59 protein-coding genes and 1 pseudogene (2 of these 60 only partly in view) are annotated in these 55286 nt (G+C 65.2%); 21 read left to right on the top strand and 39 right to left on the bottom strand.

Going from position 1 to position 55286, the window contains the following annotated elements; translation table 11 throughout:
- The 3 genes from kdpB to D6B98_RS01130 all read right to left on the bottom strand — a co-directional run.
- Window positions 1–612 carry the beginning of a potassium-transporting ATPase subunit KdpB gene (gene kdpB / locus D6B98_RS01140; protein ID WP_126255116.1) on the bottom strand. 1506 nt of this gene lie to the left of the window's left edge, so 612 of the gene's 2118 nt are visible here — the first part of the coding sequence; the start codon lies at window positions 610–612; its stop codon lies off the left edge, out of view.
- A gap of 24 nt (window positions 613–636) precedes the next feature.
- Window positions 637–2340, bottom strand: a complete 1704-nt coding sequence (gene kdpA, locus D6B98_RS01135) for a potassium-transporting ATPase subunit KdpA (RefSeq protein ID WP_126255115.1) — start codon at window positions 2338–2340, stop codon at window positions 637–639.
- Window positions 2341–2452: 112 nt separating this feature from the next.
- A complete protein-coding gene (locus tag D6B98_RS01130) occupies window positions 2453–2542 on the bottom strand; it encodes a K(+)-transporting ATPase subunit F (protein WP_126255114.1) in 90 nt (29 codons plus the stop codon).
- Window positions 2543–3140: 598 nt separating this feature from the next.
- Here D6B98_RS01130 and D6B98_RS01120 point away from each other — a divergent pair.
- The 7 genes from D6B98_RS01120 to D6B98_RS41360 all read left to right on the top strand — a co-directional run bounded on the left by D6B98_RS01120 (window position 3141) and on the right by D6B98_RS41360 (window position 6442).
- Window positions 3141–3608 carry a hypothetical protein gene (locus D6B98_RS01120; RefSeq protein WP_164718311.1) on the top strand — a complete coding sequence of 156 codons (468 nt, stop codon included), beginning with the start codon at window positions 3141–3143 and terminating at the stop codon, window positions 3606–3608.
- Window positions 3609–3747: 139 nt separating this feature from the next.
- Window positions 3748–4029 carry a hypothetical protein gene (locus tag D6B98_RS01115; RefSeq protein WP_164718310.1) on the top strand — a complete coding sequence of 94 codons (282 nt, stop codon included), beginning with the start codon at window positions 3748–3750 and terminating at the stop codon, window positions 4027–4029.
- Window positions 4030–4145: 116 nt separating this feature from the next.
- Window positions 4146–4400, top strand: a complete 255-nt coding sequence (locus tag D6B98_RS01110) for a hypothetical protein (RefSeq protein ID WP_164718309.1) — start codon at window positions 4146–4148, stop codon at window positions 4398–4400.
- Between the two features lie 23 nt (window positions 4401–4423).
- Window positions 4424–5341 (top strand): 4-hydroxy-tetrahydrodipicolinate synthase, encoded by a 918-nt coding sequence (dapA, locus tag D6B98_RS01105; protein ID WP_126255111.1) that lies wholly within the window; start codon window positions 4424–4426, stop codon window positions 5339–5341.
- A gap of 260 nt (window positions 5342–5601) precedes the next feature.
- The gene (locus tag D6B98_RS01100) at window positions 5602–5790 is read left to right on the top strand and encodes a hypothetical protein (RefSeq protein WP_126255110.1); all 189 of its coding nucleotides are present in this window, start codon (window positions 5602–5604) and stop codon (window positions 5788–5790) included.
- Window positions 5791–5837: 47 nt separating this feature from the next.
- The gene (locus D6B98_RS01095; protein ID WP_502699875.1) at window positions 5838–6215 is read left to right on the top strand and encodes a hypothetical protein; all 378 of its coding nucleotides are present in this window, start codon (window positions 5838–5840) and stop codon (window positions 6213–6215) included.
- Between the two features lie 98 nt (window positions 6216–6313).
- The gene (locus D6B98_RS41360) at window positions 6314–6442 is read left to right on the top strand and encodes a hypothetical protein (protein WP_283810144.1); all 129 of its coding nucleotides are present in this window, start codon (window positions 6314–6316) and stop codon (window positions 6440–6442) included.
- 48 nt (window positions 6443–6490) lie between these two features.
- On the opposite strand, the gene D6B98_RS40470 is transcribed toward D6B98_RS41360, so the two are convergent.
- On the bottom strand, window positions 6491–6742 hold the full coding sequence (locus tag D6B98_RS40470; protein WP_205680431.1) for a hypothetical protein: 252 nt from the start codon (window positions 6740–6742) through the stop codon (window positions 6491–6493).
- 64 nt (window positions 6743–6806) lie between these two features.
- On the opposite strand from D6B98_RS40470, the gene upp reads away from it, so the two are divergent.
- Window positions 6807–7442, top strand: coding sequence for a uracil phosphoribosyltransferase (gene upp / locus D6B98_RS01085; protein WP_126255108.1), 636 nt, complete (start codon window positions 6807–6809; stop codon window positions 7440–7442).
- Window positions 7443–7475: 33 nt separating this feature from the next.
- On the top strand, window positions 7476–9050 hold the full coding sequence (locus tag D6B98_RS01080) for an AMP-binding protein (RefSeq protein WP_126255107.1): 1575 nt from the start codon (window positions 7476–7478) through the stop codon (window positions 9048–9050).
- 6 nt (window positions 9051–9056) lie between these two features.
- Here D6B98_RS01080 and D6B98_RS01075 read toward each other — a convergent pair whose 3' ends face one another.
- From D6B98_RS01075 to D6B98_RS39645, 12 genes are all read right to left on the bottom strand, one after another.
- On the bottom strand, window positions 9057–9968 hold the full coding sequence (locus D6B98_RS01075) for a flagellin (RefSeq protein WP_126255106.1): 912 nt from the start codon (window positions 9966–9968) through the stop codon (window positions 9057–9059).
- 12 nt (window positions 9969–9980) lie between these two features.
- Complete coding sequence (gene flgK, locus D6B98_RS01070) at window positions 9981–11756, bottom strand: flagellar hook-associated protein FlgK (protein ID WP_126255105.1); 1776 nt, start codon at window positions 11754–11756, stop codon at window positions 9981–9983.
- 19 nt (window positions 11757–11775) lie between these two features.
- Complete coding sequence (locus D6B98_RS01065; protein WP_126255104.1) at window positions 11776–12240, bottom strand: flagellar protein FlgN; 465 nt, start codon at window positions 12238–12240, stop codon at window positions 11776–11778.
- A gap of 9 nt (window positions 12241–12249) precedes the next feature.
- Window positions 12250–12510, bottom strand: a complete 261-nt coding sequence (locus D6B98_RS01060; RefSeq protein WP_126255103.1) for a hypothetical protein — start codon at window positions 12508–12510, stop codon at window positions 12250–12252.
- Window positions 12511–12513: 3 nt separating this feature from the next.
- Window positions 12514–13779 (bottom strand): flagellar hook protein FlgE, encoded by a 1266-nt coding sequence (gene flgE, locus D6B98_RS01055; RefSeq protein ID WP_126255102.1) that lies wholly within the window; start codon window positions 13777–13779, stop codon window positions 12514–12516.
- A 31-nt stretch (window positions 13780–13810) separates the two neighbouring features.
- Complete coding sequence (locus D6B98_RS01050; protein ID WP_126255101.1) at window positions 13811–14479, bottom strand: flagellar hook assembly protein FlgD; 669 nt, start codon at window positions 14477–14479, stop codon at window positions 13811–13813.
- 598 nt (window positions 14480–15077) lie between these two features.
- On the bottom strand, window positions 15078–15350 hold the full coding sequence (locus D6B98_RS01045; RefSeq protein ID WP_126255100.1) for a hypothetical protein: 273 nt from the start codon (window positions 15348–15350) through the stop codon (window positions 15078–15080).
- Window positions 15351–15518: 168 nt separating this feature from the next.
- Window positions 15519–15947 (bottom strand): flagellar export chaperone FliS, encoded by a 429-nt coding sequence (locus D6B98_RS01040; protein WP_164718308.1) that lies wholly within the window; start codon window positions 15945–15947, stop codon window positions 15519–15521.
- Window positions 15947–17623 carry a flagellar filament capping protein FliD gene (gene fliD, locus D6B98_RS01035; RefSeq protein WP_126255098.1) on the bottom strand — a complete coding sequence of 559 codons (1677 nt, stop codon included), beginning with the start codon at window positions 17621–17623 and terminating at the stop codon, window positions 15947–15949. The genes D6B98_RS01040 and fliD overlap by 1 nt, the downstream gene beginning before the upstream one ends.
- Window positions 17624–17685: 62 nt before the next feature.
- Window positions 17686–18510 carry a flagellin gene (locus D6B98_RS01030; RefSeq protein WP_126255097.1) on the bottom strand — a complete coding sequence of 275 codons (825 nt, stop codon included), beginning with the start codon at window positions 18508–18510 and terminating at the stop codon, window positions 17686–17688.
- Between the two features lie 144 nt (window positions 18511–18654).
- Window positions 18655–19341 (bottom strand): RNA polymerase sigma factor, encoded by a 687-nt coding sequence (locus D6B98_RS01025; RefSeq protein ID WP_126255096.1) that lies wholly within the window; start codon window positions 19339–19341, stop codon window positions 18655–18657.
- Window positions 19342–19529: 188 nt separating this feature from the next.
- A complete protein-coding gene (locus D6B98_RS39645) occupies window positions 19530–19793 on the bottom strand; it encodes a hypothetical protein (protein ID WP_164718307.1) in 264 nt (87 codons plus the stop codon).
- A gap of 60 nt (window positions 19794–19853) precedes the next feature.
- On the opposite strand from D6B98_RS39645, the gene D6B98_RS01015 reads away from it, so the two are divergent.
- The 3 genes from D6B98_RS01015 to D6B98_RS01005 are packed head-to-tail and all read left to right on the top strand — an operon-like array spanning window position 19854 to window position 24196.
- A complete protein-coding gene (locus D6B98_RS01015; RefSeq protein WP_126255095.1) occupies window positions 19854–22268 on the top strand; it encodes a hypothetical protein in 2415 nt (804 codons plus the stop codon).
- A 59-nt stretch (window positions 22269–22327) separates the two neighbouring features.
- The gene (locus tag D6B98_RS01010) at window positions 22328–23647 is read left to right on the top strand and encodes a hypothetical protein (protein ID WP_126255094.1); all 1320 of its coding nucleotides are present in this window, start codon (window positions 22328–22330) and stop codon (window positions 23645–23647) included.
- Between the two features lie 12 nt (window positions 23648–23659).
- Window positions 23660–24196, top strand: coding sequence for a hypothetical protein (locus D6B98_RS01005; protein WP_126255093.1), 537 nt, complete (start codon window positions 23660–23662; stop codon window positions 24194–24196).
- A 7-nt stretch (window positions 24197–24203) separates the two neighbouring features.
- On the opposite strand, the gene D6B98_RS01000 is transcribed toward D6B98_RS01005, so the two are convergent.
- Window positions 24204–25370, bottom strand: coding sequence for an acyl-CoA dehydrogenase family protein (locus D6B98_RS01000; protein WP_126255092.1), 1167 nt, complete (start codon window positions 25368–25370; stop codon window positions 24204–24206).
- A 231-nt stretch (window positions 25371–25601) separates the two neighbouring features.
- On the opposite strand from D6B98_RS01000, the gene D6B98_RS00995 reads away from it, so the two are divergent.
- Together D6B98_RS00995 and D6B98_RS00990 are read left to right on the top strand one after the other, a co-directional pair.
- Window positions 25602–26054, top strand: a complete 453-nt coding sequence (locus tag D6B98_RS00995; RefSeq protein WP_126255091.1) for a MaoC family dehydratase — start codon at window positions 25602–25604, stop codon at window positions 26052–26054.
- A complete protein-coding gene (locus D6B98_RS00990; RefSeq protein WP_164718306.1) occupies window positions 26054–26905 on the top strand; it encodes an HpcH/HpaI aldolase/citrate lyase family protein in 852 nt (283 codons plus the stop codon). Before D6B98_RS00995 ends, D6B98_RS00990 begins: the two co-directional genes overlap by 1 nt.
- Window positions 26906–26967: 62 nt before the next feature.
- On the opposite strand, the gene D6B98_RS00985 is transcribed toward D6B98_RS00990, so the two are convergent.
- Window positions 26968–27348, bottom strand: coding sequence for a hypothetical protein (locus D6B98_RS00985; protein WP_164718305.1), 381 nt, complete (start codon window positions 27346–27348; stop codon window positions 26968–26970).
- A gap of 147 nt (window positions 27349–27495) precedes the next feature.
- Window positions 27496–27591 (bottom strand): annotated as a pseudogene (locus tag D6B98_RS40735) (fumarylacetoacetate hydrolase family protein); the annotation flags it as partial.
- A gap of 104 nt (window positions 27592–27695) precedes the next feature.
- On the opposite strand from D6B98_RS40735, the gene D6B98_RS00975 reads away from it, so the two are divergent.
- On the top strand, window positions 27696–27914 hold the full coding sequence (locus tag D6B98_RS00975; RefSeq protein WP_126255088.1) for a hypothetical protein: 219 nt from the start codon (window positions 27696–27698) through the stop codon (window positions 27912–27914).
- A 312-nt stretch (window positions 27915–28226) separates the two neighbouring features.
- Here the strand turns inward: D6B98_RS00975 and D6B98_RS00965 are convergent, their stop codons facing one another.
- From D6B98_RS00965 to D6B98_RS00950, 4 genes are all read right to left on the bottom strand, one after another.
- A complete protein-coding gene (locus D6B98_RS00965; protein ID WP_126255086.1) occupies window positions 28227–29333 on the bottom strand; it encodes a trypsin-like peptidase domain-containing protein in 1107 nt (368 codons plus the stop codon).
- A 155-nt stretch (window positions 29334–29488) separates the two neighbouring features.
- Window positions 29489–29824, bottom strand: coding sequence for a hypothetical protein (locus tag D6B98_RS00960; protein ID WP_126255085.1), 336 nt, complete (start codon window positions 29822–29824; stop codon window positions 29489–29491).
- A gap of 86 nt (window positions 29825–29910) precedes the next feature.
- Window positions 29911–30402 carry an Hsp20/alpha crystallin family protein gene (locus D6B98_RS00955; RefSeq protein ID WP_126255084.1) on the bottom strand — a complete coding sequence of 164 codons (492 nt, stop codon included), beginning with the start codon at window positions 30400–30402 and terminating at the stop codon, window positions 29911–29913.
- A gap of 78 nt (window positions 30403–30480) precedes the next feature.
- On the bottom strand, window positions 30481–30942 hold the full coding sequence (locus D6B98_RS00950; RefSeq protein ID WP_028138237.1) for an Hsp20 family protein: 462 nt from the start codon (window positions 30940–30942) through the stop codon (window positions 30481–30483).
- Window positions 30943–31387: 445 nt separating this feature from the next.
- Here D6B98_RS00950 and D6B98_RS00945 point away from each other — a divergent pair, with 445 nt between their 5' ends.
- From D6B98_RS00945 to D6B98_RS00935, 3 genes are read left to right on the top strand one after another with little or no spacing between them, the layout of a single operon-like run.
- Complete coding sequence (locus D6B98_RS00945; protein WP_126255083.1) at window positions 31388–32602, top strand: ABC transporter substrate-binding protein; 1215 nt, start codon at window positions 31388–31390, stop codon at window positions 32600–32602.
- A gap of 7 nt (window positions 32603–32609) precedes the next feature.
- Window positions 32610–34343 carry an FAD-dependent oxidoreductase gene (locus tag D6B98_RS00940; protein ID WP_126255082.1) on the top strand — a complete coding sequence of 578 codons (1734 nt, stop codon included), beginning with the start codon at window positions 32610–32612 and terminating at the stop codon, window positions 34341–34343.
- A gap of 20 nt (window positions 34344–34363) precedes the next feature.
- Entirely contained in the window at window positions 34364–35158 is a 795-nt protein-coding gene (locus tag D6B98_RS00935) for an IclR family transcriptional regulator (protein ID WP_126255081.1), read from the top strand.
- Window positions 35159–35321: 163 nt separating this feature from the next.
- On the opposite strand, the gene D6B98_RS00930 is transcribed toward D6B98_RS00935, so the two are convergent.
- From D6B98_RS00930 to D6B98_RS00915, 4 genes are read right to left on the bottom strand one after another with little or no spacing between them, the layout of a single operon-like run.
- A complete protein-coding gene (locus D6B98_RS00930) occupies window positions 35322–36101 on the bottom strand; it encodes an SDR family NAD(P)-dependent oxidoreductase (protein ID WP_126255080.1) in 780 nt (259 codons plus the stop codon).
- A gap of 38 nt (window positions 36102–36139) precedes the next feature.
- Window positions 36140–36883 carry an aspartate/glutamate racemase family protein gene (locus D6B98_RS00925; protein WP_126255079.1) on the bottom strand — a complete coding sequence of 248 codons (744 nt, stop codon included), beginning with the start codon at window positions 36881–36883 and terminating at the stop codon, window positions 36140–36142.
- A 9-nt stretch (window positions 36884–36892) separates the two neighbouring features.
- Window positions 36893–38158, bottom strand: a complete 1266-nt coding sequence (locus tag D6B98_RS00920; protein ID WP_126255078.1) for an NAD(P)/FAD-dependent oxidoreductase — start codon at window positions 38156–38158, stop codon at window positions 36893–36895.
- 4 nt (window positions 38159–38162) lie between these two features.
- The gene (locus D6B98_RS00915; protein WP_126255077.1) at window positions 38163–39824 is read right to left on the bottom strand and encodes a thiamine pyrophosphate-binding protein; all 1662 of its coding nucleotides are present in this window, start codon (window positions 39822–39824) and stop codon (window positions 38163–38165) included.
- A gap of 430 nt (window positions 39825–40254) precedes the next feature.
- Between D6B98_RS00915 and D6B98_RS00910 the strand changes: the two genes are divergently transcribed.
- Entirely contained in the window at window positions 40255–40944 is a 690-nt protein-coding gene (locus tag D6B98_RS00910; protein ID WP_126255076.1) for an aspartate/glutamate racemase family protein, read from the top strand.
- Window positions 40945–41008: 64 nt separating this feature from the next.
- Here D6B98_RS00910 and D6B98_RS00905 read toward each other — a convergent pair whose 3' ends face one another.
- The 6 genes from D6B98_RS00905 to D6B98_RS00880 form a co-directional block, all read right to left on the bottom strand.
- On the bottom strand, window positions 41009–41791 hold the full coding sequence (locus tag D6B98_RS00905; protein WP_126255075.1) for an ABC transporter permease: 783 nt from the start codon (window positions 41789–41791) through the stop codon (window positions 41009–41011).
- On the bottom strand, window positions 41788–42600 hold the full coding sequence (locus D6B98_RS00900) for an ABC transporter permease (RefSeq protein ID WP_126255851.1): 813 nt from the start codon (window positions 42598–42600) through the stop codon (window positions 41788–41790). Before D6B98_RS00900 ends, D6B98_RS00905 begins: the two co-directional genes overlap by 4 nt.
- Window positions 42601–42856: 256 nt before the next feature.
- Entirely contained in the window at window positions 42857–43906 is a 1050-nt protein-coding gene (locus tag D6B98_RS00895; RefSeq protein WP_164718304.1) for an ABC transporter substrate-binding protein, read from the bottom strand.
- Window positions 43907–43928: 22 nt separating this feature from the next.
- A complete protein-coding gene (locus D6B98_RS00890) occupies window positions 43929–45236 on the bottom strand; it encodes an NAD(P)/FAD-dependent oxidoreductase (protein WP_164718303.1) in 1308 nt (435 codons plus the stop codon).
- 16 nt (window positions 45237–45252) lie between these two features.
- Window positions 45253–45969, bottom strand: a complete 717-nt coding sequence (locus D6B98_RS00885; RefSeq protein ID WP_126255072.1) for an HAD family hydrolase — start codon at window positions 45967–45969, stop codon at window positions 45253–45255.
- 35 nt (window positions 45970–46004) lie between these two features.
- Window positions 46005–47084: an ABC transporter ATP-binding protein gene (locus D6B98_RS00880; protein ID WP_164718302.1), complete on the bottom strand. Its 1080-nt coding sequence runs from the start codon at window positions 47082–47084 to the stop codon at window positions 46005–46007.
- Window positions 47085–47294: 210 nt separating this feature from the next.
- Between D6B98_RS00880 and D6B98_RS00875 the strand changes: the two genes are divergently transcribed.
- A complete protein-coding gene (locus tag D6B98_RS00875) occupies window positions 47295–48233 on the top strand; it encodes a LysR family transcriptional regulator (protein ID WP_126255070.1) in 939 nt (312 codons plus the stop codon).
- Between the two features lie 265 nt (window positions 48234–48498).
- On the opposite strand, the gene uxuA is transcribed toward D6B98_RS00875, so the two are convergent.
- The 6 genes from uxuA to D6B98_RS00845 all read right to left on the bottom strand — a co-directional run bounded on the left by uxuA (window position 48499) and on the right by D6B98_RS00845 (window position 54889).
- Window positions 48499–49689, bottom strand: coding sequence for a mannonate dehydratase (gene uxuA / locus D6B98_RS00870; protein ID WP_126255069.1), 1191 nt, complete (start codon window positions 49687–49689; stop codon window positions 48499–48501).
- Between the two features lie 13 nt (window positions 49690–49702).
- The gene (locus tag D6B98_RS00865; RefSeq protein WP_126255068.1) at window positions 49703–50752 is read right to left on the bottom strand and encodes an L-idonate 5-dehydrogenase; all 1050 of its coding nucleotides are present in this window, start codon (window positions 50750–50752) and stop codon (window positions 49703–49705) included.
- Window positions 50749–52155, bottom strand: coding sequence for a TRAP transporter large permease (locus D6B98_RS00860; RefSeq protein ID WP_126255067.1), 1407 nt, complete (start codon window positions 52153–52155; stop codon window positions 50749–50751). The genes D6B98_RS00865 and D6B98_RS00860 overlap by 4 nt, the downstream gene beginning before the upstream one ends.
- A gap of 4 nt (window positions 52156–52159) precedes the next feature.
- Window positions 52160–52738: a TRAP transporter small permease gene (locus D6B98_RS00855; protein ID WP_126255066.1), complete on the bottom strand. Its 579-nt coding sequence runs from the start codon at window positions 52736–52738 to the stop codon at window positions 52160–52162.
- A 284-nt stretch (window positions 52739–53022) separates the two neighbouring features.
- Complete coding sequence (locus D6B98_RS00850) at window positions 53023–53988, bottom strand: sialic acid TRAP transporter substrate-binding protein SiaP (RefSeq protein ID WP_502699879.1); 966 nt, start codon at window positions 53986–53988, stop codon at window positions 53023–53025.
- Window positions 53989–54076: 88 nt separating this feature from the next.
- Entirely contained in the window at window positions 54077–54889 is an 813-nt protein-coding gene (locus D6B98_RS00845; RefSeq protein ID WP_164718300.1) for a FadR/GntR family transcriptional regulator, read from the bottom strand.
- A 140-nt stretch (window positions 54890–55029) separates the two neighbouring features.
- Between D6B98_RS00845 and D6B98_RS00840 the strand changes: the two genes are divergently transcribed.
- Window positions 55030–55286 carry the 5' portion of a mannitol dehydrogenase family protein gene (locus D6B98_RS00840; RefSeq protein WP_126255063.1) on the top strand. The gene runs 1228 nt beyond the window's last position, so 257 of the gene's 1485 nt are visible here — the first part of the coding sequence; it begins with the start codon at window positions 55030–55032; its stop codon lies off the right edge, out of view.

Raw genomic sequence — 55286 nt, 5'->3', positions numbered from 1 at the left:
AAAGGTCGAGCCCTGGGCCGCTGTGATGCGGACGCGGATCCAGTCCGACAGCACCTGGGTGCCGCCGGTCACCGCCGAACGGTCGCCGCCGGATTCGCGGATCACGGGCGCGGACTCGCCGGTGATGGCAGCCTCGTTGACGGAGGCGACGCCCTCGACCACCTCGCCGTCGGAGGGGATGGTGTCGCCCGCCTCGACCAGCACGAGATCGCCGACCTTCAGGCTCGTGCCCGATACGAGCTTGTAATCGCGGCTCGCGCCGCTCAGGAGCTTGGCCTGGCTCTCGGTGCGGGTCTTGCGCAGCGTCTCGGCCTGCGCCTTGCCCCGGCCCTCGGCCACTGCTTCAGCGAGGTTGGCGAACAGCACGGTGAACCACAGCCAGAGGATGATCTGGAAGGTGAATCCGAGATTTTCTCCCCCGGTCAGGAGATCGCGCAGGAAGATCACCGTAGTCAACGCAGCGACGATCTCGACCACGAACATGACCGGGTTCTTGATCATGGCGCGCGGATCGAGCTTGGCGAAAGCCGCGCCGATCGCCGGCATCACGATCCTGGGATCCAGCATCGCCGACACCGGCATGCGCTTGTTGGGTTTATGGACGGATTCCATGGAGGTCACTCCGAAAGAGCTGGATCAGAACAGGTTGCCGGCGTTCATCGCGAGATGCTCGACGATGGGGCCGAGGGCGAGCGCCGGGAAGAACGTCAGACCGCCCATGATCAGGATGACGCCGACGACGAGGCCTACGAACAGGCCACCGGTGGTCGGGAACGTGCCCATCGACGGAGGGATCGATTTCTTCGCCGCGAGCGAGCCCGCGATCGCCATCGCCGGCACGATCATGAAGAAGCGACCGACGAACATCGCGCTGGCGAGCGTGAGATTGTAGAAGAAGGTGTTGCCGGTGAGGCCGGCGAAGGCCGAGCCGTTGTTGGCCGTCCCCGAGGTGAAGGCGTACAGCACTTCGGTGAAGCCGTGCGGTCCGGCATTCGCCATGGAGGCGACTGCCGCCGGATAGACCACGCCGACGGCGGTCCAACCGAGAATCATCAGCGGCAGGACGAGAATGGCGAGCATCGCCATCTTGACCTCGCGCGCCTCGATCTTCTTGCCGACATATTCGGGGGTGCGGCCGACCATCAGGCCGGCAACGAAGATCGCGAGGACGACGAACAGCAGCATGCCGTACATGCCGGCGCCGACGCCGCCGACGATGATCTCGCCGAGCTGCATGTTGATCAGCGGGATCATGCCGCCGAGCGCGGTGAAGCTGTCGTGCATGGCGTTGACCGCACCGCAGGAGGCGGCCGTGGTGATCACGGCGAACAGCGAGGACGCGACGATGCCGAAGCGGACCTCCTTGCCTTCCATGTTGCCGCCGGTCAGGCCCAGCGCGTGCATGGTCGAGGTGCCGTTGGCTTCGGCCCAATAGCAGACGCCGACGCCGGCAATGAACAGCAGGCCCATCACGGCGAGGATCGCCCAGCCTTGGCGCTGGTTGCCGACCATGCGGCCGAACACGTTGGTGAGCGCGGCACCGAGCGCGAAGATCGACAGCATCTGCACGAAGTTCGACAGCGCGGTGGGATTTTCGAAGGGATGCGCGGCGTTGGCATTGAAGAAGCCGCCGCCATTGGTGCCCAGCATCTTGATCGCGACCTGCGAGGCGACCGGGCCGACCGCAATGGTCTGCTTGGCGCCTTCGAGCGTGGTGGCCTCGACATAGGCCCCGAGCGTCTGCGGCATGCCCTGCCACACCAGGAACAGTGTGTAGACGATGCAGATCGGCAGCAGGATGTAGAGCGTGCAGCGAGTCACATCGACCCAGAAATTGCCGACCGTACGAGCCGAGGCGCGGGCAAAGCCGCGGATCAGCGCCACCGCGAGCACGATGCCCGTCGCCGCCGACAGGAAGTTCTGGTGCGTCAGGCCGACCATCTGGGTCAGATAGGACAGCGTGCTCTCGCCGCCGTAGTTCTGCCAGTTGGTGTTGGTGATGAAGGAGACCGCAGTGTTGAAGGACAGATCTTCGGCGACGGCGCCCTGTCCGGCCGGATTGAACGGCAGCACGGCCTGGAGCCGCATCACGCCGTAGATGATGAGGAAGCCGCCGACATGGAATAGCAGCATGGCGACCGTGTAGGTCAGCCAGTGCTGCTCGCGCTTCTCGTCGACACCGGAAATCCAATAGATGCCGGCCTCGATCGGACGCAGGACGGGCGACAGGAAGGTGGGGTCGCCGTCAAACACGCGCGTCATGTACCAGCCGAGCGGCTTGGTCAGCGCGACGATAATGACGCAAAAGAGAATGATCTGGAGCCAACCGATCACAGTCATGGAATCAACCCTTCAGGCCTGGTTCCCGACGCAGAAGCGGCAGGAGCACCGAAAGCAGGCAAGCGACGAGCACAGCGTCCGCCAGCAACAATTCGACGAGCAGCAGCACGGGTCAGAACCGTTCGGGCCGCAGCAGCGCGTAGGTGAGATAGAGCAGGAGGCCGAACGAGACGGCGCCGGCGAGCGTATAGTCGAAGATCATGGCCCGCTCCGTCACAGCCGTTCGCAGGCGTAGGTGTAGCCGATCGCGAGCGCGAAGAAGCCGAAGCCCAGCGCCAGCATCAGAAGGTCCATCATGACGATACTCCTCAGTTGAGACGTTTCCGGCATAGCCCGTCTCCGGATTCCGGCGGGCCGCTTGCTGCGATCGAAGGCGGCGCGGCCGGGAACTTCACTGCGCTGACTTGCCACCGCGCACATAGGTTTTCGAGATGGAGCCTATGGCGACGTTATAGGAATCTCATAAAGGGCGGCTCGCCATGACCGGCGGCGACGTGACGCCGGCAATGCATTCCAGGCGGTCGTTCCAGGCCGGCCGCGCAGCGGCGCGGCCCACCATCGCTCTCGCAATCGTGGTTACAGCAAGCCGTGGCCAAGGTCTTTTCAAAATGCCCTTCTTCTATAAGCCCCCACCTTCGGCGGAGATGACAGTCGAAGATCCGGCGCGCCTGGACGGAAGACTCCGTGCACTTATGAAATCCCTATATCTCTCGCCCGATCCCTATCTCGTTTTCAAATGCCCTCCGGGCCATCTTGGAGAAGCCGGCCGACTGACCGACGCCAACTCCAGGAGGCCTGACATGACCGCTGCTCTCCGACGCTACGATCCGCCATCACTCGGCGACCGCTTGCGCAATGCGCAGGCGATGACGCGACCGTTGATGATCGAGATCATCGAAACGGCCTGCCGGCGCATCCCCTCGCTCGGCCAGAACGAGCGTACGGCGCGTCTCACGCGCTTGATCGACGCCGAGGCATGGGCCGATGCGGCGCTGGCGCTGATGGAGCTGGAGCTGCCGGTGTGGCAGGTTCGCCGCATCGCCTATGACGAGGGCGAGTGGCATTGCGCGCTCTCGCGCGAGCGAGAGCTGCCGGACTGGCTGGACGCCGCGGTCGAGGCGCGCCATGCCGACCTCGCGCTTGCGCTGCTGTCGGCGTTCCTCGACGTCCGGGCGCTGGCGGTTGACCTATCGCGGCCGAGTGTTCCTTCCGTTCGTCCCGTCCCGGATCCGCTCTATGAGCCGGTCGCCTGCGACAATTTCAGCTAAAGCATGATGCGATGAGGCCTGATTGCCCCGATGATGGAGGTGCACTCCCTCTCCCCCTTGCGGGAGAGGTGAACGCCCCTGCGGCGATCGGTTCAACCTAAAGCCACTCCGCTCTAGACCCGCCCGTCGGAGAGACACCATGCCGCAAGCTCCGGACATGCCGCGCATGCTGAGCCCGGCGCGCGTGATCGCGCGTTTCGCCGTCCGCCTCGCGCTGCTCATGGGCTTTGCGGCATTCGGCAGCGTCGGCTTCGGCCGGAGCCTCGCCGTCCTGCTCTGGATGTCGATCATCCTGTGCGCGCTCGCCAGCCTCGTCAGGCGGGAGCCGCTGTTCGGGGCTGCGCTCAATCATTGGGACGAGGCTGTCGCCTTCGGCGCGCTGTTCGCGCTGGTCCACGTCGTCAATAATCCGGCTTTATGATCTTCCTATGAGATCGCTGCGCACCCGCCCTCGAAATCATATTCGCGACTGAGGATATTGAGCACGCCGGAGAGGACCTGCGTCCGAAGCCGGCGTCGTTCAGAAGGATCAAACCCGTGAAACTCGTCGAACCTCCCTCGTGCCGCTCGCTTTCGACCATCGTCTTCATCGGCCGCAATCGCCGGGGACAATGGGTCGCTCAGGAGCAGAACGGCCTCTATGGCGGCCTGTTCGTCAGCCGCGCCCAGGCGATCAAATATGCGCTGTTCGAGAACGGACAGCATCCGGAAACAATCGTCGAGCTGCCGCGCGAGATCGAGCTCGACATGGGCAAGAGCCCCAATACCATCGTCGCGCAGCGCGCCGCCTGAGCAAGCGCCAACAGGGGAAAATCATGCTGGTCCCTCCCGCTGCCTGGTTCACCGGATTCATTCCGGATCTGCCGACCCCGTTCGACGCGGCAGATGCGATCGATCTCAAGGCATTCGCCGCACTGTGCGAGCGACAGGTCGCGGCCGGCGTGCCCGCCATCGTGGTCTGCGAGACGGCCGGGGAAGCACCGACGCTTTCGCCGGCCGAGCAGGAGCTCGTCATTCGCACCGCGGTCGACGTCGCTCGCGGCCGCGTTCGGGTCATCGCGGGCGCGGTATCCAACGCAACCAGCCGCGCCGTCAAGCTTGCGCGGCGCGCGGAAGCGGCCGGCGCCGATGCCGTCATGTCGGTCGTGCCTGCCTACAACAAGCCGATGCAGGAAGGCATGCTCGCGCATTTCCGCACCATCGCCGGTGCGACCGGACTGCCCGTGATCCTGCACGACAATCCTTCCCGCACGCTGCGCCCGCTCGCCGACGAGACGCTTCTGCGTCTGGTCGAGTCGCGCCAGTTCGTCGGCCTGCGCGATGGGAGCGGTGACATCACCCGTCCGATGCGGCTGTCCCGCAACTTGCCGGCAAATTTTCGGCTTCTCTCCGGCGACGACACCACCACGTTCGGATTCATAGCGGACGGCGGCGACGGCGCGATCTCGGAAGTCGCCAACATCGCGCCGGATCTCTGCCGCACGATCTTCTCGCATCTCAGGCAGGGCCGGCTGCAATCCGCCCGTTATCTGCACAAGCGCCTGATCCCGCTCGTCGCCTGCCTGTCCAGGGAAAGTCCGGCCGCGCTCAAATATGCACTCAGCATCCTTGGCCTCATGTCGACCGCGACGCGGCTTCCGATCGTGCCGCTGGACGCAGCCGCGCAGCGAGGCGTGGTCCACGCATTCGCTGCGGTCGCCGACGAAGAATTGATCGACGGCGTCGGAGCCTGAGGCGCCGAGGCCGTCGTACTTGCATGCTCAATCCGGTCGATGGATCTGACAGGCTATTCCATGCCTGGAAGCTGGCGCTGCTGCGCTTTGCCGTGACGCGGGACGGATGTCTTCAGAGGGCTGCCGGCGGGGGATCGGTATCTTTATGAAATTCCTATGCGGGCGCGCCGGCGCTCATCTCGCAATCCTACGTGACGATGGACATCATCAGCGGCGGATTGGCGCGGCGTCTCGCTGCGCCCAGGACAAGGACTTCCGCGATGTCGATCCTGACACATGGTTTTGACCGGCCGTTCGCGGCCGAACGCACGATACGCATCTCGGAGGCGCGCAAGGCTCAGCTCAAGCGCATCGCGCTCCAAGCGCTCGGCCTGCTCTCGATGGGCAGCGTGCTCACCGCGCTGATCGCGCTGAGAACCGCAATTTATGTCTGGCATCTCCCCGCCTGACCCGCACGGCAGGCGTCATGACCTTGCAGATGCATGAGGAGGCCGCCATGGCCGCGATCGCCTTTCAAGCCGTTCACCGCCTGCCGGAATCGCGACCGATGGCGCCTGAGATCGGCGCGGCGACGGCACTCAGGCCGCTCGATCCCGATGTCGTCAGCGCCGCCATTCCCGCTTTCTTCATCGGACGCAACCGTGCCGGGCTCTGGGTGGCCCGCGAGGCGCGGGGCCGCTCCGGCGGTCTCTTCCTGTTCAGGAGCTCCGCGATCGATTTCGCCAATCGGCGGAGCGCTCCGGCACGATGCGCGCTGGTGTTTCCGGCCGAGACTTTCGAGCTTGATGTCGAGAACAAGGGCAATCCGCTGGTCGCGCTGGCGGCGCGACCGCTGAGCTGGGTGAAGTGGCGCCTGGCGCGCCTTGCGAGGTAACGACATGGTCGAGCTCAAGATCATCATCATGGTCGCATTGATGGGCGCATTACTGCTCGGAATGCGCGTCAGTGCGAATCCGGCCTCGGACGGCTAGCATGCAGCCCTTCAGGGGAACTCTGGAGCAGGCGGTCACAGTGACCATTCTGACGATGACGCTGAGCTTGGTCTGGGGCGGCATCCTGACGCTCGTGATCACGCTGGTGGCGCGCGGGCTTGGAGTCTAGCTCATCCGCTCCGCTTCGATCAGCCGTGCCAGCTCGCCCGCCGTGACCTCAATCGGCCGGCGGGTACGCTCTACGCGGGCAAATGGATAGTCGCGCCGCATAGGCCTTGCGACCGACCTCCGACATGGCCCGTTCGCGCGGCGCGAGCTCGAGCAGCACGGTCGTGATCGGGCAGCCGTTGCGAAAGCCGGAGCCCTGCATCCAGCCTGAAAGCAGCCTCGCATGGGCGCGCAAGAGGTCGGCGGTCGAGCCGCACTCCGCCGCGAGCTTGGCGACCGTCGCCGCGACGCGGCGACCCACCTGCCCCCGCGGAAAAGACCCGGCCGATCTGGCGCAACTCCTGGGAAACGTGTAGAGCGTTTTCATGAGCACCAGCAACGTCAATGTCGTCGCCCACCCCCTGGTCCAGCACAAGCTCTCCCTGATGCGGGAGAAGGACCGCTCGACCAAGAGCTTTCGCGAGATCCTGAACGAGATCGGGATGCTGCTCTGCTACGAGGTGACGCGCGATTTGCCGCTTGAGCTGGTCGAGATCGAGACGCCGATCGCGCCGATGCGGGCGCCCAAGATCGCCGGCAAGAAGCTCACGCTGGCGCCGATCCTGCGCGCCGGTGTCGGTTTCCTCGACGGCATGCTGGCGCTGATGCCCTCGGCGCGCATCGCCCATATCGGGCTCTACCGCGACCCCGACACATTGCAGGCCGTGGAATATTACTTCAAGGCACCGCAGGACCTGTCCGACCGTACCGTGATCCTGATGGACCCGATGTTGGCGACCGGCAACTCGGCCTGTGCCGGCGCCTCCCTGCTCAAGGCCCGCGGCGCCCGCGACATCCGCTTCGTGTGCCTTCTGGCCGCGCCCGAGGGCATCGCGCAATTCCAGAGCGAGCATCCCGACGTGCCGATCTGGACCGCCGCGATCGACGAGCGGCTCAACGATCACGGCTACATCGTGCCGGGCCTGGGCGATGCCGGCGACCGGATGTTCGGCACCAAGTAGACAGGTCTGCACGATCGGGTTACTCCGGTTGCCATGAGTGCCAATGCGTTATCGCTGCAATCGCTGGTCCGGGCCGAGGCCGCCGCCGATCCCGCCTTCGTATTCGATGGCACGCCGGTCTCGCGTGCGGAGTTCGCAGAAAAAATAGAGCAGACCGCCGCCTGGCTGACAGCGCAAGGCATCGGCAAGGGGGACGTCGTCGCGGTCTGGCTGGTCAACCGGATCGAATGGATCGCCCTGCTGTTCGCCGCCGCCCGATGCGGTGCGATCGTCGCCGCCGTCAATACGCGCTACCGGAGTGCGGAAGTCGCGCATCTGCTTCGCTTGTCCGGCGCCCGGCTGATGGTGATGGAGGCCGCATTCCGCACGATCGACTTTGCCGCGATCCTTGCCGGGATCGCCGAACACGACATCCCCGCGCTGCAACGGCTCGCGGTGGTCGGCGCGGATGCGATCCCGGCGCATTGGCCCTGCGTGCGCTTCGATGCCTTCGACAGGTCCTATCCGCCCGCTCCGCCGGCCGAGGACGACATCGACCTGCCGGTGCTGCTCTACACCACGTCGGGCACCACCAAGGGACCGAAGCTGGTGGCGCATTCGCAGCGGACGCTGGCGGGCCATGCCATCGCCGTCGCCAAGGCGCTTCGGCTTGATGCGCAGCGCCATTCGCTGCTGGCCATGCTGCCGTTCTGCGGCACGTTCGGCATGACGAGCCTGCTCGGCTTCGTCGCGGCCGGTGCAACCATTCATGTGCTTGATGCCTTCGAGGCGGCACCGGCACTCGAGATCCTCCGCGGGCACGGCATCACGCACGCCTTCGGCTCCGACGAGATGTTCCGGCGCATTCTCGCCCTCACCGATGCGCCGCGCCCGTTCCCGCATCTGGAAGTCTGCGGCTTCGCCGCGTTCCAGCCCGGCTGGCGCGAGCTTGCCGCGGAGGCCGAAACGCGCGGCCTGCCGCTGTTCGGGCTCTACGGGTCGAGCGAGGTCCAGGCCCTGTTCGCGATCGCCCGACCCGGCGATGCCTTCGCCGATCGCATCGAGGGCGGCGGCTGGCCGATGTCACCCGACGCAAGAGTGCGCGTGCGCGACACCGAGACCGGCGAGCTTGCGGCCAGCGGCGTATCCGGCGAGATCGAGATCAGCGCGCCGTCACGCTTCCTTGGCTATTTCCACAACCCGGATGCGACGCGCGAGGCGATCACCGCGGACGGCTTCTTCCGCACCGGCGACATCGGCCGGCTGCGCGGCGACGGCTCCTTCGTCTACGAGACGCGCGCCGGCGATGCCATGCGGCTCGGCGGCTTCCTGGTCGCGCCCGGCGAGATCGAGGATGAGCTCAAATCCTGTGCCGGCGTGAGCGATGCCCAGGTGGTTGCGGTCGATCTGAAGGGCCAGGCGCGTTGCGTCGCGTTCGTGATCCCCGCCAGGGAGCCGCCGATGCAGGAGAGGTTGATCGCGCATCTGCGCGAGCGGCTCGCAGCCTACAAGGTACCGACGCGAATCTACTTCGTGGACGCCTTTCCCGTCACCGACAGCGCCAACGGCATCAAGATCCAGCGCGCCAGGCTGCGCGCCATGGCGATGGAGCGGATCGCCGCCGAATAGGCTGAGCTATTTCAGGTAGCTCGCGAGATTGATGCTCAGGATCTTCCCGAGAGCAGAATAGGACGCCGTGAGTTGCGTCTCGTAAGTCGAAAGCTGCGCCGTAATGGCGGCGACGTCGACGCTGGTCAGGTCATTCGACAAGGTCTCCGCATAACCCTTGTAGTCGGCCTGGCGAGCGCTCGCGGTCTCGATCGATGACGCGGCGCCGGAGAGCTTTGCCTGCACGGCGGCGGTGTCGTCGAGCGCCGTGCTGGCGAGATCCAGCGCGCTGGTGATGTCCGCAGACGACAGCGTCGTGCTGTTGGCCACAAACTTCAGGACGCGCATCACCTCCTCGAACGCCGAATTATCCGCGGTGACGCCGTAAGACACGGTTTCATTGGCGGCAACCCGTACCGAGGCGATCTCGCTGTCGCCATTGTAGTAGCTGGTGTCCGCAGTCGTGGTCGAACCAGTACCAGACGAAAAGCTCGTGAGATCGACCGGAGCCGTGTCGGTCTTGCCGCCGGCAAACACGTATTGGCCGTCATACTGTGTGTTCATCAGCGAACCCATCTGCTCCAGCATCTGCTGGGCTGAGCTGATCGCCGAGTTCACCTCGGTCGAGCTCCCGGTCGAGGCGGCGCTGAGCTGGGAGCGCAGCTGCGTGAGGATGTCGGTCACCGAGCCGACCGCCGAATACATCACCTGGACCTTGCTGCCGGCGAGCGTAGCCGCGTCGATATAGGATTGCGCGCGCGTCACCGAGACTTGAAGGTTGATGACGTGCTGCGCGTCCGCGCCATAGCCGCCGAAATCCGTCGAGACGACGCCCGTCGATTCCTGGATCTGCTTGGTGGCCATGACCGACTCCACGCGCATGGCGTCGGCGATCATTCTGTTCGACTGGGCGAAGGTGGCCACACGCATCGCGACCATAATCGTACTCCCTTACGTCGACTGCACGGCGGTGAGCAGCGCCGAATACATGGAGTTGATGGCCTGGATCAGCGCCGACGCTGCCGAATATTTGTTCTGGAGCGTGCTCAGATTGGCCGATTCCTCGTCCAGATTGACGCCGGACTGCGACGACAGGGAATTCGCATAGGTCGACTGCGCGGTCTCCTTGGCGGTGTAATCCGCGGAAGCCTGCGAAGCCTTGCTCGATACGTCGGAGACGATGACCGAGGCGTAGTCGGCGAGCGACCCGGTGCTGGCGGCAAGCCCGCCCGTCGATGCAAACGTCTGCGAGGCCGTCAACGCATCGTAGAAGGCATTGATCACGGTGGCGGAGCCGGACGACAGCACCGAACTTCCGACAGTCAGGCTCGACGACGAGTCCAGCGTCGCAAGTTGGAGCTCGTTCGTGCCGGACAGAATCTTGCTGTTGACTGCGATGTCCGAAGCGCTCGTTCCCGTCACCAGATCGTTGAGGCCGAAATATTCGGAGAATCCCTCGCTGGAGCTTCCGACCGAGCTCGTCATCTCGTTGATGGCGACGCCGTTGCCAGATCCGGTCGCCGTGATCGAGAGATGGCCATCCGAATCGATCGAGGCGGACAAGCCGGAGATGCCGTTGATGGCGGTGACGAGATCGCCGACCGTCGCGTAGGACGACAGGTCGAGATCGGCGTAGGAGACCAGGTTGCCGCTCTGGTCGGTGGCCGCGATACGCACCGAGCCAGAGGCGGACAGGGCAGAACTGCTGGTGACGGCCGTCGTCCCCGTCAGGCTGGTCGGCGCCGGCACCGAAGAGGCGCTGTTCGAGACGTTGTTCATCACGGACGCAAGCTGCTGCGCCAGCTGGTCGAGCTGGGACTGCGCGTCCGGCAGAGTGCCGTCACGGAGCGTGATGAGTGCGCCGATATCCCCACCGGTGATCTGGGAGGTGATGTCCACCCCGTTCACGGTGATCGCGCTGAAGCCGCTCGACGAGGAGCCGCCGGTGTACGTCGTTGACGCCGTCACATTGGACGCAGCCGTATAGTTGATCGTATGCGCGGAACTGTCGACCAGTGCCTGGCCTGATTTGGTGTAGATCTGTATGTCGCCGTTCGAAGCGGTGAAGTAATTGATGTTCATCTTCGAGGCGAGGTCCTGAAGCGCGGTGTTGCGCTGGTCCTCGAGGTCGGCGGTGGACTGGCCGGAGGCGGCCGTCTGCTTGATCTGGGTATTCAGATCCGCGATCTGCTGCAGGTCCGCGTTGACGTCGTCGATCGAGGACGCGATGTCCTGATCGGCGTCCGACCGGAGCTTCTGGATCCCGCTGGAGGTCTCCCGCAACTGGCTCGCGACGTCGTCGAGCGCGCTGACGACGTTGGATTGCAGCGAGGCGCTGCTGGGCGTGCTCGCCAGCGACGACAGCGCCGATTCCAGCGAGGCGATGCTGTTGGCGAGCGAGGTCCCGGACGAGGAATCATCGCTGCTGCTGATCGAGCCGTAGAGCTGCTGGAGCGACGTCAGGTAGGTGTTGGTGGTGTCGGCCGCGCCGAGCTCGGAATCCGCGCTGACCAGCGACTTCAACAGCAGCTTGTCGACGGTCGAGGTGATGCCGGTCACCGTGACGCCGGTGCCGACGCCGTTGGTGACGCTGCTCGACTGGGTCGCGGACTTCCTGGTATAGCCGGTCGTGTCGGCGTTCGAGATGTTTGACGACGTCACGCTGATCTGCACGGACGTCGCAGACAGCCCGCTGAAAGCGACCGATCGAGCGATATCGAGCGACACGGCGGCCTCCCCCGTTCCTTCAGGCGCTGCGGCTGGTGCCGCTGGACACTGCACGGGCGGCAGCGACGCGGCCGGATGCACCGTAGGGCGAAACGGCGACGATCTGCTCGCGGATCGCCTGCATGACGGCCTCGATCCGGCGGTTGCTCGCCTCGATCGCAGCGCGCAGACGCACCAGATTCTCGTCCATCTCCGCCCGCAGCCTCAGGATCCGCTCCAGCAGCTGCTCGCGCAGGATCCGGTCCCGCACCGTCAGGCTGGTCGTGCCTGCCGCGCACTCGGCAACGGTTCGCTCGAAGATCTCCGCTAGCTTGTTCTTCTCGTCGACCTGCTTCAGGCGCGAGGCCGGCAGGCCCTTTGCAAGCTCCGCGTTCTCCTCCGCGATCAATGCAGTCAGGGTGTCGATCAGCGTGATCAGCAACTTGATCCGGGCATCGCCGTTCACGGCGCTCGTCCTTGTGGCTTGGGCTACAGTCATGGTCATCGCCTTCTTCTAGTTATTCCGTTTGCCGCGGCCGCCTTGCGAGTTGCGCAGGTAAGCGCCGATCGCGGCCGTCCTGGCAGTCGTCTGCCTCATCTCACCGTCGATTTCCGCGGCTTCCCGCACGAGGCCACGCCGCGTCGTTTCCACGTCGTCGAGCAGCACGAGCAACTGCTTGCGGTCGCTGCCCTTGACGGTTGCGGCCCGTGCCATCAGCCGCTTGAGCCGGCGCAGCAGCGCCTCCCCAACGGCGTTCGCTTGCTCACCGCGCATCGCTCACCTCATCGCCGAGATCAGGGTGTCGTACATCTCGTTGACGGTGGAGATGATTTGGGACGCAGCGGAATAGGCCTGCTGCGCCGAGATCATGTCCGAGAACTGGCTGGAGGTGTCGGTGGTCGATGATTCCAGCTCGCTGCCGTAGATCGTGCCCGCGCCGTTCTCCCCGGAGCCCTGCAGCGCGGCATTGCCCGACGTCACCGTCGCTGAATAGATGCCATTGCTGGAGGCGGCGAGTCCGCTCGGATCGGCGAAGGTCGCCACCGCGATCTTGTAGATCGCGATGGTCTGGCCGTTGGAATAGGTTGCGTTGACGAGGCCGTCATCACCGATCGAGACGCTCGACAGCTTGCCGTAGGACAGACCGTCCGAGTCGATGCTAGTGACATTGACCGACGGCGTGGTTTCGCCCGACGCATATTGCGTGAGGCCGTCGGTCTTGCCGGCGGTTCCGAGATTCATGGTGATGGTGCTGTTCGCCGCACCATCGGTCCAGCCCGTGATCGAGACGGTGGCCGGATTCGGGCTGGTACTGGCGAGCGAACCGTCGCTGTTGAAGGTGATGTTGATCGTGCCTGAGGCCGTTCCGGTCGCAGTCGTGGTATCCGACGCCGAGGTCGGATTGGCGAAGTTCGCGCTCCAGGTATTGGTACCGGTCTTGCTCCAGGTGATCTGCATCGAATTCGCCGCGCCGAGCGAGTCGTAGACCGTCATCGAGCTGGTGTAGGTGGCGCCCGTCGCGGCGTCCGACGGCAGGTTCGCAGCGATCGTGGTCGTGGTGGTGGCGCTGCCGCTGGTCGATGCGACCTGGGTGTTGATGGCTTCGAGATTGCTCGCCGACTCGCTGCCGACGACATTGCCATCGGCATCGGTGCGCCATCCCTCGAGATAGTAGCCGTTGTTCTGGAGATAGCCGGCATTGTCGGTGGTGAAGGCGCCGTTACGGGTGTAGGCGACCGTGCCGCCCGACTTGGCGTCGGTCACCACGAAGAAGCCCGAGCCCTGGATCGCGACGTCGGTGGCGTTGGAGGTCGCGGCGAGCAGGCCCTGCTGGGTAATGTTGACCCGGCCCGAGACGGTGACGCCACCAGAAGCGTAGGAGGTCGTATTGCTGGAGGCGGTCACGAGCGCGTCGAACATTCCCGACGTCGTCTTGTAGGCGGTCGTGTCGGAATTGGCGATGTTGTCGCTGATCATCGACAGGGACTGACTCTGGGCGCTGAGCGCCGAGATCGCCGATGACAATGCGCCGGTGAGACTCATGATGAAGCTCCGAGAAGATCAGGATTTGAGATCAGGATGTGACGCCGAGGATGTTGGCGGCGCTGACCGCGACGCCGTTCACCGTGAGCGAGGGCGTGGACGTCGAGGTGTCGATGCCGGTCACCGTGCCGGTGACGGTCGTGTAATTGAGGACCGAGTTGCCGGCGGTATCCGTCGCCGTCACCGAGATGCTGTACTTGCCACCGTCGGAGAGCTGGTTGCCGCTGGAGTCCTTGCCGTCCCAGGTGAAGCTGTTGGAACCGGAGTTGCCGGTGCCGGTGCCGGTATAGACGACGTTGCCGGAGGAATCCGAGATACTGATCGAGACGTCCGAAGCGGTCGACGACAGCGAGTAGCCATAGGTCGCCGAACCGTTGCTCAAGGTCGCCGTATCGGACTTCGCCTCGACAGTGTGGCCGATGTAGTTCACCGAGTTGAGCGTCACGAGGCTCGAGAACGAACTCGCCAGCGACGACAAGTTGGAGTTGATCGACTGCTGCGAGGTGAAATTGGCGTAGGACGTGAGCTGATTGACGAGGTCGGTGGTCGAGGTCGCATCCAGCGGATTCTGGTTCTGCAGCTCGCTGACCAGAATGCTCAGGAAATCGCTGGATGTCAGCGTCGAGTTGGACGACGTGCTTGACGACGACGATGTCGTGGTGGTCGCAGTCGTTGCAGAACTCACGGCGGAAACGGTCATCGGAGACTCCGGCCTTCTCTTGCTGCCGGCGAGCGGTGTCGGCTCGCGGCGCTTGAAATCTGTGTGCTGATGAAACGGCCGGCCGCGCGGATTCAGGCGGCGATTCACGCCTGCGGAAATGGCTTTCGACACGGCAAAATCTGCCGTGTGCAAGTCTCAAAAGAGCAGTGAGTTCAAGTTGATTTGGCGCGGCGGTCGCAGTGCACTCCCTCGCCCCGCTCGCGCGGAGAGGGTTGGGGTGAGCGAGACTCGCCACGGGGGAGGTGACAGTTGGACTCGTGGAGAGTCCCTTTCACCCGGAGTGCATCTTCGATGCAATCCGACCTCTCCCCGCAAGGGGCAGGGCAATCGCATATGGGAGTGATCTCGCCTGTGGCCATCCTTCGAGACGCCCGCCGTTGGCGGGCCCTCAGGATGAGGACCGCATGCGCTTCGCTGGTTTCAACGGGCACCGGTGCCGCTTAGCCTCACCCTGATGGACCGCGAAGCGGTCGTCTCGAAGGGCGAGGCGCGCGCTCAGGTCTTTCAAAAACCCATATGCGATTGCCCTGCCGCAAGGGGGCGAGGTGAAGGAAGCGACGATTCAGAGCAGAGCCGCTCAGCTCCCCGCCGTCTCGCCTTCGGTGCGCGGCTCGGCGGCGTCATCTTTCATTCTCGCGGCCGCAGCGACGATGCGGTCGGCGAGGCCCGCCGGCGCGCGCACCGGCGGTGCCGCGAGCGCGAGGCGCAGGGCGCGCGCCTGTTCCAGCAGGGCTTGCGCGGCGGACGATCGCGACAGCAGCTCTTCGGCGGGCAAGCGCCGATCGTCGGGCCAGAGGGAGATATCCTCGCCCAGCCGATCGATCAGTTCCTCAAACTCGGTGACGTCCATCGCCCGCCGATCCCGCCTCGGTCAGGCCGTCATAAAGCATTGCAAGCGCGGCGGAAACCGGATTTCAGCGGCTTCGCGCGCCAAATGTGCCCGCAGCACTACGGAAAGCGGTGGAAACGGCGACCGTTCCGGTGCCCGCCCTTCCCCGTCGCGGAGGAGCAGGCAGCTTCAGCCCTTGCGGGCCGAATCGGCCGGTCCAGGCTTGCCGCCCCGCACGGTCGCGTCGACGAACTCCCAGGCCTCCCGCAGTTCGGTCAGCCCGGCGATGATGCGGCCGAAACTTTGGCGAGCGTGCGGACGGCCATAGGCCTTGTGGCTCGCCAGAATCATCGCGTGGTAGGTCTGGAACAGCCGCTCCGCCACGTCGCCGCCTTTGGCGAAATCGAGATTGTGGCTGAGCCCACGCAGGATCGCGGTCGCCTTCATCAGGTGCTCGTGCCCTTCCTCGAAACGCCTTGCCTCCTGGGCGGCGAGCGATCTCTGGAGAGAGATGATCGTGCCGCCGAGCAGCATCGAGACCGCCTTGAGCGGCGGCACGGTCGTTGCCGTCCCCCGATAGGCCTGGTTGGCCATGTACGCCATCGGATTATGCATCATCAATCACTCGAGCTGTTGAGCAGGGCCTTGAGATAATCGAGCGTGCTGTTCGCACTCTCGATCGCGGCTTGGTATTTCGCGTACTGCGTCTGTAGCTGCGACTGCAGCGTCGCTGCGGCGCTGTTGATGTCATCGACCTTCTGCTGGAGCTCATCGTCGCGCGTCGTCAAGCTGGTGATCTGCGTTTGCAGCGCGCCGGTCGATGACGAATAGTCCTTCGCAAGCTGGTAGATCTGCGATGCAATCCCGGTGCTCGAGGTGACCGTGATCGACTGCGAAGTCGAGCCGGTATAGGTGAAGGCCATGCCGGCATAGATCGAGCCGGACGCGCCGATGATCGTGGTGCCGCTGACCGTAAACAGCGAGGAGTCGCCGCCGACAGAGGCCGAGGACAGGTTGCCGTCGGAATCGACGGTCAATTCCAGGGTGAAGGATTGCGGCGACGTCCCGGTGTTGACGACGCTGAGCTGGCTCGACGACGTCGTGGTTTGCGCCGATAGCAGCTTGGTCACGCCGCTCAAGTTGGTGCTCAGGATCTCCGACAGCGTGCTGGTATCGAGCTCCAGTTCGTTCTTCTCGTTGAAGGACAGGCCGAGATCGGCCATCGTCATGCCGCCCACGGTGCTGTTCAATGCGTTCTGGAGCGCATCCATGATGTTGCGCATGGTTCCGTCGCCGAACAGGACCGCGCTCGAATCTGCGGTGCCATCGGTCGTGGTCGCCTGCTGGGCGATGACCTCGTCGCGAAACGCATTGTAGTTCGTGACGAAGGTCTCCAGGGCCGATTGGATCTGGCTGGTGTCGGTCTCGATACTGATGTTCAGCGAGGTTCCGTCCGGGGTCGCCTGAAGCAAGCTGAAAGTGACCCCGCTGAGAACGTCGGTGATATCGTTGGTGTCGCGGGTCATCGAGATGCCGTCCAACGTGAATTCGGCCGACTGCGCCTCCTGGATGACGTTGGTGAAGCTGCCCGAGCTGTCGGTCACGCCGAGCTTGTTCAGGATATCGTCGCCGGACGTGCTCGAATAAGTGATGTCGGCGGCATCCTCCGTGCCTGTCAGCACCATCTGGAAGGACGTGCTGGAGACCTGCACGATTGAGGCCTGGACGTTGGTCGTCGAGATCTGGGCATTGATGGCATCGACGACGTCCTGAAGCGACATCGTGCTGGTGATGGTGATATCGGACGTAGCCCCGCCGTCCAAACCGATGGAAAACGTGCCGGAATAGCCGAGCTCGTCGGTCTGGCTCGATTGCGAGGTGCCGACCACCTTTTGTGCGGCCGCGAGCTGACTGATCGTCAATGTATGGTCGCCGATCGCGGCCCCGTTCTTGATCGTCATGGAAAGCGCCGAGGAGGCACTCACGTCTCCGGTCGAGCTGATGCTCGCCGCGCGCGTCGCGAATGCGCTGGTGGAGAGCGAATTGACCACTGCGGTGGACAGTGACGACAAGCCGGAATACAGCGTCTGCAGATCGCTCTGAAGCATCTGATAGGCCGAGATCTTGGCTTCGTTGTTCGTGATCGTGGTCGAGATCGTATCCGCCTGCGCGGTCTTCGCGTCCACGGCCGACTGTATCAGCGTTGACCAGTCGATACTGCTCGAATTGGTCGACCCGCTCGTGGTGACGGTGACACCCGAGCTTGCGCTGCTGGTTGAGCTGACGCTGGCCACTTTGGTTGACTATCCCCTGTTAGTGAGCGGGCCGGCCTCATGCCCGCCCGCCCGGATCATCATCAGCTCAGCAGCTGGAGTAAGTACTGGGGCATCTGGTTAGCCGCGGCGAGCGCCGACACGGCAGCCTGTGTCTTCACCTCGGCCGAAGACAGCTTGGATTGCTCGGCCGCGATGTCGACGTCCTCGATCGCGGAGTTTGCCGCCTGGAGGTTCTGCGTCTGGGTCGAGATCGAATCCGACGAGAAGTTGAACCGCGATTCCTGAGCGCCGATCGAGGCGCGCGCGGCGGAAACGGTGTCGATCGCAGTGTCGATGGCATCGAGCGCCGATGTCGCGCCGGACTGAGTGCTGACGTCGAGCGTGGAGACAGCAAGAGAGGACGCTGTCAGGCTGGTCAACTGGATGTCGATCGTGTCAGAGCCGTCCGAGCCGACCAGCACGGACACGCCGGACGAGAACACGCTGGATCCATCGAGCAAGCTCTGGCCGGAATACCGGGTGCCGGTCGCGATCGAGTCGATTTCGGAGTTGAGTTGCGAGAATTCCGATTGGATATAGGCGCGACTGGAGTCGGTCACGGTGCCCGACGCGGATTCGGACGCCAGCGACTTCATACGGGCGAGAATGTCCGAGATGTTCGACGCGCCGCCGTCGGCGGTCTGGAGAATCGCGGTCGCCTGCGAGGCGTTGGTCGCGGCCTGCTGAAGCGTGGTGACGTCCGAGGAGATGCGCGTGGAGATCGCAAGGCCCGCGGCGTCGTCGGATGCCGAGGTGATGCGCGATCCGCTCGACAGCTTCGAGAGCGAGCTGCTCTCCTGCGCGGCGTTGATATTGAGGTAGCGAACCGCGGCATTGGCCGCTGTATTGGTGTTGATTGCGGGCATTGAAAGCTCCTGTGCTGATGGGCATGGCGTGCCGCATCGTTGAAATCGACTTACGACGACGCGGACCGCAGCCCCGTCCGTTCGCTCAAACGACGGAGCGCAAGAAGATCAGGCGTGAAAACTTTCGCTGGCGCGATTTTATGGTTAGCAATCGGTAAACGCGGTGCGGATGTCGCGCTCGTGCTTGCGCAGCAACTGGCGAAGCTGCTGGCGTCCGCGCTTGAGCAGCGACTCGACGGCAGCCACCGTCGTGTCCATCACCTGGGCGATCTCGCCGTTGCTCATGTTCTCATGGTACGAGAAGATCACTGCGATGCGCTGCTGCTCGGGCAGGCGCTGCATCGCCAGTTCCAGCATGTCGTTCAGCTCGTTGCGCTCGATGATCTCGACCGCGCCGGGCTGGCCGTCGGCGACCTCCGGCACGGTGTCGACGTTCTCGTTGCGCGGCTTGCGGCGCAGATCGATGCAGCGATTGGAGATGACGCGGTAGAGCCAGGTCGAGAACTTGGCGCGGCCGTGCTGCCAGCGCCCACGATGGCTCCAGATCTTGAGCATGGTGTCCTGCACCACGTCCTCGGCGTCCGCCGCGTTGCCGACGATGCGCAGCGCGATTGCATAGGCGCGGTCGATGTGACGCTCGACAAGCATACGGAAGGCGGCCTCATCGCCGGTCGCGAGCTTGTCGAGCAGCTCGCTGTCTTCATCGTAGACGACATCGTCGGCGACAGGCGCGCCGTCCGGCGCGAGCGGCGCGGACGGCATCATCGGCACCGTCGCTTCGGCCGGCACCGTCGCCTCGGCGGGCGCCATGACATCAGCAGCGTAACTCATCCCGCAACCTCCAACCCACAATGCCGGGGGCGCACCTGCCACACGGCTTCCAGGCGTTGAACGGGCCGGCGAAACGATCCAGGCGGAGAATTTTTGTTGTTTTTCAATGTGTTAGCCGGTCACTTTTGCCGAGTGCCGGGCAACAATTGCCGACTGCGCGGAAAGCCCGCGCATCGATCCTGCAATCGTCACATCGTCTCGCGCCATGGCGGATCATTCATCCCGAGCAGATGGATGTGGAAGAAAACGCAGACATTACGCGGCACTAGGCGATCGAACGCGACGCGCGCGTAGCGCATCAAGACGCGATTGTTTCCGAGTGTGAACGAACGCGAGACGACTTCCGCACTCGGCAATTTTTTCCGAATCACCTTTTTCGAACCTAGCGATTTTTTTGAATCTGTCAGTTGCGACGAACGCGATTTTGAATCGCGCATGAAGTTTTTTTGCATTCGTGGCGCCTGACTCGACGCATGCGCCCGTTAATCACGTGATGGGCGGGGAATTCCAGCATGAAGATCGCATTGGCCGGCGCGGAGCGCCGCGCGCAAATTGTTTCTGCTTGGTCGTTCGATGTTTTCGATACATTTCTGCTGCGCGCGTGCACGACGCCGGATGGCGTGTTTGAAAGGACTTACGAGCTATCCGGCATTTCACGATCAAGTCCTAATGTTTCAGCGAGTTTCATTCAACATCGCATCCAGGCCGAATCGCGCGCGCGCCGAACCGCGAAGGAGAAGCGCGGTGCGGGCGAAGTACGCATCGAGGAGATCTATTCCTATTTTCCATTCAAGCTGTTCGGCCTGTCGCGAGCCGACCTGAACGATCTGGTCGAAGCCGAGTTCGGCGCCGAGGTCGAGCTTTGCCGCGCCAACCCGGACATGGTCGGGCAATATCTGGACATGAAGCGCGCGGGCCATCGCGTCGGATTCATCTCGGACACCTATTGGGACTCCGGCCGGCTGGCCCGGCTGCTGCGTGCCTGCCGTCCCGGCCTCACCTGGGACTTCCTCTATGCGTCCTGCGACCATGGCAGCGGCAAGAGCGAAGCCTTGTTCGCCACCTACCTCTCCGAGCAGGGCATCGAGGCCGGCGCCTCCTTTCACGTCGGCGACAACGAGAAGGCCGACATCAAGGGGGCGAGGCGCCACGGCATTCATCCCCGCTATTATCCGCAGGCAACCGCGCAGCTCGCCTCGAAGTTTCAGCGCGAGACGGCACTGTTCGAGCTGCTGTGCACCGGCGCGCCATCGCGTCTCGATCATGGTGCGCGAACGCTGCGGCGCATGGCCGCCGCGCGCAGCCCGGAGGGGTCGCAAGCCTTCCACCTCGGCCTGACCGTGCTCGGCCCGTTGATGGCCGCGTTCGACGCCTTCGTGACGCGGCGCTGCGAGGAGGTTGCAGGTCCCGGCCGCAAGGTCGCGCTGGGCTTTCTCGGCCGCGACGGTTTTCTGTCGCACCGGATCCGGCAGCAGCTGCATGACACCACATCGGCCTATCTCGAGATCAACCGTCGCGTCAGCCTGATCGCCTCGGCCGATACGATGCAGCCGCTCGTCGATCTGCTCGGCAAGGTGCTCAAGATCGACGCGCCGACCTTCCACGACATGGTGAAGATCATGCCGGCGAGAGTCGCCGCATTCTTTGCCGGCTTTCCCGACGGGATTGCCTCCGGCCAGGAGCTGGCCGAGGCGCTTCCCGGACTAATCGATCCGGCCGAGATCGTCGCACTTGCCGCGGGCTTGCGCGCCCGGCTGCTGGCCTATCTCCGCCAGACCATCCCAGGCTTCGACGACTGCACCGACCTCGTCCTCGCCGATCTCGGCTATTCGGGCAGCGTGCAGAAGGCGCTGCGCCGAATCTTCGACCTCGAAGGCATCGCGATCCGACTCCACGGCGCCTATCTGATCTCGCTCGACGACGCCTTCGACGACCTTGCCGGGCAGGACAGCGCGGCGGGCTTGATCTCCGACCTCGTCGTCACGCCTCATGTCAAGCGCATGCTGATCCGCAATGTCGCGTTGCTGGAGCAGATCTGCTGCTCAGCGGACGGTTCGGTGCGCGATTACGACGGCGGCGCGGTGCTGCGCGAAATCAATCCGCGTGCTCCGGAGCAGGTGGCGCTAGCCGCGGAGATCCAGGCCGGCGCGCTGGCTTTCGCAGGCCGTGCGGACGGCGTCGCGCGCGACTACGACCTCGATCCCTATGCCGCCCCCGACGTCGCGGCGCGCTGGTGCGCGGCGACGCTGGCTCGGCTTCTGCTGCTGCCTGACGATGACGAGCTTGCGCTGCTCGGCACGTTGAAGCACGACGTCAATCTCGGCACCCACGCGCTCGCGCCGCTGCTCGACGGGCCGTTCGTGCGCAACCAGATCACCGCCCGCGGCCTCTCGGCAGCCTGCACGGCGGCGGCGCCGCCAATGTGGCTCGCCGGCAGTTTCGCCGGCCTGTCGCCATCCTACAATTATCTCTACGTGCTGTTCGGCGCCAACCGCTTGCCTGCTGACGTCTTTGAGGAACGGGCCTCGGGCCCGGTTCAGGTCGGACTGTTCCGCGCCGACGGCGGTGCAGCGCTGGAGGCAGTGACCGTTCACCGCACCGGTCTCGGCGAGCTGCGTCTGCGCATCCCGCTGTCGCGCGGCATGGCCATCACCATGATCGCAGTGCCGCTGGCGAAATTTGCGCCCGAGGGCTTGCTTCACGGCGTGACCATGCAGCGGGGCGACGACGTTCGTGGCGCCGCCGAGAGCCAGGAGGTTGTCGCCATCGCGACCGACGGGCTGGTCTACGCCGGCGTTCAGTGGAGTGGCAGCCACTATCGCGCCGAGACTGAAGACGGCTGCCTGCTGATCCCGGTCGGCCCGATGACGCAGGAGATCGCGGTTTACTCCGTCGCGATCACCGCGCTCGGGGCCGGCCCCAAATAGTGCGCCTGATCTCCCCGCTCCGTCCGTTGAAGTCCCAGGGCTTACGATGGGGCAGGGAATTGCGGGACGCGACGCAGGCGAATCTTGATCAGGTGCTGCAATCGGGTGGCATCAAGCTCGGCCGGGCCCAGCGCGACCGCCTGGGCTGGCTGGTCGGCCAGTATGGTGCGCCGACGCTCGATGGCGTCCCGCACGGGCGGCACAACGGCGTCATTATTCTCGAGGAGCCACTGAGCGGCGCTGCGGCCGAGCTGTTCTACCGTTCGCTCAATCCTGCCTGTGCCGTCGTCATTCCCAGAAGCGAGAACCCCGGCTTCGATTTCCTCAAATCCAAGCTGACCGAGTTCGGCACCGTCGGCCCCTGCGGCGCCGACGGCCCGCACGAGATGTGGTGGGGCGGCATCGGCTGGTCGCGATTCCTCGCCGCCGCCGACGCCTCCACGCTCCGGCCGCGGATCGTCTCCTGCCATCCGCGCGGCGGCGACGAGACGGCGTCCCTCCGCCTCCGACATTCGCTCGAACGCCTCCAGCTCGATTGTCATATCGAACCGATCGACACCCAGTTGGATGACCGCCTGCTCTGCTTCGAGAAGGCGGAGTTCATGACGCGGATGTGGAACACATATCGCGAACCGCTGCTGTTCGTCGATGCCGGTGCGACCATGCGCGAGGCGCCGCTGCTGCCCTCCTTCCTCGGCTGCGACGTCGCCTTGCACAAGTGGAATCGCTGGGAGATGTCGGCGCGCACGCTCTATCTCGGCCGCTCCGCGCGCGCGGAACGGCTGCTTCGCGCCTGGCAACAGCTTGCGGCCGCCTATCCCGCGATCTGGGAAGGCTATTTGCTGGATCAGGCCTGGAGCCTGACATCGTCGCAGGTGCCGCTCGATACCGTGTGGTTGCCGCGATCCTATCACGCATTGCAAGGCGATCTCGGGGCCTCGCGCGCCACGATCCTGCATGACCGTCAGACGACGACGCTGGAGCTCGGTCCCGATCCCGGCTTTGCTGGCATCGCGCGCGCGGCTCGCCGCGCCGGCCGCACCGGTGCCCGCGACGCCTTCATGGTGATGACCTCGAAGGCCGAGACCGGGGGCGGCATCGCCGTGATCCTGCGCGATATCTCGGCCAGCGACGCGGCCGCGGTGGCCGCAACCGTCGAGGCCGTAACCGGCGCCTATGCCGCCGATTGCGGCGGATACGGCCGGCTGGAGCTGTCACTCTGCGCCTGGCAGGACGACGTCGGTGCCGCGCGAGAAGCCGCTGGCTTGGCGCGATACCGCATCCTGGAGATCGCACCGGGGCAGCGTATCGCCAACGACTTCTTCGCCGCACACGCGTCCGACGATGCGGTCATGACCGCCCGCCGGCGTTTCTCCTAAGGGACCCTCAAGATGCTCAAGACCATCATCCTGCTCACCGACACCGTGCAACAGCAGCAGCCGCTGGCCAATCTGCTCCGCGAGCACAACCGCGACCTCGCCTTCTGCTCGGCGCTCAGCGCATCGGACCTCAGCGCGCTCGACCCGAACGTGCTGAGCGGGGCGCGGCTGGTGTCCTTTGCCGCCGATGTCGCCGTGCCCGAGAAGTTCCTGCTCGAGCTCGGCTATGGTGCCTACAAATTCTACGCCACGCCGACGCAATATCCGGGCCTGCCGCCGGCGCCCGACGAGAGCGATGACGATCCGCGCTGCTACTCCGTGATCGCGCAGTCGATGACGATCTGGCCGGATTTCAAGAAGGTGGTCGGGCTGGAAACCGTCACGATCCCTGACGGCACCGTTCCTGCCGAGCGCGAGCGGATGGTGTTCTCCCGCCTCGCCTACCTGTTCTGGGGCATGTCGCACATGATCGCGGGCGGGGCGACGGATCTTCCGGGGGTCATCGGATCCAGCGAGTGCCAGCGTCCAACGGCGGCGATGATGAACTGAGTTAAAGCTAGTACGATTTGGCGAGCCCCAGCACCTTTTCGGCGATGAAGCTGAGCGCGAGCTGCGGGCTGACCGGCGCGATGCGCGGGATCAGGACTTCTCGCAAGTACCGCTCGACGTGGAATTCCTTGGCATAGCCGAAGCCGCCATGGGTCATCACGGCCTGCTCGCAGGCCGAGAAGCCGGCCTCGCCCGCGAGATACTTTGCGGCGTTGGCCGCGGCACCGCACGGCATGCCCTTGTCGTACTGCCAGGCCGCCGACATCACCATCAGCCAGGCCGCCTCGAGCTCGACCCAGTTCACCGCGAGCGGATGCTGGATCCCCTGGTTCTTGCCGATCGGACGGTTGAACACGACGCGCGTCTTGGCGTATTCGGTCGCGCGCGACAGCGCCAGCTTGCCGAGGCCAACCGCCTCCGCCGCGATCAGGATACGCTCCGGGTTCATGCCCTCGAGGATGTACTCGAAGCCTTTGCCTTCCTCGCCGATACGGTCTTCCATCGGGATCTCGAAATCCTCGAAGAACAGCTCGTTGGAATCGACGACCTTGCGGCCCATCTTCTCGATCTCGTGGACTTTGATCCTGTTGCGGTCGAAATCGGTGTAGAACAGGCTGAGACCGTGGGTCGGCGAGCGCACTTCCTCCAGCGGCGTGGTACGTGCGAGCAGCAGGATCTTGTGCGCGACCTGCGCGGTCGAGATCCACACCTTCTGGCCGTTGACGATGTAGCGGTCGTTCTTGGCGACCGCGCGGGTCTTGAGCTGCGTGGTGTTGAGGCCGGTGTTGGGCTCGGTGACGGCGAAGCACGCCTTCTCGCGGCCCTCGACCATCGGCGGCAGCATGCGCTTGCGCTGCTCCTCGGTGCCGAACACCACCACGGGGTTGAGCCCGAACACGTTGATGTGCACGGCGGATGCCCCGGACATGCCGGCGCCCGATTCCGCAATGGTGCGCATCATGATCGCAGCTTCGGTGATGCCGAGCCCCGAGCCGCCGTAGGCTTCCGGCACGCAGATGCCGAGCCAGCCGGCGTCCGCTAAGGCCTTGTGGAAGTCGTGCGGGAAGCCGCCGTCGTGGTCCTTCTTCAGCCAATAGGCATCCGGAAAGCCTTCGCAGATCTTGGCGATGGCATCGCGAATGGCTTCCTGCTGATCGGTGAGCGCGAAATCCATGGTCTTGGTCTCCTTCTTGGGAGCCGCGACCGCGCCATCTCCCGTCTCGTCGCGTTCCCCACGCAAAGGCCGTGGCGGCTTGCTGCGCCCGACGTGCCCTCGCCTGCGTTCTTTAGCTCGAAATCCCGGGTGCAGATACGTGAATTTGTCTATCGACTGTGTCTACCATGCATAGGCTCATGCGGCGTGACGCCAAGAGCGCCGCCGTTATTTCGCATGGAGGAAACCGCGATGGCCGGGCTTTATTTCGAGGACTTTTCCGTGGGCCAGGAGTTCAGGCATCCGCTGACGCGAACCGTCACGGAGATGGACAACACCATGTTCAGCCTGCTGACGCTCAACCCGCAGCCGCTGCATATCGACGCGCATTTCGCCGAAAAGACCGAGTTCGGCCAGCGCATTTTCAACAGCCTTTACACCCTCGGCATCATGATCGGCATGACGGTCTATGATACGACCTTGGGTACAACCGTCGCCAATCTCGGCATGACCGACGTCACGTTTCCCAAACCGGTCTTCCATGGCGACACCTTGCGGGCGACGACAAAGGTGCTTTCGTTGAGGGAATCCAAATCGCGCCCAAGGGCGGGCATCGTCGAGTTCGAGCACCATGCCTTGAACCAGAACGACGAGATCGTCGGCAAATGCCGCCGCATGGCGATGATGCACAAGAGGCCGGTCTGATGCGTTCGATGCTGTTCGTGCCGGGCGATTCCCCGCGCAAGTTCGAGAAGGCAAGCGAGGGCAAGGCCGACGCGCTGATCATCGACCTCGAGGATTCCGTCGTCACCGAGAAGAAGCAGCAGGCGCGCACCCTGACGCTTCAGATGCTCAAGAGCCGTTCCGGCCCGCACCAGATCTATGTCCGCGTCAACGCGCTCGACACCGGCATGACGCTGGCCGACCTCGCGGCAGTGCTGCCGGGCAGGCCCGACGGCATCGTGCTGCCGAAATCGCAGGGGGGCGACGACGTGCGGCAGGTCGCGACCTGGCTCGAAGCACTGGAAGCAGCGGCCGGCATCGCGATCGGCGCGACGCGCATCGTCTGCGTCGCGACGGAGACCGCCGGCTCGATCTTCGGCCTCGGCAGTTACAAGGGCTGCTCCCCCCGCCTCGCCGGCCTGATGTGGGGCGCGGAAGACCTCTCGGCGTCGCTCGGCGCCACCGAGAAAGCGTCGGGCGGCGTGTTCCACAGCCCCTATCGCCTCGCGCGGGATCTATGCCTGATGGCGGCGGCCGCGGCCGAGGTCGCGCCGATCGACACCGTCTATACCGACATCGACAACCTCGCCGGCCTCGAGCAGGAGACGCGCGCGGCGCGGCGCGACGGTTTTTCGGCGAAGGCGCTGATCCATCCCAAGCATGTCGATATCGTCAATGCGGCGTTTGCGCCGACGGACGCCGAACGGACCTGGGCCGAGAGGGTGATCGCGGCGTTTGCCAGCAATCCCAATTCCGGCACGCTCCGGCTCGACGGCCAGATGATCGACAAGCCGCATCTTCGCGCCGCGAGGAAGATCCTGGGCCGGTCCTAGGTCGGGCGCAAGCCCGCCGGGTCGAGCGGCTCAACCGAAGGCATGGGCTTGAGGAAGCGGTCTCAGTCGAAGCCCTGAACGGGCGGCGTCGAGGTCTGCGCCGGCGCGGCGGGCGCGGCTTGAACCGGCGGCGGAGCCGGATTGGCGGCAGCTCTCATCTGGCCATTGGCCTCCATGGCCTGGCGCGTGCGCGTTGGGCTCGCGGCCGCGCGGCGCGGCGGCGGCCGATGTCCTGCCGAGTGCGACCCTCTCATGCCCCAGGAGCGGGCGATCGACGGTCCGGCCGTGTAACCGATCAAGGCTCCGGCGACCGCCCCGACCGGGCCCAGCACGACCGCGCCGGATACCGCGCCGAGCGCCGCATCGCCGGCGCGCTCCTGCGCAACCGCGCTCACGGGCACACAGGCCAGCATTGCGACAGCAGTGATCAGAGCTTTGGTCATCGGAGCGCCTCCCTCACGGGAAACCACTCCTGCTCAAATATGGCCGCACGAGGTTCGCTTGCCGGCCAACAAAAGGCAATCGACCGGCGGAACCCGCCGTCGCGGGGCTGCCGCCGCCAACCGACGGTTGCGGCGGCGGCGTGACAGCTACACGATCTTGATCGACATGTCCGGCAAGCCTTCGAGCTTGCACCGCAGCACGTCGCTCTTGACGACGAGACCGACATTCTCCGGCGTGCCGGAACATCTTGACACCGGTATCGCGCCGAATATTTTTTCGGCGAGAAAGCACTTTCTCACCCTCGAAAAATTCAAAGGATCCAAGGCGACCGTCTGGAGAGACGACGATGCTCGATGAGAATCTGGCCCGCATACGTGCGCACCGCAACAACATCCATCGCTATCGGCGGCTGCTGAAGACGAGGCTGTCGCAGCTGGAGCGCAATTTCGTCGAGAGACGCCTGGCAGAAGAGAAGTCGGCGCTCGATGCGCTGACCGCCGCGACTTTCCCCGTCGGCTTCCGAGCCCCCGCAGTGTCGGCCGAGGCGATGGGGGTGGCGCGATGAACCGGCAGCGGGAGCTGCTCATTCGCGGCAGCGAGAAGGTGATCGGCCATTACGAGCTTCTGCTTGCAAGCGCCAAGACCGAGCATGAGCGCGAGCTCTATCGGCAGCGGCCGCAGGGTCGTTCACCTCTCCCGCTTGCGGGAGAGGTCGGCGCGTCCGGGCGATGCGAAGCATCGTCCCGCGCGCCGGGAGAGGGCTTTCTCCGCTTGGGGATTGTCCCATTGAGGAGAGACCCTCTCCCCAGCCCTCTCCCGCAAGCGGGAGAGGGAGTGCACCTCCGTCATCGCGGCACAAGCCTCATCGCATCACGCTTTAGCGAACGAGACGATTGGGGCCTGCAAGCGCACTGCTCGATTGGTTCGACGGCGCCACGCGCACCGTAGCGGTCAGCGGCGCCCCGTTGCGCAACAGAGTGAGCCTCACCTCCTCCCCGACGCGTGCGAGGCCGATCGTGTTGCGGAGCTGGGCGGCGGTGCGGATCGGACGCTCGTCGGCTGCGGTCACGATATCGCCCTTGCGCAGGCCGGCCCTCTCTGCCGGCGAGTCCGCAGCGATCTCGGCGACGACGGCGCCTTGATTCAGTCCCTTGTTGATTGACGGATGCAGATCCTTCAACGAGACGCCGATGCGACCGCGCTCGACGCGGCCGCTCACGATGATCTGCTCCATCACCTTGCGTGCCATGTTGACCGGAATGGCGAAGCCGATGCCGACATTGCCGCCGGCGGGCGAGATAATCGCCGAGTTGATACCGACCAGCTCGCCGCGCAGGCTCACCAGCGCGCCGCCGGAATTGCCTGGGTTGATCGCAGCATCGGTCTGGATGAAATCCTCATAGCCCTGCTTGCCGAGACCGGTGCGGCCCAGCGCGCTGACGAGGCCGGATGTCACGGTCTGGCCGAGGCCGAAAGGATTGCCGATCGCAAGCACAAAATCGCCGACGTCGAGCGCATCGCTGTCGCCGAAGGGAAGTGCCTTGAGGCCCGCCGGGTTCTGGATCTGGAGCACGGCAACGTCGGTCGGCGGATCGCGCCCGACGACCTTGGCGGAAAACTGCCGGCCGTCCTTGGTCGTGATCTGGACGGCGGTTGTGCCTTCAACCACGTGGTTGTTGGTCAGCACATAACCGCGCTCGGCATCGACGATCACGCCGGAGCCGGTCGCGTTGACCTCCTTTTCGATCTGCCGGGGAACGTCGAAGAATTCGCGGAACAGCGGATCGCGATAAAGCGGGTTGTCCTCGCGGACGCGGCCGTGCACGGAAATGTTGACCACGGCGGGTGTCACCCGGCGCACCAGCGGCGCCAGGGTCGGCACCGGGCCGCCGGTTTTCATGTCGGGGATCTGGCCGGCAGCAGGCTGTGACGCCGCGAGCGTCAGCACCAGCATCGCCAGCAAGAGCGGACGCACAGCATTCATCTTTTTTCCTGCCGCCTTGTATGGAGATCGGAGAGTGGAGTGGCTTCACGCGTCGCGTGACGCGACGATCCAGCCTTGCATGGCCAGGAACGGAGCGGCGAAGGCCGCCGAGGCCTGACCGAGCAGCACGAGTCCCAGAACGGTCTGCGTGAGCATCATGGGCTTGCCCCCTCTGCGGCGGCCCAGGGCCGCCGCAGCCGCATCGGCACGCCGCCGCCGCGCGGCGGATCGTCATTGTCGTTGTCGCCGTCGAGCTTGCGCAGGCAAGCCAGGATGTCGGCGAGCCGGACCGTATGGCTCATCCCGGGGATCTCGCGCAAGGCGGGACAGGATTCGACTGCGTACATGTCGGACGCCCAGGACGACAGGATGATGCGCTTCTCCGGCGGGGAGAGCTCGGTCGCGTTCAGAACGTCGGCAGGCGAGTCGTAATGGGCCGCGGGATGAAACAGCGGATTGAGAGTGCCGGTGTTGGTATTGACGTTGGTCATTTCTGGACCTCCCCTCATGCTCCTTTCCAAGGGACGGGCTTGTTGACGATGAGACGGCGGCGGCAACCGCCGCCGTCCGCTTTCACTTACTGCGTGTTGATCGCAATGCGCTTGACGCCTTCACGCGCCTTCTCAGATTTCGGCAGCGACACGGTCAGGACGCCGTTCTTGAACGACGCCTCAGCCTTGTCCTCCTCGACACCGTCGAGCGGGATCTGACGTTCGAAGGCGCCGTAATAGCGCTCGGTGAAGTATTTGCCTTCGCCGTTGCGCTCCGCCTTCTTCTCGCCGCGGAGCGTCAGCACGCCATTGGCAATCTCGACCTGGACGTCCTTCTCGGTGAGGCCGGGAAGCTCGGCCGAGACGGTCAGCGTCTTGTCGGTCTCGTTGAGCTCGACCTTCGGCCAGCCGAAGCGGCCTTCCATCAGCGGCGACAGGCTGCCCCCGCCGAAGCCACGGAAGACGTCGTCGAACAGACGGTTCATCTCGCGATGAAGCGTCAGGAAGGGATCGAAATTGTCGCGCCCAGGCGCAAGCTCCTGTTTGCCTGACCAGGGAATGAGATCACGAAAACCCATGGTTCTCGCCTCCATGCATCGGGGAAGCGCGGCCCACAAATCGCGCGCCGCGCTCCGCCGTCTCGCTTGCTCGAGACTTTAAGCCGCTTTCTTCTGCTCGATCTGCGACGCCGCAGGCGCGGCACCCGAGATCGGAATCCGGCGCGGCTTCATCGCTTCCGGAACCTCGCGGACGAGATCGATGATCAACAGCCCGTCCTGGAACGAGGCCTGCTTCACCTGGACATAGTCGGCAAGGTTGAACACACGCCGGAACGGCCGCGCGGCGATGCCCTGGTACAGATATTCCCGCGCGGCGGTCTCGGGCTTCCTGCCCTCAATCGTGAGCGCGTTCTGTTCGGCCGTCACCGTGATGTCGCTGGCGCCGAAGCCCGCCACCGCAAGGCTGATCCGGTAATGGTCCTCGCCGGAGCGTTCGATGTTGTAGGGGGGATAATTGTCCTCGGTCGCCTGACGCAGCGTGCTGTCGACGAGGTCGGCCAGGTGATCGAAGCCGATGGTGGAACGCCACAGGGGCGCGAAGTCGAAACTGGTCCTCATAACCAAGTCCTCCTGAGAGCAAGATGGATACGAAGGAGCGCAGGACAGGGTCTCGGACGGGATCCGAAGACCGGCCCGGCGCCCGTACCGGACCCGATCTGGCATCCGGCACACCGCTCTCGCGGCGAAAAACGACTTAGAAAACCGGAAATGCGTTTCAAGGGGCCGATCGTCGGCCACCGAGCTCGGGCTCCTCATGAAGCCACCCACTGTCAGCCCCGTCATTGCGAGGAGCCCTTGCGACGAGGCAATCCAGACCGGTTCCGCACAGGGATTCTGGATTGCTTCGCTTCGCTCGCAATGACCGGTGTTGAGGCGGTTCTTCCCATCCTCGGCCACCGAGTTCGTGGCGCTATTCGTTATTGACAAACTTGTTCGTCTATATCTAATTTACCGCCAGAGCGATCGACCGCGCCATGCGGCCAATAAAAGAGAGGAAACAACGATGAGAGGGCTTCTGGCCTGCGCCATGCTCGCGGCCATGACTTCGGCTGCCGTGACCACAGCGGCGACCGCGCAAGTCTCCGACGATGCGGTGCGGATCGGCGTGCTGACGGATCTGTCGAGCTGGGGTCGCGACAATTCAGGGCCGGGCTCGGTCGAGGCCGCCAGGATGGCGGTGGAGGAGTTCGGGCCGACCGTGCTCGGCAAGCCGATCGAGATTATCGGCGCCGACCATCAGATGAAGACCGATGTCGGCGTGCAGATCGTGCGCGGCTGGTTCGACAACGGCAAGGTCGACGCCGTCGTCGACATCCCCAATTCCGGCATCGCGATCGCCGTGCACAACATGGTGCGCGAGCGGGGCAAGATCGCCCTGCTCTCCGGCGCCGGCGCCAGCTCGCTGACGGACGAGCTGTGCAGCCCGAACACCGTGCACTTCACCTACGACACCTATGCGCTGTCCAAGGTGACGGCGTCCGCCGTGATCAAGGAAGGCGGCAAGTCCTGGTACTTCATCACGGCCGATTACGCCTTCGGCCAGCAGCTCGAGAAGGACGCCACGCGCTTCGTCAACGAGATGGGCGGCAAGGTGCTCGGTGGCGTCAAGCATCCGACCAACACCGCGGACTTCTCCTCCTTCGCGCTCCAGGCGCAGAGCTCCAGGTCCGACGTCGTCGCCTTCGCCAATGCCGGCCAGGACACCGACAACGCGATCAAGCAGTCCGGCGAGTTCGGCCTGGTTCAGGGCGGCCAGAAGCTGGTCGGCCTCCTGATGTTCGACACCGACGTGCACGCGATCGGCTTGAAGGCCGCCCAGGGCACCTACATGACCACGGCCTCCTACTGGGCCATGGACGAGGCCACGCGTGCCTGGTCCAAGAAGTTCTACGAGCGCACCAAGGTGATGCCGACCATGATCCAGACCGGCGTCTACGGCGCGGTTCTGCACTATTTGAAGGCCATCAAGGCCGCCGGCACCGACGAGTCCGCCAAGGTGATGACGAAGATGCGCGAGCTGCCGATCGAGGATATCTTCGTCCATGGCGGCAAGTTGCGCGAGGACGGCCGGGTCATCCGGGACATGTATCTCGCCAAGGTGAAGACGCCCGAGCAATCGAAGGAGCCGTGGGACTATCTGGACATCGTCAAGACCGTGAAGGGTGAAGACGCCTTCCGCCCGGTCTCCGAATCCAAATGTCCGCTGCTGAAGAAGTGAGGACCAGATGACCGGCCACGAGCATGGCGCAAGCGAAACCTACGAGTGCGATGTGCTCGTGGCCGGATCGGGCTGCTCCGGCATGTCGGCCGCGATCACCGCCCGGTCCCGCGGCCTCGACGTCCTGATCGTCGAGAAGGAGCTGCGCTTCGGCGGCACCACCGCCCGCTCCGGCGGCTGGCTCTGGATTCCCGGCACCTCGCTGGCGAAGGCCTATGGTATCGAGGAGACGCCGGAGCAGGCCCGCACCTATCTCCGGCACGAGGCCGGCAACAACTTTGATGCGGCGCGCGTCGATGCATTTCTCTCGGCCGGCCCCGAGGCGGTGGATTTCTTCACCACCAAGACGGCGTTGCGCTTCGACATGCCGCTGGTGTTTCCGGACTATCACGCGGAGGCACCGGGCGGCGCGCAGGGTGGCCGTTCCATGGTGACGCGTCCGTTCGACGGCCGCGAGCTCGGCGACCTCATCAAGTCGCTGGGCGTGCCGCTGCCCGAGCTCACCGTGTTCGGGATGATGCTGGGAAGCGGCAAGGAGATCATCCACTTCATGCGCGTGACGAAGTCGCTGACGTCGGCGGTCTATGTCGCGAAACGCCTGTCGCGGCACCTGATGGACGTGCTGCGCTACGGCCGCGGCATGACGCTCACGAACGGCAATGCGCTGGCGGGGCGCCTCGCCAAATCCGCGCTCGACCTGAAGATTCCGATGTGGCTGTCCTCGCCGGTGCGCGAGCTGACGGTTGAGAACGGCACCGTCACCGGCGCCATCGTATCGCGCGAGGGACGCGAGGTCCGCGTCCGCGCGCGCCAGGGCGTCGTGCTCGCCTGCGGTGGCTTTCCCCATGACGTGGAGCGGCGCAGAAAAATGTTTCCGCACGCACCGACCGGCAATGAGCATTTTTCGCCGGGGCCCACCGGCAACACCGGCGACGGCTTACGTCTTGCAGAATCCGCAGGCGGACGTGTCGAGGACCGCCTGCCCAATGCGGCAGCCTGGGTGCCGGTGTCGCTGACCACGCGCAAGGACGGCTCGAAGGGCGTGATGCCGCATTTCATCGACCGCGCCAAGCCCGGCGTGATCGCAGTGATGCGCGACGGCAAGCGTTTTGCCAACGAGGGCAATTCCTATCACGACTTCGTCCAGGCCATGGTCAAGGCGGCCAAGCCCGGTGAGGAGATCGCAGCCTTCCTCGTTTGCGATCACAGGACGCTGCGCAAATACGGCCTCGGCTGCGTGCCGCCCTTCCCGATGCCGCTGGGCCATCACCTGAAGTCCGGCTATCTCATGCGCGGCGACACGCTGGAGTCACTGGCGGCCAGTGCCGGGATCGATGCCAAGGCCTTCGTCGAAACGGTCGGGCAGTTCAATGCGACCGCCCCACTCGGCCATGACGCCGCCTTCGGCAAGGGCTCGAAGGCCTATAACCGCTACCAGGGCGATGCGCTGCATGGCCCGAACCCCTGCGTCGCACCGATCGAGAACGGGCCGTTCTATGCCATCAAGATGGTGATCGGCGATCTCGGCACCTATGCCGGCATCGTAACCGACGCGAATGCGCGGGCGCTCGACGCCGAGGGTCGCGTCATTCCCGGGCTCTATGCCGCCGGCAACGACATGGCGAGCATCATGGGCGGTAATTATCCCGGGGCCGGGATCACGCTTGGGCCGGCGCTGACCTTCGGTTACATTGCCGGCCGTCATCTCGCCGAGAGCGCCGCCAAGCGCGAGGCGGCGTAAGCCCAGCGCATCGGAGGCGCATGAAGAGAGAGAGCCGCGGCATCCAGTCCATCGAGGTCGGCGGAGAATTGCTCCGCGCGCTCGCAAGGTGCGGCGAGCCGATGATGCTGCGCGATCTCGCGCGCGAGGCCGGCATGGCGCCGGCCAAGGCGCACCCCTATCTCGCCAGCTTCTCCCGCATCGGGCTGATCGAGCAGGACGAGACCACCGGCCGCTACGAGATCGGCGCGCTGGCGCTGGAGCTCGGGCTGATCAGCCTGCGCCGGCTCTCCGGCGTGCGCATCGCAAGGCCGAGGATCGCCGCGCTCGCCAGCCAGATCGGACATGCGGTGTCGCTCGCGGTTTGGGGCACGCACGGCCCGACCGTGGTCCAGCTCGAAGAGCCGGCCCAGCCGGTCCACATCGTCATGCGCGTCGGCTCGGTGATGGCGCTGCTGGAGACCGCGACCGGCCGGGCCTTCGCAGCGTTCCTGCCGGAAAAGACGATCACCGCCGCGCTCGAGAGCGGGCTCGACCGCCACGGCGTCGGCTACAATCCGAAGCGCGTGGTCAAAGGCGTCAAGGTCGCGGAGATGCTGACCGAGGTGCGCAAGCAGGGCCTTGCCCGCGCACTCGGCGATCCCCTGCCCGGCGTCAACGCCTTCTCGGCCCCGGTGTTCGACCATTCCGGTCACGTCGCGCTGGTCATCACCGCGATGGGCCCCGAAGGCACGTTCGATGCGCGCTGGGACAGCCCGATCGCGCATGCGCTGCGGGATTGCGCCGGCGGCATCTCGAAGCGGCTCGGCCACGGCATCACGGTCGCGGCGGAGTGAAGGGCAAACGTCCCGCAACCGCCGCTGTCATGCCACGCGAAAGCGGGGCATCCAGTACGCCGCGGCAGATGTGGCGAGAGCGAGCTCTTCAACGCCTGCCTCTGGGATACTGGATCGCCCGCCTTCGCGGGCGATGACAGCGAATGTGGAGCGACGCCTCCCCCTACTTATCCCTCACCGGCACCGTGTAGTTCAGGACCAACCGGCCGCCGTCCGGATAGATCGTCTGTCCAGTGATGTAGGAGGCATCGTCGCTCGCCAGGAACGCGACGACGGAGGCCACCTCGCTCGGCTCGCCGCCGCGACCAGCCGGCGTGCGTGACATCACGGTCTTGCGGGCGTCCTCGGAGGTGTAGATCGACGATGCGACCATGTCAGTCAAAATCGTGCCCGGCCCGACCGCGACGACGCGGATGTTGTGCGGGGCGAGCGCAACGGCGGCCACCGACGTCAGCTGCTTCATGCCGCCTTTGGACATCGCATAGGTCGCCAGCGCCGGGATGGCCAGCAGCGCGTTCACCGAGGACATGTTGATGATGACGCCGCCACCGCCTTGCGCGATCATTTGCCTCGCCGCCGCCTGCACGCCGAAGAACGCGCCCTTCAGATTGATGCCGATGATCTCGTCGAACTCCTCTTCGGTTATGTCGAGGATGTCCCGGTTGCGGGCAACGCCGGCATTGTTGACCATGATGTCGAGCCGGCCGAACTCCTTCACGGCGGTCGCGACGAGCTGATCCACATCGGCACGCTTGGCGACATTGCCGACCATGGTGCGCAAGGCGTCCGGCCGCCCCAGCTCGGCAGCCGTCGCGGCAAGGCCTTCCGCATCGACGTCGGAGATGACGACCTTGACGCCGTCGTCCAGAAATCTCTTTGCGCAGGCCTTGCCGATGCCGCGCGCCGCACCGGTGATGGCGGCGACCTTGCCGGATAGTTTCATGGGCTGCTCCAGGACTTGTGACGATCTCGCGGACGCGTTCACGCAAAGGCGCGCGGGCGCAGTCCGGCGTGAAACCAGGTGATCATGGAATAGATGTCGTAGACCGGCAATCCCACCTCGGCCTGAAGCGCCGCGGCGTAAGGCGGCATGTTGGTGCATTCGAGCACGATGGCGCCGACATCGGGATTCTCGGCGACGAGCTGCTTGCCGGCCTCAACCACGTCACGCTCGGCCTGCGCGATGTCCATGTCGTCCTTCTCGGCCTTGATCAGGACGCGAAAGAACTCCTTGCCGTTCTCGGTGCCGACCACCGGCGTATCGAGCGGCACGCCGGCGCCTTCGAGATGGGCCGGCGTCAAGGTCGAGCCCGACACCGTGACGAGACCGACGCGCTTGCCCGGCGGCAGGGTCGCCTGCACCCACGGCACCTGCATCAGCGACGAAGTCGCGACGGGAACGCCGATTGCGGCCGCGATCTCCTTCTGGAACAGCGAGAGGAAGCCGCAATTGGTGGTGATGGCCTCGGCCCCCATCCGCACCAGGTCCTTGGCCGCATCGATGAAGTCGGGCAACAGGCCGGCCGCGCCCTTCAGCACCACCTTCTCGGGCGAAGCCCCGCTCACCACGCGATAGAGCACCGGAAACGGCCAGGTCGTGCCGTTGCCCATGTCGCCGGGAATGCGGGGAAAGCGCGCTTCCAGCATCAGGATGCCGAGCGGCGCGCCGTAGATGGCCTTGCCGCCACGGGCGATGCGGGAGGATGAATGAGCCGAGTTGGTCATGCTGCGACCTCAGAGGAAACGTTCGGGCGCGAAGGGGAGAAGCGGAATTTCAGGCTGCCTGCCGCTGAGAAGCTGCGCGACAAGGCGGCCGGTACGGGCCGAGCCGACCAGGCCGACATGGCCGTGACCGAAGGCATAGACGATATCGCGCGAGGCGCGCGCATAGCCGATGCAGGGTCGTCCATCCGGCATGCTCGGCCGATGGCCGAACCAGGTCTTGATGCGCGAGGCAGGAATATCCCTCGGCAATTTCGGGAACATGCCGAGAAGATGTTCGCGCAGAATCTCGGCGCGCTTCCAGTTCGGCGCGGCGTCAAGGCCGGCGATCTCGACCGTGCCGGCGGCGCGCAAGCCCCTGTTGGTCCAGTTCACCACCATCTTGGCGTCGGATGCCATCATCGAGCTGCGCGGGCCCGATTCCGGATTCTCGATCACGACGTGGTAGCCGCGTTCGGTCTCCAGCGGCAGCGGATCGCCGACCGATGCCGTCAGTTGCTTCGACCGCGCGCCCGCGGCAATCACGACGGCATCGCAAGCAATCTCGCCGGTCTCGGTGACGACAGCCACCAGCCTGTCGCCGTTCAGCCTCAAGCCGGTCGCCTTGGCCCGCACGTGCTTGGCGCCGCTTGCGATCGCATGATTGGCGAGCGCCGCGACATAAGCGCCGGGATCGCGGCAGCGGCCGGCTTCCTCCACCACCACGCCAAAGGTATAGCGCGGATGCAGATCCGGCTCGCGCTGGCGCATCTCGTCGGCGTTGAGCTCCAGCCATTCGACGCCGACCTTCTTGCGCAGGCGCCAGCCGAGATCGTTGTCGAAATTGCCGCGCGACGGGAACACATGCATCACGCCGTTACGCTCGATCAGCTCCGGGACGCCCGCCTCTTCCGCCAGCTTTCGGTGCAGCAGCGGTGCATCCTTCAAGAGATCGCGCAGCGCGAACGCCGTCGTCTCGACGCGCGCCGCCGTCCAGCCCGAGAGCAGATATTTGACCAGCCAGGGCAGCGCCTTTGGCAAATAGGACCAGCGGATCGCGAGCGGCCCGAGCGGGTCCATCAGATAGCCCGGCACCTTCCTCCAGATGCCAGGCTCCGCCGGCGGGATCACCGAGTGCGACGACAGCCAGCCGGCATTGCCATAGCTCGCGGCCTGTTCGCCGCCCGGCTCCCCCGGATCGATCAGCGTGACGCGATGGCCCTCGCGCAGCGCCTCGATGGCGCTGATCACCCCGACCGCGCCGGCCCCGATGATCGCGACGTGACGGCCGGCCGCCACCGCCTTAAGCCTTCACCGCGGGCGTGAAATCCTTGCCGACCGAGATCGCGCGGGGATCGATGATGCAGTGGAGGATCGACGGCTTGCCCGAGGCGAGCGCACGCTCGAACGCCGGCGCGAACTCCTCGGTGCGCTCGACCCGCTCGCCATGACCCCCGAACGCCTTCGCATACATCGCAAAGTCCGGGTTCTTGAGCTGGGTGCCGACGACACGGCCGGGATAGTCGCGCTCCTGATGCATGCGGATGGTGCCGTACTGCGAATTGTCGACGACGATGACGATCAGCGGTGCGTCATATTGCACGGCGGTGGCGAATTCCTGGCCGTTCATCAGGAAGCAGCCGTCGCCCGCAAACGCGACCACGACGCGATCCGGGTATTGCCGCTTGGCCAGCACGCCCGCCGGCACGCCATAGCCCATCGAGCCCGAGGTCGGCGCCAGCTGCGCCGCAAAGCTGTGGAAGCGATGATGACGGTGGATCCAGCCGGCGTAGTTGCCGGCGCCGTTGCAGACGATGGCGTCCTTCGGCAGGCGGTCGCGCAGCCAGGTCATCACCTCGCCGTACTGGAACCTGCCCGGCAGCTCGCGCGCCTTCCCGGTCCAGGCGAGATAATCGGCATGCGCCTTGGCGGCCTCGCCCTTCCAGGCCACCGCGCCCGATGGCTTCAGCTCCTCGACGGCGGCCGCGAACGCGGCAGGCGTCGCCTGAATCGCCAGCGCCGGCTGGTAGACGCGGCCGAGCTCTTCCGAGCCCGGATGCACGTGGATCAACTTCTGCTTCGGCGCGGGAATGTCGAACAGCGTGTAGGACGAGGACGGCATTTCCGACATGCGGCCGCCGATCAGTAGAACGACGTCGGCGTGATCGACGCGCGCCTTCAGGCCCGGGCTCGGCCCGATGCCGAGATCGCCGGCATAATGCGAATGATCGGCATCGATCAGCGAGGCCCGGCGGAACGAGGTCGCGACCGGCAGGTCGAACCGCTCGGCAAAGCGCGCGATGCTCCTGGTCGCCGCGTCGGTCCAGCGCGAGCCGCCGAGGATGACCAGCGGCGCCTTGGCGCTGGCCAGCATCGCACCGACCTGCTCGATGTCGGCCGGCGCGGGCCAGCTCACCGCCGGCTCGATGCGCATGGCATCGGCGACGGCCGCGGTCTCGGTCAGCATATTCTCCGGCAGCGCGATCACCACGGGACCGGGACGGCCCTGCATGGCGACGCGGAAGGCGCGCGCGACCAGCTCCGGGATGCGGTCGGGACGATCGATCTCGACCGCCCATTTCGCCATGGTGCCGAACACCGCCTTGTAGTCGAGCTCCTGGAACGCCTCGCGCTCGCGCATGCCGGTGTCGACCTGGCCGACGAACAGGATCATCGGCGTCGAATCCTGCATCGCGATGTGGACGCCGTGGCTGGCATTGGTGGCGCCGGGGCCGCGGGTGACGAAGCAGACGCCCGGCCGACCGGTGAGCTTGCCATAGGCTTCCGCCATCATGGCCGCGCCGCCCTCGGCGCGGCAGATCATGACGTCGATCGGACTGTCATGCAGCGCATCGAGCGCGGCGAGATAGCTCTCGCCCGGCACGCAGGTGACGCGCTCGACGCCTTGCGCGACGAGCTGATCGATCAGGATCTGGCCGCCGGTGCGGGTGTTGCGGATGGTCATGACGGCTCCCTCAAGGCTCTGGCGATGCGCGATTATTCGGCAACTGCGTAAGACAGGCCGAGAGCGCGCGCAAGGTCGAAAGGCTTCCCGCAGCCTGCGCAGGCGGCATGCCCGTCGGTGCCGTTTGCACGACCGCCCATTCGTCGGCCCGATGGAGGGATGCGGTTGATATACCGCCTTCTGCTTGTCCCGGACGCGCGGCAACGCCTCTTAGCGTTGCGGCGCAGAGCCGGGACCCAGAGCCGGCACGGCAGGCAGCGAGATGGGCCCCGGCCCTGCAGCGCACCGGTGCGGCAGGCACGAAGCTCCCGGATATAGCTCCCCTCATCCGAGCTACGCAGCGCCCGATAGGCATGCCTTTGCGACGGCTACCGAGCCTCGACGTTTTCGTCTACGGTCCGGCCGGACCACATCGTCGAGGACACCGGGAATGCAAACCATCGGCCTGATCGGCGGCATGAGCTGGGAGAGCACGGCGCTCTATTACAAGCTGATCAACGAGCGCGTCCGCGAACGCATGGGCAAGCTGCATTCCGCCCCGCTGCTGCTGTATTCCTACGATTTCGAAGAGATCAAGCAGATGCAATATGCGGGCCGCTGGAGCGAGGCCGCGGCCAGCCTGGCCGAGGTGGCGCGGCGTCTCGAAAGCGCCGGCGCCCGGGCGATCGTCCTATGCACCAACACGATGCACAAGCTCGCGCCCGAGATCGTCTCCAGCGTGGCCATCCCGTTCATCCACTTGGCCGATGCGACAGCGCAGCGGATCCGGGCGAAAGGCTACCGGCGGGTCGGGCTGCTCGGCACCAGGTTCACGATGGAGGAGGACTTCTACGTCGATCGGCTGCGCGCGCACGATCTCGACGTGCTGGTTCCTCCCACTGAGACGCGCGCCGACGTGAACCGCATCATTTACGACGAGCTGTGCCTCGGAATCGTCGCCGATGCTTCGCGCCGTCGCTATCAGGACGCGATGGCAGCGCTGGTCGCCGCCGGCGCGGAATGCATCATCCTCGGCTGCACCGAGATCACGATGCTGGTCGGCCCCGAAGACACGTCGGTCGAGACGTTCGACACCACGGCCATTCACGCCGAGACGGCCGCGGATTTCGCGATCGGGTGATCCTGAACAAGGCCTCGCGCAACGGCGTCTGGCGCGCCCGATTGCGCCAGGGCAACGCCGCCCCTCACCCGTCCTTCTTCCGCGCGCTTGCCAGCAGCACCAACATGAACGAGGCCGCCGTCATCAGCGTCGAGATGGCAGCGATGGTCGGGTCGATCTCGTCGCGCAGCGCGGTGAACATGCGCTTGGTCAGCGGCTGATACTGTCCGCCCGAGATGAACAGCGCGACGATGGTCTCGTCCATCGCCGAGATGAAGGCGAAGATGCCGCCGGCAACCACGCTGGACTTGATCTGCGGCAACGTCACCGCAAAGAAGCTGCGGAGGCGGTTCATGCCGAGGCTGCGCGCCACCATTTCCTGCGCCGGATCGAAGCTCTGCAGGCCTGCAAGCACCGAGATGACGACGTAAGGCAATCCCAGCATCACATTCGCCAGCACGAGGCCGGGCATGGTGGCGACCAGGCCGACCTTGGCATAGACGAAGAAGATGCCGACCGCGGTGATGATGATCGGCACCACCAGCGGCAGCAGCAGTGCCATGTGGATCACGCGCATGATGCGCAACTTCGATTGGCTGATGGCGTAGGCGGCGGCCACCCCACACGGCGTCGCGATCAGGACGGTCAGGACCGCGACCGTCAGCGTCACCTGCGTCGCCTGCATCCAGGCGGGGTTGGCGAAATATTGCTGGTACCAGCGCAGCGAGAACGACGGCGGCGGGAAGGTCAGGAAGCGCGCGCTGGAGAACGAGATCGGCACGATGATCAGAACGGGGAGGATCAGATAGACCAGCACCAGCGCGCTGATCGCGTAGAGGACGATCCGTGCGGGCGAGGAGCGCGTCATTTCTGCCCCAACACGCGATCGAGCGAGATGAAGCGACTGACGACGAAGAAGATCGCGAGCACGCTGAGGAGCAGCACCACCGCGACGGCGCTGGCGGCGCCGAACTGGTTGTAGAGCTCGACATTGCGGCTCACCAGCATCGATACCATCACGGTGCGGCCGCCGCCCAGCAATTCCGGCGTGATGTAGAAGCCGAGGCAGAGCACGAACACCATGGTGCAGCCCGCGAGCACGCCCGGCAGCGACAGCGGCAGGAACACGCGGACGAACGTCAGCGACGGGCTCGCGCCCAGGCTGGCGCCGGCCTGCATCAGCTCGTTCGGGATCTTCTGCATGGTCGCATAGAGCGGCAGCACCATGAAGGGAAGCAGGATGTGCACCGTCGCGACGACCGTGCCGAAGGTGTTGTGGACCAGCGCGAGCGGCTCGGAGATCCATTCGAGTTGGCGCAGGAACTGGTTGATCACGCCGCTGCGCTGCAGCAGCACCAGCCAGGCATAGGCGCGCACCAGCACGCTGGTCCAGAACGGCAGCACGACCAGCGACAGGATGAGGATGCTCCAGCCTTTCGGCAACGCGTTGGCGAGATAGGCGACGGGATAGCCGAGCAGCAGCGCAATCAACGTGACCGCGAGGCTGATCTCGAAGGTCAGCGCAAAGCTGCGCCAATAGATGTCCTCGGTGAAGACGCGCCGATAATTCTCCAGCGTGAAGCCGTCATGGTAGATCGACTGCCAGGCGAGCCAGCCGACCGGCAGCACGATCAGAGCCAGGATCACGAGCAGCGCCGGCGACACCAGCGCCAGCATCAGCCCGTGCTCACGGCGCTGATGCTTCTGCGATGGATCTGGCACGGATGTCGTCAATGCTGGCATCGCTGGTCTCGGTTGCTACGCCTCTCCCGCTTGCGGGAGAGGTCGGATCGCGAAGGCGATCCGGGTGAGGGCTTTCTCCTCTTGGAGAGTCTTTGCTGTCGAGACACCCTCTCCCCAACCCTCCCCCGCGCGCGGGGGAGGGAGTGCAGCGTCGTTGCCGGCGCACCCACGGGTCATCTCCTGTTTCGTCTCACTTCTGCATGAACGACGCCCAGCGCTTCTCGGCGGCTTCGCCGGCGGACGAGGACCACCAGGCGTAGGACATCAACGCCTGCTTGGCTGCATTGGCCGGCTCGCTCGGCAATTGCGCCGCACGCTCGGGCTTGATCACGCCGGTCTCGAACGCCTTGGGATTGCCCGGGCCGTAGTCGATATGGAGCGGCAGATTGGCCTGGTGCACGGGATCGACGGCCTCGTTGAGGAATTTCACGGCGGTGGCGAGATTGGGCGCGCCCTTGAGGATGCAGAGCGAGGTGCTCTGCAGGATGCCCTGGTTGTAGGTAAAGGCGACCTTGGCGCCTTCCTTGGCGACCGCGCTGACGCGGCCGTTCCAGGCCATCTCCATGTCGACCTCGCCGTCGTTGAGCAGCTGCGCCGACTGCGCGCCCGAGGTCCACCACACCGTGATGTGCGGCTTGATCTCTTCGAGCTTCCTGAAGGCGCGGTCGACGTCGAGCGGATAGAGCTTGTCGGGCGCGACGCCGTCGGCCATCAGCGCCGCCTCGAGCGTGGCGATCGGATGGTTGCGCAGCGCGCGGCGGCCCGGGAACTTCTTCACGTCCCAGAAATCCGCCCAGCTGTTCGGCGCATCCTTCGGGAACGTCTTCTGGCTGAAGGCGAGCACGCTGGAATAGAATTCGTAGGAGACGGAGTATGGACTGCGATACGCCTCCGGCATCGCCGCGGCGTTGGGGATCTTCGAGAAATCGAGCTTCTCGATCAGGCCCTGCTCGCCGCCGCGCAGGCAATAGCCGGTCGGGGTGTCGACGACGTCCCAGATCGGCTTGCCGCTGCCGACCTGCGTCTTGATCGCCGGCCAGGCGTCGGGAATCGAATCCTGATTGATGGTGATGCCGAGCTTCTTGGCGGAGGGATCGAGGATCGCCACCGTCTGCGCCTGCTGATAGGCCCCGCCTTGCGAGACGAAGGTGATCTGCTCGGCGGCATTCGCCGCGGTGCCGCTGAGCGCGATTGCTCCCAGCAAAGCGCAACCAAATCCGCAATTACGTATCGCCGTCATTTTCGCCTCCTCCAAAGAGATCTCACCGACCGATCGCATCGAGAAACTGGTACCAGCCGGCGACCATGCGCACGGCGGGCTCGCGCAGCGGGTAGAGCGGAATCGTCTTCATCCGGCTGACGTCGAGCAGGCCGACATCGGGGCTTTCGCCGCGCACGAAAGCGGCGAGATAGCGGCCCATCAGGCTCGACATCGCAACGCCGGCGCCGTTGTAGCCCAGCGAGACCAGCGTGCGGTCGTCGAGGCGGCCGATATGGGGGACCGAGTCCAGCGTCATCGCGACCAGGCCCGACCATTTGTATTCGAGCGGGACGTCGGCGAGATCGGGGAAGATGCCGACCATTGCCTTGCGAAGTGCGTCGAACGCGGCCTGCGAGTCCTGCTTGCCGAAGGCGCCGCGGCCGCCGAAAATCACGCGGTTGTCGACCATGCGGAACCAGCGCATCATGCGCTTGGTCTCGGTATAGGTGCGCCCCGTCGGCATCAGCCTTCCTGCAAGATTGCGCGACAGCTGCGCGGTCGCAACCATGGCGCTGCGGAACGGGACCAGCGTGCGCTGCAGATGCGCGGTGGCGCCAGTGAGGTCGGAATAGCTGTTGGTGGCGATGATCGCCTGGCTTGCGCGCACGGCACCTTGCGGCGTCTCGGCGACGATGCCGTCCTTCTCGCGCCGCAGCCTCATGACGGGCGACTCCTGGAAGACGGAGACGCCGCGACGCGCGACGCCGTCGGCGAGGCCGCGCAGATAGTTCAACGGATGGATACCACCGGAGCCGGGATTGAGCACACCGCCGACGAAGATGTCCGAGCCGGTCTCGTCACGCACCCCGTTCCTGTCGAGGATGCGGACCTCGGCGGAGCCCATCTCGCGCGTCATCCAGTTGGCTTCGTCGATCGCGGCCCGGAGCGTCGTCTCATTATGCGCGGCCTTGACCTGGCCGGTGCGAGTGAGATTCGCACTCGTGATGCCGAATTCGGAGACGAGCTCCTCGACCATGTCGGTCGATTCATGCGCGATCTCGTACATGCGCCGTGCCATGGCGCGGCCATGCACGGCGTCGATCTCACGAAACGACAGGCGGAACTTTGCGGTGATCACGCCGCCGTTGCGGCCGCTCGCACCCCAGCCGGGGCGGTTGGCCTCGAGCACGATTGGCGCGAGGCCGCTCTTGGCGATGTGGTGCGCCGCGGAGAGCCCCGTATAGCCCGCGCCGATGATCACGACATCCGCCTGCTGATCGCCCGACAGCACGGGAAAATCGCGCGCCGGCGCCGCCGTGGCTCCCCACAGCGAGTTGGCCGACGGCAGCGCGCTCCAGTCCCGTGTCATGCCCGCGCTCACGCTGTTACGCCGCAGGCCCAACGGCGGCGTCGGCGAGCGCCTTCAACGTTGGGAAATGGAAGTCCGGCTTGGTCAGCGTCTCCACCGCCGGCGTGCCGCCGAAGCCGGCAATGCCCTGGCGACGCTCGATCCAGCACACCTTGTAGCCGAGCTTCCGCGCAATCCCGATGTCGTGGTACTGGCTCTGCGCGACATGCAGAATGTCGGACTGCTTGTAGCCGAACGCGGACTGGCGCCCCCTGTTGTAGGCGAAGAATTCAGGGTTGGGTTTGGCAACGCCGGTGTCGTCGGCGCACACCGTGTCGTCGAAGGGATCGCCGAGCGCGTGGGCATAGCAGGACAGCGCGACGCGGTCCGCGTTGGTCATCGCCACCAGCCGGAATTTCGTGCGCAGGCGCCCAAGCGCCTCGACCGAATCCGCGAACGGCCCCCAGCGCAGCACCGCAAGCTGGAACATGTCGCAGGCCGCATCGTCGGCGGGCAGTCCGAGCTCGGTGGCGAGGTGACGATAGACATGGAACATCGCCTCGCTGGAGCGCCCGTAGTGCTTGTCGCGGCCGCGCTTGTAGGGCTCGAAGATCTGGTCGTCGCTGAGCTCGGCCGGCGTCTTGCCCGAGATCCTGCGCACCGCGGAGAGCACGCCGGCCTCGAAATCGATCAAGGTGCCGACGACGTCGAAGGTGAGAACCTTGAAATTGCTGAACGCGGCTTGGGTCGACATATCAGTTTCTTCTCTCGGTTGGACAAGGCTTGAGTTCAGTCCACCCTGGGCACGACGATGGTGTCCTCGGGGTGAAGGGTGACGGTGAGGCTGCCGCCGAGCGGCGGAATGCGGCTGTAGGCCTGGTGATAGCTCGGCTGGCGCAGGCTGAGCGCAATGCCGTTTTCGAGCGCCAGGAAAATGCGCAGGCTCTCGCCCTGATAGACGATGTCGGTGACCATGCCGGTCAGCCGGTTGCAGGCGACGTCCTGCGCGCCGTCGTCGATCAGGAGTTTTTCGGTGTGCACGGCGAGCATCAGCGCATCGCCATCGGGAATGGCGCGGGCGCTGCGCAGCAGCGCATTGCCGAGCGCGACGCTGGAGGCATCGACGCGGCGAACGGGCAGCATGGTCGCCTCCCCGATGAAGCTCGCGACGAAGGAATCGGCGGGATGATCGTGCAGCCGCTCGGGCTCGTCGATCTGGACCAGGCGGCCGTCCCTCATGACCGCGACGCGGTCGCTCATGGTCAAAGCTTCGCGCTGGTCATGGGTGACATAGATGATGGTGGCCTGGATGCGCCGGTGCAGCGCGCGCAGCTCGATCTGCATGGATTCGCGCAGCTGCTTGTCGAGCGCCGACAGCGGCTCGTCCATCAGGATCAGCCGCGGCTCGAAGATCATGGCGCGCGCGAGCGCCACGCGCTGGCGCTGGCCGCCGGAGAGCTGCGCGATGCCGCGCTCCTCATAGCCGGCGAGCCCGACCATGCCGAGCGCCGCGCGCACCTTGTCGGGCCAGATCGCTTTCGGCAGGTGGCGGGCACGCAAGGGGAAGGCGACGTTCTCGCCGACGCTCATGTGCGGGAACAGCGCGTAGTTCTGGAACACGACGCCGATGTCGCGCTTGTGCGGCGGCATGTAGGTGACATCGCGGCCGCCGAACAGGATCGTGCCCGCTGTCGGCAGGATGAAGCCGCCCAAAATTCCAAGCAGCGTGGTCTTGCCCGAGCCGGAGGGACCGAGCAGCGAGACGAACTCCCCGGCGCCGACATCGAGGGAGACGTCGTCGAGGGCGCGCACGGAGCCATAGGCCTTGCTCGCGGATCTGATCTCGACGCTTTCCGCTCGTTTGTCCAACGATCGACCTCGCCCGTCCCTGCAACGGCGTGCCTCACTGCGCGCCATAAGCCTGCTTTATAGACAGGGAATCCGAGCACTCGGGATCGAAGCGTGCACCGCACCAAATCCTTGCTCGCGAGCCCTGTCTTTAGGCTGTAATGGCGATGACAACAGACTTGGCAAAACTCGGCAATTGCCAAATTCTCACGCGGCTCATAACATGGTGTTATGCCCGAGCTTCGCCGCATGCTGCCGTCGAGCAACGCCCTGTTCGTCTTCGACGCCGCGGCGCGCAATGGCAGTTTCACAGCCGCAGCCGCCGAATTGAACGTCACGCAGCCGGCGGTGAGCCGGATGCTCGGACAATTCGAGGAGCATCTCGGCGTCCGCCTGTTCGACCGCAAGGCGGGGCGCGCGGTGCTCACCGAGGAAGGCGAACTGCTCTATCGTCGCGTGCTCGACGGCTTTCGCAGCATCGAGAGCGGGCTCGTCGAGATCGAGCGGCGCCGCAAGGGCACCGAGACGGTGACGCTGTCGGTCTCATCCGCCTTCACCACGCATTGGCTGATGCCGCGCATCGACAAGCTGCAGAAGCAGTTTCCGCAGGTCGATTTGCGCTTCCAGCTCATCTCCGGCGCGTTGCGCGGGCCGGTGGAGAATGTCGACCTCGGCATGCGCTTCCGCGATCGCGACGAGCCGCCATCGGGCGGCACGCTGGTGATGAAGGAAGTCATGCTGCCGATGTGCAGCCCCTCCTATCTCGGCGAAACCGATCCCGCCGAGGGCAACACCATCATCCGCCTTGCCGAGACGCCGGGCGACTGGGCCGCGGATTATTCCTCGCTCCTCACCGGGCGCCGCGGCGCGGCCAAGGCGCTGAGCTTCACCGACTATGCCGTCGTGGTGCAGGCCGCCCTGCTCGGCCAGGGCATCGCGCTCGGCTGGCTGACGGTTGCCTCGCACTGGCTGCTGACCGGCGCGCTGGTGCCGGCCTCCGACCGGCTGACCACCACGCGCCGCATCTGCGAATTCCTGCCGCCGCGCAACCGGCCGATGCGCCCGATCGCCGCCGAGATCCGCGACTGGATCATCGCGCAGATGAGAAGCGAGATCGCCGCGATCGACCGGCTCTATCCGAAGCTCGGCGCGATGGCGGCGTGCTATTGATTTAATCTCCCTCTGCCCGCTTGCGACAGGACAATCGCATATGCGAGCGATCTCGCCTGTGGCCATCCTTCGAGACGCCCGCCGCTGGCGGGCCCTCAGGATGAGGAGCGGGTGCGCGGCGCGAGTTTCAAGAAGCACCAAAGCTGCTTAGCCTCATCTTGAGGAGACCGCGAAGCGGTCGTCTCGAAGGACGAGGCGCGCGCTCAGGTCCCGCAAAGCGTCATGTGCGATTGCCCTGCCGCAAGCGGGGAGAGGCGAAAAGCCTCTACCGATGCTCGATCGCGCGAATCGCGCCGCGGAGCTCGGCGAGGCCGCGGAGGCGGCCGATGGCGGTGTAGCCGGGGTTGGTGCGCTTGGTCGCGGCGAGGTCGTCGAGCATGCGGTGGCCGTGATCGGGACGGAAGACGATCCTCTTGTCCGGCGACCGCCGGGCGTTCTCCTTCAAAAGCGCCTTCAGCACCGCGACCATGTCGACGTCGCCATCGAGATGATCGGACTCGTAGAACGACAGCCCGTCGGCCTCGCGCCTGGTGGCGCGCAAATGGGCGAACGCGATGCGGGGGCCGAAGCGCTCGGCCATTTCAGGCAGATTGTTTTCCGCACGCACGCCGAGCGAGCCGGTGCACAGGCAGATGCCGTTGGCCTTGGATGGCACCGCGTCGAACAGCGCCTGATAGTCGTCGGCTGAGGAGGCAATGCGCGGCAAGCCGAACAGCGGCCGCGGCGGATCGTCCGGATGCAGGGTCAGCGACACCCCAAGCTGCTCGGCCACCGGCGTCACGCGCGCGAGGAACTCGGCGAGATGCTGCCGCAGGATCTTTGGCGTGATATCGCGATACGTCTCCAGCCGGTCGCGGAATTGCGGGATAGTCATCGGCTCGGTGGTCGAACCCGGCAGCGCGCTGGCGATCACCGTGACCAGATAATCGATATCGGCCTGGCTCATCTGCTCGAACAGCGCCTTCGCGCGCGCCTGCTGCTCGGGCGAGTATTCCCGCACAGCCCCAGGACGCTTGAGGATATGCAGCTCGAAGGCGGCAAAGCGGTCCTGGTCGAAGCGCATGGCGCGGGCACCGTTCGGCAGCTCCCATTCCAGGTCGGTGCGGCACCAGTCCACGACAGGCATGAAATTGTAACAGATGATCTTGATGCCGGCCGCCGCGACGGCTTCAAGGCTCGCGATCCAGGCCTCGATCGACCTGGTCGCCTTGTCCCCCAGGCGCTTGACGTCGTCGGGGATCGGAATCGATTCCACCACCGACCACGTCAGAGGCGATCGCCCCGGTTGACCGTTCTCGATAAAATTCTTGCGCTCTTCGACCGCCTTGCGCGTCCAGGCCTCTCCGATCGGGACCTGATGCAGCGCCGAGACGATGTCGGTCGCCCCGGCCTGCCTGACGTCGTCCAGCGACACGGGATCATCGGGCCCGTACCAGCGCCATCCCTCCAGCATCATGGGTCTCTCCCAATCAGTTCGCGGTCAGCACCACCTTGACGCTCTGCGAGCGGTCGAGCGCCAGCCGCAGCGCATCGGGCGCGGTCGACAGCGGCCGCTCGGCGGTGACCAGCGACAGCACGTCGACACTGCCGGCCGAAATCAGCTCCACCGCGGTCATGAACTCGAAGCCGAAGCGGAACGAGCCGCGCAGGTCGATCTCCTTGGCCATTACCGCATTCGACGGCGTCGGGATCTGGCCGCCCGGCAGATTGCCGATCTGCACCACGATGCCGCCGCGCCTGACGATGCCGATGGCGCTGGCAAGGCCTGCGGCCGTGCCCGACACCTCGAACGCGACGTCGTATGGGCGCGAGGCCGCCTGCGCCTTGAGCCCTTCCTCGCCACCGGAGACGTTCTCGACATGCGAAGCGCCAAGCCGGGTTGCAAACGCCAGCGGCGCCGGTGCGATGTCGGCCACCGTGATGTCGGCCATGCCGGCGCGGCGCGCGGCAAGCATGGTCAGAAGCCCGATCGGGCCGGCACCGAAGATGATGCCGCGCTTGCCCTCGATATTGCCGGCGCGCGCGACCGCGTGCAGGCAGACCGCCAGCGGTTCGGCGAGCGCTGCGGCTTGGTATGACACGTGATCCGGGATCTTCACGCACTGCGCGGGGATCGCGTCGAAATAATTGGCAAAACCGCCCTGCATGTGCGGCGTCTTCGAGGCCGAGCCCATGAAGTAGATGTTCTCGCACAGGTTCGGCCGGCCCTCGCGGCAGGCGACGCAATGGCCGCACCAGCGCGACGGGTTGACGGCGACGCGATCGCCGACCCTCAGATTGGCTGCCGCGCCCGCGATCTCCACGACCTCGCCCGAGATCTCGTGGCCGAGCACCAGCGGCGACTTCACCACGAAATCGCCGGTCCGGGCATGGCGGAAATAGTGCATGTCCGAGCCGCAGATGCCGCCGGCGCCAAAGCGGATGCGCACCATGCCGTCAGCGAGCCTGTCGAGCGGATGCTCGATCATGCGCAGATCTTCGGGGCCGAACAGGGTTGCGGCGAGAGCGGTCGAGGTCATTTGGAGAGTCCCATGTATTTTGGCAGCCAGAGGGTCAGTTCAGGAATGTAGGTGATCGCGATCAGCGCCAGCATCAGCGGCACCAGCCAGGGCAGGATCGCCACCGTCGTGCGCTCGACCGAGAGCTTGGCCACGCGCGCGAGCACGAACAGCACCATGCCGAGCGGCGGGTGCAACAGGCCGATCATCAGGTTCAGCGTCATGATCAGGCCGAAATGAATGGGATCGATGCCGAGCTTGAGCACGATCGGCAGCAGGATCGGCACCAGAATGGTGATCGCCGCCGTGGTGTCGATGAAGCAGCCGACGAACAGGATCAGCACGTTGGCGAGCGCCAGGAACACCCATTTGTTGTGGGTGACGCTGAGCATCCAGTCCGAGAGCGTCTGCGCGGCCTGCGACACGGTCAGCAGCCAGGCGAAGATCGAGGCGGCGGTGACGATGAACAGCACCGAGGCCGTGGTCTCGATCGTGTCGAATGTCGCCTTCGCCACCGTTTGCAGCGTCATGGTGCGGTAGCGGACCAGGCCGAGGAACAGCGACCAGATCACGGCGGCAACGGCAGCTTCCGTCGGGGTGAACCAGCCGAGCGTCATGCCGCCGATCAGGATCACCGGCGCCATCAGCGCCATCACCGCTGAGAAGTCGAAGTACCAGTCGATCGCCAGCAGCGTGCCGAGGCCGATGACGACCGCCACGTTGATCGAGAGGCCGGCCATCACCATCAGCCAGATCGCGAGCGGGAACGAGAGCACGATGACGATCTCGAGGCCCGCCGAGCCGATCTGCGGCCAGGAGAACGGCGTGTCGCTGCCCCATTTGTTCTTGTGCGCGAAATAGGTGACCGTGATCATCATGAACAGGGTCAGCACGACCCCCGGAATGACGCCGCCGAGAAACAGCGCGCCGATCGAGACGTTCGCCATCATGCCGTAGATCACGAACGGCAGCGACGGCGGGATGATGGGCCCGAGCGTCGCCGAGGCCGCGGTGACGCCGACCGAGAACTCGGTTGAGTAGCCATGGTCCTTCATCGCCTTGATCTCGATGGTGCCGAGACCGGCGGCGTCCGCGATCGCGGTGCCGGACATGCCGGAGAAGATCACCGAGCCGATGATGTTGACGTGGCCGAGGCCGCCGCGCATCCACCCCACCAGCGCGACGGCGAATTTGTAGATGCGCCCGGTGACGCCGGCGATGTTCATCAGGTTGCCGGCGAGGATGAAGAAGGGCACGGCGAGCAGCGGAAAGCTCTCGACGCCGGCGATCATGCGCTGCGCCAGCGTGACGTCGGGCGTCACGCCGCTGACCAGGATGTAGAGCAGCGACGAGGCGGCCATGGCGATCGCCACGGGAACGCCGAGCAGCATCAGAACGAGAAAGCCTCCGAGCAACAGCAGCATGATGTTATATCTCCGACCCGTCGTAGGCACCGGGGCGTTCGAGGACCGAGTAACCCTGCCGCCAATGTTGCAGCGCCGCCTGCACGGAACGCAGGAACATCAGCACGAAACCGAGCAGCACGAAGTAATAGACGTAGTTCTTGGGGAAATTGATCGTGGTCATCTGCTCGTCGCCGATGATCTGGATGTAGACCCAGACCAGCTTGATGGCGTAGCCGAAGAAGGCGATCCGGATCAGGTCGATCATTGTCGACAGCGCGCGCCCCACGGGCTGCGGCAGGTAGCGGTAGAGGAGGTCGACCTGGATGTGCCGGGACAGCCGCACGCACATCGAAGCGCCGATGAAGACCACGCCGATCAGGCAGTAGGTTGCGATCTCCTCGGTCCAGGCGTAGCTGTCGTTGAGCACGTAGCGGGTGAAGAACTGGAGAAAGACGGCGAGCGCCATCACCCAGAAGATCGCAAGCGCCACCCAATCCTCGAACGCGTAGATGCCGAGATCGACCTTCGGCGTCGCCTCCTCCTCGAAGGTATGGGCGATCTCCTCCGCGGTGATCTGCCGGTGGATTTCGGCGGTGGACATGGTTGCTCCTCAAACCTCTCAGTCGTCATTCCGGGGCGGCTCGACGGGAGCGCGCAAGGCGCGCCCGGTGAGCCGAACCCGGAATCTCGAGGTTCCGGGTTCGACGCTTGCGCGTCGCCCCGGAACGACGCCTTCTGCTGCCTCACACTTGCTGCACTCCTCATCCTGAGGAACTTGCGAAGCAAGCGTCTCGAAGGATGGCCCCGGGCGACATCGGGGCCTTCATGGTTCGAGACGCGCTTCGCGGTCCTCACCATGAGGGCCTTATGACGCAGCGAGCAATGTTACTTCACCGCCTGGATCTTTTCCCAGTCGGCCTTACGGTAGCCGAAGGTCTCGAACGCGACGTTCTTCAGCACGGTGTCGCGGAACTCGTTCTTGTCGACCTCGGTCACGCTGAGGCCCTTGTCCTTGAAGAAGGCGACCAGCTTGGTCTCGTTCTGCTTGATCTCGCCGGTGGCCTTGGCGGCGGCTTCCTGCGCCACGTCGGTGAAGATCTTCTTGTCTTCGTCGCTGAGCTTCTTCCACAGGGCGCCGGCGATCACGGTGTTGAGGTGATCGACGATGTGGCCGGTCAGCACGATGTGCTTCTGCACCTCGTAGAACTTCTTGGCCTCGATCGTGGTCAGGGGATTCTCCTGCGCCTCGACGGTGCCGTTCTGGAGCGCGAGATAGACTTCGGCGAACGCGATCGGCGCGGTGTTGGCGCCACAGGCTCGCGGCATCGCGAGATAGGCGGGCACGTCGGGCACGCGTATCTTCAGGCCCTTCATGTCGGCGCAGGTCTTGATCGGCTTGTTCGACGAGGTCTGCCGCACGCCGTAATAGGTCACCGCGACGATGTGGTGGCCGCTCTTGTCCTCGTAGCCCTTGGCGAGCTCCTTGAAGATGTCGCTCTTGGTATAGGCGAGCAGATGATCTGCATCGCGGAACGTGTAGGGATAATAGGTCACGCCGATCGGCGCGAAGCTCTTGGCCGCGAAGCTCGAGCCGGAGATGATGATGTCGACCGAGCCGAGCGAGAGGCCCTGGTTGATGTCGGTCTCCTTGCCGAGCTGGGAGGCCGGATAGACGTCGATCTGGTAGCGCCCGTTGGTGCGCTTGCCGATCTCCTGCGCGGCCCAGACCGAGGCGGTGTGGAACGGCTCCGAGGTCTCGTAGACATGGGCCCATTTGAGCTTGGTCTGCGCCATGCTGGCACTGGTCGCAGCCAGCAGCGTAGCGGCGGAGATCACTGCTGCAATCGTCATCTTCTTCAACATCGACTTTTCCTCCATCGTTCAAGTCTGCTTCTTGTTCTTGTTCGCCCGCCCCGGCACGGATGCGGGCCGCACAATCTCATCGCCGCCGCGCGCTGCGGCCCGTAGCGCGCTTCTCCGGCGCAGGCTTTGGTTTTGGCGACTTCGCCGCGAGGCGCGCGGTCCGGCTCCCTCCCGGCGACGGCCCGGCCGCGTTCTCGGCACCGAAATTCTGCGCGAAGCGCTCCTGCGACCTCGCCAGATGGGTACGCATCGCCTCGCGCGCGGATTGCGGATCATGCGCCGCGATTGCCTCGCGCACGGCACGATGCTCGTCGAGCGCGGTACGCCAGGTGCCCGGGTTCTCGAAATAATGCGCAAGCTGCGCGAAATAGGGATTGAGGCGCTGGTCGAACAGCTCGCCGACCACGCGCACCAATACGGCATTGCCGAGGCTTCCGGCGATCGCGACATGAAACGCGCGGTCGTGAACCATCGAGGCTTCGCCGGGATGCTCGACCTTCTCCATCGCGAGAAGCGAGGCGTCGATGCGGGCGATGTCGTCCTTTGTCGCCACGCGCGCGGCCTGTTCGGCGATGGCGCTTTCCAGGAATTCGCGGGCGCGCAGCAGCTCGAACGGCCCCTCGATGACGGACGCGGCTGCCGGCGCGGCGATTGCGGCGGGCTCGATCACATAGATGCCGGAGCCGACGCGAATGCGCAGCCGCCCCTCGACCTCGAGCGCGATCAGGGCTTCGCGCACCGTGGGCCGGGACACCTTGAGCTGCTCGGCGAGGTCGCGCTCGGTCGGCAAGCGGCTGCCGACCGCGTACTCGCCGCTGTCGATCAGGTTTCGCAATTGATCGGCGACCTGGCGATAGAGCCGTCTCGCCTCCACAGCTTCCAGCGGCACGCTGGTCCTCCCGAAAGGGTCGCGCGGGCTTTCCCGCCCGCGGCCTGCCAATTTTGGAAAATTGGTCTTACCAATTGACCGAAGCATTGACCTGATACGGGTGCCATGTCAAGCAGCGGCAAAGCAAAGGGGAGACGTCCATGCGCCCAGGTTCAGCGCGTCTTGGCAGGGCCAATCTCGACCGGTTGCCGCCGGCGGTGCGCCGCCCGGCCTACGACCTCCCGCGTGTCACGCCCGGCATCGTGCATCTTGGTCTCGGCGCATTTCATCGCGCGCATCAGGCCGTCGTCATCGACGATTGCCTTGCCACAGGCGCCACATCATGGGGCATTGTCGGCGCGAGCCTGCGCAGCCCGGACACGCGCGACGCCCTCGCCCCGCAGGATCATCTCTACAC

This window comes from Bradyrhizobium sp. LVM 105, assembly GCF_003957705.1.
Taxonomy (GTDB): Bacteria; Pseudomonadota; Alphaproteobacteria; order Rhizobiales; family Xanthobacteraceae; genus Bradyrhizobium; species Bradyrhizobium frederickii.
Note: the sequence above shows the minus strand (reverse complement) of the source record. Positions and strands in the feature narration are given on the sequence as shown.

Bases quoted from the DNA above. Each gene is read 5' to 3' on its own strand.
- upp (WP_126255108.1), top strand. From the start codon at position 6,807: ATGAGCACCAGCAACGTCAATGTCGTCGCCCACCCCCTGGTCCAGCAC.
- D6B98_RS00885 (WP_126255072.1), bottom strand. From the start codon at position 45,969: ATGTCGACCCAAGCCGCGTTCAGCAATTTCAAGGTTCTCACCTTCGAC.
- D6B98_RS01100 (WP_126255110.1), top strand. From the start codon at position 5,602: ATGTCGATCCTGACACATGGTTTTGACCGGCCGTTCGCGGCCGAACGC.
- kdpA (WP_126255115.1), bottom strand. From the start codon at position 2,340: ATGACTGTGATCGGTTGGCTCCAGATCATTCTCTTTTGCGTCATTATC.
- D6B98_RS01045 (WP_126255100.1), bottom strand. From the start codon at position 15,350: ATGGACGTCACCGAGTTTGAGGAACTGATCGATCGGCTGGGCGAGGAT.
- flgE (WP_126255102.1), bottom strand. From the start codon at position 13,779: ATGAGTCTCACCGGCGCATTGTCATCGGCGATCTCGGCGCTCAGCGCC.
- dapA (WP_126255111.1), top strand. From the start codon at position 4,424: ATGCTGGTCCCTCCCGCTGCCTGGTTCACCGGATTCATTCCGGATCTG.
- D6B98_RS00935 (WP_126255081.1), top strand. From the start codon at position 34,364: ATGAAGAGAGAGAGCCGCGGCATCCAGTCCATCGAGGTCGGCGGAGAA.
- D6B98_RS00995 (WP_126255091.1), top strand. From the start codon at position 25,602: ATGGCCGGGCTTTATTTCGAGGACTTTTCCGTGGGCCAGGAGTTCAGG.
- D6B98_RS01075 (WP_126255106.1), bottom strand. From the start codon at position 9,968: ATGGTCGCGATGCGTGTGGCCACCTTCGCCCAGTCGAACAGAATGATC.
- D6B98_RS00940 (WP_126255082.1), top strand. From the start codon at position 32,610: ATGACCGGCCACGAGCATGGCGCAAGCGAAACCTACGAGTGCGATGTG.
- D6B98_RS00860 (WP_126255067.1), bottom strand. From the start codon at position 52,155: ATGCTGCTGTTGCTCGGAGGCTTTCTCGTTCTGATGCTGCTCGGCGTT.
- D6B98_RS00890 (WP_164718303.1), bottom strand. From the start codon at position 45,236: ATGACACGGGACTGGAGCGCGCTGCCGTCGGCCAACTCGCTGTGGGGA.
- D6B98_RS01095 (WP_502699875.1), top strand. From the start codon at position 5,838: ATGGCCGCGATCGCCTTTCAAGCCGTTCACCGCCTGCCGGAATCGCGA.
- D6B98_RS00960 (WP_126255085.1), bottom strand. From the start codon at position 29,824: ATGACCAACGTCAATACCAACACCGGCACTCTCAATCCGCTGTTTCAT.
- D6B98_RS41360 (WP_283810144.1), top strand. From the start codon at position 6,314: ATGCAGCCCTTCAGGGGAACTCTGGAGCAGGCGGTCACAGTGACCATT.
- D6B98_RS00900 (WP_126255851.1), bottom strand. From the start codon at position 42,600: ATGCTGGCGCTGGTGTCGCCGGCGCTGCTCGTGATCCTGGCTCTGATC.
- D6B98_RS01000 (WP_126255092.1), bottom strand. From the start codon at position 25,370: ATGGATTTCGCGCTCACCGATCAGCAGGAAGCCATTCGCGATGCCATC.
- D6B98_RS01025 (WP_126255096.1), bottom strand. From the start codon at position 19,341: ATGAGTTACGCTGCTGATGTCATGGCGCCCGCCGAGGCGACGGTGCCG.
- D6B98_RS01005 (WP_126255093.1), top strand. From the start codon at position 23,660: ATGCTCAAGACCATCATCCTGCTCACCGACACCGTGCAACAGCAGCAG.
- D6B98_RS00855 (WP_126255066.1), bottom strand. From the start codon at position 52,738: ATGTCCACCGCCGAAATCCACCGGCAGATCACCGCGGAGGAGATCGCC.
- D6B98_RS00895 (WP_164718304.1), bottom strand. From the start codon at position 43,906: ATGACGGCGATACGTAATTGCGGATTTGGTTGCGCTTTGCTGGGAGCA.
- D6B98_RS01030 (WP_126255097.1), bottom strand. From the start codon at position 18,510: ATGCCCGCAATCAACACCAATACAGCGGCCAATGCCGCGGTTCGCTAC.
- D6B98_RS01065 (WP_126255104.1), bottom strand. From the start codon at position 12,240: ATGACCATGACTGTAGCCCAAGCCACAAGGACGAGCGCCGTGAACGGC.
- D6B98_RS00905 (WP_126255075.1), bottom strand. From the start codon at position 41,791: ATGACGCGCTCCTCGCCCGCACGGATCGTCCTCTACGCGATCAGCGCG.
- D6B98_RS00975 (WP_126255088.1), top strand. From the start codon at position 27,696: ATGCTCGATGAGAATCTGGCCCGCATACGTGCGCACCGCAACAACATC.
- D6B98_RS00955 (WP_126255084.1), bottom strand. From the start codon at position 30,402: ATGGGTTTTCGTGATCTCATTCCCTGGTCAGGCAAACAGGAGCTTGCG.
- D6B98_RS01060 (WP_126255103.1), bottom strand. From the start codon at position 12,510: ATGCGCGGTGAGCAAGCGAACGCCGTTGGGGAGGCGCTGCTGCGCCGG.
- D6B98_RS00850 (WP_502699879.1), bottom strand. From the start codon at position 53,988: ATGACGATTGCAGCAGTGATCTCCGCCGCTACGCTGCTGGCTGCGACC.
- D6B98_RS00990 (WP_164718306.1), top strand. From the start codon at position 26,054: ATGCGTTCGATGCTGTTCGTGCCGGGCGATTCCCCGCGCAAGTTCGAG.
- D6B98_RS39645 (WP_164718307.1), bottom strand. From the start codon at position 19,793: ATGCAAAAAAACTTCATGCGCGATTCAAAATCGCGTTCGTCGCAACTG.
- D6B98_RS00875 (WP_126255070.1), top strand. From the start codon at position 47,295: ATGCCCGAGCTTCGCCGCATGCTGCCGTCGAGCAACGCCCTGTTCGTC.
- D6B98_RS01040 (WP_164718308.1), bottom strand. From the start codon at position 15,947: ATGATGCATAATCCGATGGCGTACATGGCCAACCAGGCCTATCGGGGG.
- D6B98_RS01115 (WP_164718310.1), top strand. From the start codon at position 3,748: ATGCCGCAAGCTCCGGACATGCCGCGCATGCTGAGCCCGGCGCGCGTG.
- D6B98_RS00915 (WP_126255077.1), bottom strand. From the start codon at position 39,824: ATGACCATCCGCAACACCCGCACCGGCGGCCAGATCCTGATCGATCAG.
- D6B98_RS00965 (WP_126255086.1), bottom strand. From the start codon at position 29,333: ATGAATGCTGTGCGTCCGCTCTTGCTGGCGATGCTGGTGCTGACGCTC.
- D6B98_RS01080 (WP_126255107.1), top strand. From the start codon at position 7,476: ATGAGTGCCAATGCGTTATCGCTGCAATCGCTGGTCCGGGCCGAGGCC.
- D6B98_RS01130 (WP_126255114.1), bottom strand. From the start codon at position 2,542: ATGATCTTCGACTATACGCTCGCCGGCGCCGTCTCGTTCGGCCTCCTG.
- D6B98_RS00985 (WP_164718305.1), bottom strand. From the start codon at position 27,348: ATGACCAAAGCTCTGATCACTGCTGTCGCAATGCTGGCCTGTGTGCCC.
- D6B98_RS01120 (WP_164718311.1), top strand. From the start codon at position 3,141: ATGACCGCTGCTCTCCGACGCTACGATCCGCCATCACTCGGCGACCGC.
- D6B98_RS01050 (WP_126255101.1), bottom strand. From the start codon at position 14,479: ATGACCGTTTCCGCCGTGAGTTCTGCAACGACTGCGACCACCACGACA.
- uxuA (WP_126255069.1), bottom strand. From the start codon at position 49,689: ATGATGCTGGAGGGATGGCGCTGGTACGGGCCCGATGATCCCGTGTCG.
- D6B98_RS01015 (WP_126255095.1), top strand. From the start codon at position 19,854: ATGAAGATCGCATTGGCCGGCGCGGAGCGCCGCGCGCAAATTGTTTCT.
- D6B98_RS00865 (WP_126255068.1), bottom strand. From the start codon at position 50,752: ATGACCTCGACCGCTCTCGCCGCAACCCTGTTCGGCCCCGAAGATCTG.
- D6B98_RS00950 (WP_028138237.1), bottom strand. From the start codon at position 30,942: ATGAGGACCAGTTTCGACTTCGCGCCCCTGTGGCGTTCCACCATCGGC.
- D6B98_RS00930 (WP_126255080.1), bottom strand. From the start codon at position 36,101: ATGAAACTATCCGGCAAGGTCGCCGCCATCACCGGTGCGGCGCGCGGC.
- D6B98_RS00910 (WP_126255076.1), top strand. From the start codon at position 40,255: ATGCAAACCATCGGCCTGATCGGCGGCATGAGCTGGGAGAGCACGGCG.
- D6B98_RS00925 (WP_126255079.1), bottom strand. From the start codon at position 36,883: ATGACCAACTCGGCTCATTCATCCTCCCGCATCGCCCGTGGCGGCAAG.
- D6B98_RS00945 (WP_126255083.1), top strand. From the start codon at position 31,388: ATGAGAGGGCTTCTGGCCTGCGCCATGCTCGCGGCCATGACTTCGGCT.